The organism is Pseudomonas sp. 3JA (assembly GCF_036961705.1).
GTDB lineage: Bacteria > Pseudomonadota > Gammaproteobacteria > Pseudomonadales > Pseudomonadaceae > Aquipseudomonas > Aquipseudomonas fluorescens_Q.
Window position 1 is genome coordinate 1 of sequence record NZ_JBAMDJ010000041.1, and the last position, 51,897, is coordinate 51,897.

The 51,897-nt window shown below is 61.1% G+C and carries 44 protein-coding genes; 24 read left to right on the top strand and 20 right to left on the bottom strand.

Translation table 11 applies throughout. From position 1 onward, the window contains the following. The first annotated feature begins 430 nt into the window (after window positions 1-430). From V7773_RS24920 to V7773_RS24940, 5 genes are all read left to right on the top strand, one after another. Window positions 431-1,489: a homoserine dehydrogenase gene (locus tag V7773_RS24920; RefSeq protein WP_336075757.1), complete on the top strand. Its 1,059-nt coding sequence runs from the start codon at window positions 431-433 to the stop codon at window positions 1,487-1,489. Then, on the top strand, window positions 1,486-2,898 hold the full coding sequence (locus V7773_RS24925; protein WP_336075758.1) for an aldehyde dehydrogenase family protein: 1,413 nt from the start codon (window positions 1,486-1,488) through the stop codon (window positions 2,896-2,898). The genes V7773_RS24920 and V7773_RS24925 overlap by 4 nt, the downstream gene beginning before the upstream one ends. A 475-nt stretch (window positions 2,899-3,373) precedes the next feature. Beyond that, window positions 3,374-4,648, top strand: a complete 1,275-nt coding sequence (locus V7773_RS24930) for a glycoside hydrolase family 68 protein (protein WP_336075760.1) — start codon at window positions 3,374-3,376, stop codon at window positions 4,646-4,648. A 592-nt stretch (window positions 4,649-5,240) separates the two neighbouring features. Continuing rightward, window positions 5,241-5,600: a DUF6124 family protein gene (locus V7773_RS24935; RefSeq protein WP_336075761.1), complete on the top strand. Its 360-nt coding sequence runs from the start codon at window positions 5,241-5,243 to the stop codon at window positions 5,598-5,600. A gap of 260 nt (window positions 5,601-5,860) precedes the next feature. After that, on the top strand, window positions 5,861-6,379 hold the full coding sequence (locus V7773_RS24940; protein ID WP_336075763.1) for a GNAT family N-acetyltransferase: 519 nt from the start codon (window positions 5,861-5,863) through the stop codon (window positions 6,377-6,379). A 226-nt stretch (window positions 6,380-6,605) separates the two neighbouring features. Here the strand turns inward: V7773_RS24940 and V7773_RS24945 are convergent, their stop codons facing one another. The 15 genes from V7773_RS24945 to exaC form a co-directional block, all read right to left on the bottom strand. Then, window positions 6,606-7,517 carry a restriction endonuclease gene (locus V7773_RS24945; RefSeq protein WP_336075765.1) on the bottom strand — a complete coding sequence of 304 codons (912 nt, stop codon included), beginning with the start codon at window positions 7,515-7,517 and terminating at the stop codon, window positions 6,606-6,608. A gap of 244 nt (window positions 7,518-7,761) precedes the next feature. Next, on the bottom strand, window positions 7,762-8,463 hold the full coding sequence (locus tag V7773_RS24950) for a M48 family metallopeptidase (protein ID WP_336075767.1): 702 nt from the start codon (window positions 8,461-8,463) through the stop codon (window positions 7,762-7,764). Then, the gene (locus V7773_RS24955) at window positions 8,460-11,786 is read right to left on the bottom strand and encodes a type I restriction endonuclease subunit R (RefSeq protein ID WP_336075768.1); all 3,327 of its coding nucleotides are present in this window, start codon (window positions 11,784-11,786) and stop codon (window positions 8,460-8,462) included. The genes V7773_RS24950 and V7773_RS24955 overlap by 4 nt, the downstream gene beginning before the upstream one ends. Before the next feature lie 78 nt (window positions 11,787-11,864). Beyond that, on the bottom strand, window positions 11,865-13,517 hold the full coding sequence (locus V7773_RS24960) for an ATP-binding protein (protein WP_336075769.1): 1,653 nt from the start codon (window positions 13,515-13,517) through the stop codon (window positions 11,865-11,867). 1 nt (window position 13,518) lies between these two features. Beyond that, window positions 13,519-14,838, bottom strand: a complete 1,320-nt coding sequence (locus tag V7773_RS24965; protein WP_336075770.1) for a restriction endonuclease subunit S — start codon at window positions 14,836-14,838, stop codon at window positions 13,519-13,521. Continuing rightward, on the bottom strand, window positions 14,831-17,326 hold the full coding sequence (locus tag V7773_RS24970; protein ID WP_336075771.1) for a type I restriction-modification system subunit M: 2,496 nt from the start codon (window positions 17,324-17,326) through the stop codon (window positions 14,831-14,833). The genes V7773_RS24965 and V7773_RS24970 overlap by 8 nt, the downstream gene beginning before the upstream one ends. A 561-nt stretch (window positions 17,327-17,887) precedes the next feature. Beyond that, complete coding sequence (locus V7773_RS24975; protein ID WP_063324208.1) at window positions 17,888-18,619, bottom strand: LexA family transcriptional regulator; 732 nt, start codon at window positions 18,617-18,619, stop codon at window positions 17,888-17,890. A gap of 195 nt (window positions 18,620-18,814) precedes the next feature. Further along, entirely contained in the window at window positions 18,815-19,342 is a 528-nt protein-coding gene (gene ppa, locus V7773_RS24980; RefSeq protein ID WP_003205933.1) for an inorganic diphosphatase, read from the bottom strand. Window positions 19,343-19,453: 111 nt separating this feature from the next. Further along, complete coding sequence (locus V7773_RS24985) at window positions 19,454-20,266, bottom strand: zinc-dependent peptidase (RefSeq protein WP_336075777.1); 813 nt, start codon at window positions 20,264-20,266, stop codon at window positions 19,454-19,456. A 6-nt stretch (window positions 20,267-20,272) separates the two neighbouring features. Next, a complete protein-coding gene (locus V7773_RS24990) occupies window positions 20,273-20,920 on the bottom strand; it encodes a DedA family protein (protein ID WP_063324210.1) in 648 nt (215 codons plus the stop codon). Window positions 20,921-21,604: 684 nt separating this feature from the next. Continuing rightward, window positions 21,605-22,066 (bottom strand): GNAT family N-acetyltransferase, encoded by a 462-nt coding sequence (locus tag V7773_RS24995; RefSeq protein ID WP_063324211.1) that lies wholly within the window; start codon window positions 22,064-22,066, stop codon window positions 21,605-21,607. 107 nt (window positions 22,067-22,173) lie between these two features. Then, window positions 22,174-22,998, bottom strand: a complete 825-nt coding sequence (gene eutC, locus V7773_RS25000) for an ethanolamine ammonia-lyase subunit EutC (protein WP_336075780.1) — start codon at window positions 22,996-22,998, stop codon at window positions 22,174-22,176. 11 nt (window positions 22,999-23,009) lie between these two features. Then, a complete protein-coding gene (locus V7773_RS25005; RefSeq protein ID WP_336075782.1) occupies window positions 23,010-24,404 on the bottom strand; it encodes an ethanolamine ammonia-lyase subunit EutB in 1,395 nt (464 codons plus the stop codon). 135 nt (window positions 24,405-24,539) lie between these two features. Continuing rightward, window positions 24,540-25,910: an ethanolamine permease gene (gene eat, locus V7773_RS25010; protein ID WP_336075784.1), complete on the bottom strand. Its 1,371-nt coding sequence runs from the start codon at window positions 25,908-25,910 to the stop codon at window positions 24,540-24,542. 274 nt (window positions 25,911-26,184) lie between these two features. Next, the gene (gene exaC, locus V7773_RS25015) at window positions 26,185-27,705 is read right to left on the bottom strand and encodes an acetaldehyde dehydrogenase ExaC (protein ID WP_072345441.1); all 1,521 of its coding nucleotides are present in this window, start codon (window positions 27,703-27,705) and stop codon (window positions 26,185-26,187) included. A 531-nt stretch (window positions 27,706-28,236) separates the two neighbouring features. On the opposite strand from exaC, the gene V7773_RS25020 reads away from it, so the two are divergent. The 4 genes from V7773_RS25020 (at window position 28,237) to V7773_RS25035 (ending at window position 32,734) form a co-directional block, all read left to right on the top strand. Then, window positions 28,237-30,144: a sigma-54-dependent Fis family transcriptional regulator gene (locus V7773_RS25020; protein WP_336075785.1), complete on the top strand. Its 1,908-nt coding sequence runs from the start codon at window positions 28,237-28,239 to the stop codon at window positions 30,142-30,144. Between the two features lie 319 nt (window positions 30,145-30,463). Beyond that, window positions 30,464-31,813, top strand: coding sequence for a UDP-N-acetylmuramate:L-alanyl-gamma-D-glutamyl-meso-diaminopimelate ligase (mpl, locus tag V7773_RS25025; protein WP_336075787.1), 1,350 nt, complete (start codon window positions 30,464-30,466; stop codon window positions 31,811-31,813). Beyond that, window positions 31,810-32,457: a flavin prenyltransferase UbiX gene (gene ubiX, locus V7773_RS25030; RefSeq protein ID WP_336075790.1), complete on the top strand. Its 648-nt coding sequence runs from the start codon at window positions 31,810-31,812 to the stop codon at window positions 32,455-32,457. The genes mpl and ubiX overlap by 4 nt, the downstream gene beginning before the upstream one ends. Beyond that, the gene (locus V7773_RS25035; RefSeq protein WP_123343947.1) at window positions 32,450-32,734 is read left to right on the top strand and encodes a YceK/YidQ family lipoprotein; all 285 of its coding nucleotides are present in this window, start codon (window positions 32,450-32,452) and stop codon (window positions 32,732-32,734) included. Before ubiX ends, V7773_RS25035 begins: the two co-directional genes overlap by 8 nt. A 202-nt stretch (window positions 32,735-32,936) precedes the next feature. Here V7773_RS25035 and V7773_RS25040 read toward each other — a convergent pair whose 3' ends face one another. The 3 genes from V7773_RS25040 to V7773_RS25050 all read right to left on the bottom strand — a co-directional run bounded on the left by V7773_RS25040 (window position 32,937) and on the right by V7773_RS25050 (window position 35,882). Next, on the bottom strand, window positions 32,937-33,578 hold the full coding sequence (locus tag V7773_RS25040) for an oxidoreductase (protein WP_003205912.1): 642 nt from the start codon (window positions 33,576-33,578) through the stop codon (window positions 32,937-32,939). 27 nt (window positions 33,579-33,605) lie between these two features. Beyond that, window positions 33,606-35,324, bottom strand: coding sequence for a C13 family peptidase (locus V7773_RS25045; protein WP_336075796.1), 1,719 nt, complete (start codon window positions 35,322-35,324; stop codon window positions 33,606-33,608). 102 nt (window positions 35,325-35,426) lie between these two features. Continuing rightward, entirely contained in the window at window positions 35,427-35,882 is a 456-nt protein-coding gene (locus V7773_RS25050) for a MaoC family dehydratase (RefSeq protein WP_092150495.1), read from the bottom strand. A 358-nt stretch (window positions 35,883-36,240) separates the two neighbouring features. Here V7773_RS25050 and V7773_RS25055 point away from each other — a divergent pair, with 358 nt between their 5' ends. The 3 genes from V7773_RS25055 to V7773_RS25065 are packed head-to-tail and all read left to right on the top strand — an operon-like array spanning window position 36,241 to window position 37,920. Then, window positions 36,241-36,606, top strand: a complete 366-nt coding sequence (locus tag V7773_RS25055; RefSeq protein ID WP_063324221.1) for a CidA/LrgA family protein — start codon at window positions 36,241-36,243, stop codon at window positions 36,604-36,606. Further along, window positions 36,603-37,319: an LrgB family protein gene (locus V7773_RS25060; RefSeq protein WP_092225007.1), complete on the top strand. Its 717-nt coding sequence runs from the start codon at window positions 36,603-36,605 to the stop codon at window positions 37,317-37,319. The genes V7773_RS25055 and V7773_RS25060 overlap by 4 nt, the downstream gene beginning before the upstream one ends. 10 nt (window positions 37,320-37,329) lie before the next feature. Continuing rightward, the gene (locus V7773_RS25065; RefSeq protein ID WP_014340384.1) at window positions 37,330-37,920 is read left to right on the top strand and encodes an LON peptidase substrate-binding domain-containing protein; all 591 of its coding nucleotides are present in this window, start codon (window positions 37,330-37,332) and stop codon (window positions 37,918-37,920) included. 66 nt (window positions 37,921-37,986) lie between these two features. Here V7773_RS25065 and V7773_RS25070 read toward each other — a convergent pair whose 3' ends face one another. Further along, entirely contained in the window at window positions 37,987-39,303 is a 1,317-nt protein-coding gene (locus V7773_RS25070) for a bifunctional DedA family/phosphatase PAP2 family protein (RefSeq protein ID WP_336075801.1), read from the bottom strand. Between the two features lie 133 nt (window positions 39,304-39,436). Continuing rightward, window positions 39,437-40,114 (bottom strand): DNA-3-methyladenine glycosylase, encoded by a 678-nt coding sequence (locus V7773_RS25075; RefSeq protein WP_336075803.1) that lies wholly within the window; start codon window positions 40,112-40,114, stop codon window positions 39,437-39,439. 196 nt (window positions 40,115-40,310) lie between these two features. Between V7773_RS25075 and V7773_RS25080 the strand changes: the two genes are divergently transcribed. The 12 genes from V7773_RS25080 to lipA all read left to right on the top strand — a co-directional run bounded on the left by V7773_RS25080 (window position 40,311) and on the right by lipA (window position 51,775). Continuing rightward, a complete protein-coding gene (locus V7773_RS25080; RefSeq protein WP_063324225.1) occupies window positions 40,311-41,582 on the top strand; it encodes a glutamate-5-semialdehyde dehydrogenase in 1,272 nt (423 codons plus the stop codon). Between the two features lie 28 nt (window positions 41,583-41,610). Further along, on the top strand, window positions 41,611-42,285 hold the full coding sequence (nadD, locus tag V7773_RS25085) for a nicotinate-nucleotide adenylyltransferase (RefSeq protein WP_336075806.1): 675 nt from the start codon (window positions 41,611-41,613) through the stop codon (window positions 42,283-42,285). Window positions 42,286-42,356: 71 nt separating this feature from the next. Beyond that, complete coding sequence (gene rsfS / locus V7773_RS25090) at window positions 42,357-42,851, top strand: ribosome silencing factor (protein ID WP_003205895.1); 495 nt, start codon at window positions 42,357-42,359, stop codon at window positions 42,849-42,851. A 9-nt stretch (window positions 42,852-42,860) separates the two neighbouring features. Then, window positions 42,861-43,328: a 23S rRNA (pseudouridine(1915)-N(3))-methyltransferase RlmH gene (gene rlmH / locus V7773_RS25095; protein ID WP_047229490.1), complete on the top strand. Its 468-nt coding sequence runs from the start codon at window positions 42,861-42,863 to the stop codon at window positions 43,326-43,328. A 9-nt stretch (window positions 43,329-43,337) separates the two neighbouring features. After that, window positions 43,338-45,233, top strand: coding sequence for a penicillin-binding protein 2 (gene mrdA / locus V7773_RS25100; protein ID WP_063324227.1), 1,896 nt, complete (start codon window positions 43,338-43,340; stop codon window positions 45,231-45,233). Window positions 45,234-45,264: 31 nt separating this feature from the next. Continuing rightward, window positions 45,265-46,368, top strand: coding sequence for a rod shape-determining protein RodA (gene rodA, locus V7773_RS25105; protein WP_336075815.1), 1,104 nt, complete (start codon window positions 45,265-45,267; stop codon window positions 46,366-46,368). Window positions 46,369-46,385: 17 nt separating this feature from the next. Then, complete coding sequence (gene mltB / locus V7773_RS25110) at window positions 46,386-47,396, top strand: lytic murein transglycosylase B (RefSeq protein WP_063324228.1); 1,011 nt, start codon at window positions 46,386-46,388, stop codon at window positions 47,394-47,396. Next, the gene (locus tag V7773_RS25115) at window positions 47,396-48,421 is read left to right on the top strand and encodes a septal ring lytic transglycosylase RlpA family protein (RefSeq protein ID WP_063324229.1); all 1,026 of its coding nucleotides are present in this window, start codon (window positions 47,396-47,398) and stop codon (window positions 48,419-48,421) included. The genes mltB and V7773_RS25115 overlap by 1 nt, the downstream gene beginning before the upstream one ends. A gap of 168 nt (window positions 48,422-48,589) precedes the next feature. After that, entirely contained in the window at window positions 48,590-49,747 is a 1,158-nt protein-coding gene (locus V7773_RS25120) for a D-alanyl-D-alanine carboxypeptidase family protein (RefSeq protein WP_092150480.1), read from the top strand. Between the two features lie 81 nt (window positions 49,748-49,828). Further along, on the top strand, window positions 49,829-50,104 hold the full coding sequence (locus V7773_RS25125) for a DUF493 domain-containing protein (RefSeq protein WP_003185772.1): 276 nt from the start codon (window positions 49,829-49,831) through the stop codon (window positions 50,102-50,104). Beyond that, window positions 50,104-50,751 (top strand): lipoyl(octanoyl) transferase LipB, encoded by a 648-nt coding sequence (gene lipB / locus V7773_RS25130; RefSeq protein ID WP_336075813.1) that lies wholly within the window; start codon window positions 50,104-50,106, stop codon window positions 50,749-50,751. Before V7773_RS25125 ends, lipB begins: the two co-directional genes overlap by 1 nt. 1 nt (window position 50,752) lies before the next feature. After that, window positions 50,753-51,775, top strand: a complete 1,023-nt coding sequence (gene lipA / locus V7773_RS25135) for a lipoyl synthase (protein WP_058543155.1) — start codon at window positions 50,753-50,755, stop codon at window positions 51,773-51,775. The last annotated feature ends 122 nt before the right edge of the window (window positions 51,776-51,897 follow it).

Sequence of the window (51,897 nt, forward strand, 5' to 3'; positions counted from 1 at the left end):
GGGCTGCGAAGCAGCCCCAACCCGATTGACCGCAATCTACCTGACCCACCGCAGAGGCCAACTCCAGGGGCTGCTGCGCAGCCCAACGGGAGCAAGCTCCCTCGCCACAAGAGCGGCCGGCGGTGCATCAGCCAAGCAGGTGCATGCCCAGCACCGATAGACCAAGCACTGAAAAAAACTGTGGGACCGAGCTTGCTCGCGATAGTAGTACACCAGCCGCAACTGATGTACCTGACCTGGCCCCATCGCGATCAAGCTCGCTCCCACAGGGGAATGTGCCGGGCCAGTGGAACAAGCATGCTTACCGCTTTGCCCACCCCCTGGTCAAAACGCCCAAAAAATAGAGCAAATTGGCATATTTCACTGCCCACCCCACCTCCCTAACCTAGATCCCAACAACCTCATCACCCGGATCAAGGACATAACAAAAATGACTGAATACAAACTGGCGCTAGTCGGCTTCGGCGGTGTGAACCGGGCATTGGCTCAGCTGATTGCCGAGCGCAACCAGCAGTGGAAAACCGACCTCGGCTTCACCCTGAAAATCGTCGGCGTGACCGACCTGTTCCTCGGTTCGGTGATGGACCGCCACGGCCTCGACGCCGCATCGCTGGCCAAACTGCCAGCCACCCAAGGCGCCATGGCCCAACTGCCCGGCGGCACCGTCGACGCCCTCAACGAAGCCGTGATCAAAGACTGCGGCGCCGACATCATCGCCGAAGCCACCTTCACCAACCCGGTGGACGGCGAGCCCGCCACCTCGTTCTGCCGCTGGGCCCTGGAGCGCGGCAAGCACGTGGTCACCACCAACAAAGGCCCCATCGCCCTGCACGGCGCCGAACTCAAAGCCCTGGCCCAGCGCAACAACGTCGCCTTCGAATACGAAGGTTCGGTCATGAGCGGCACCCCCGTCATTCGCCTCGCCAAACAATCCCTGGCTGGCAGCTCGATCACAGGTTTCGAAGGCATCCTCAACGGCACCTCCAACTTCGTCCTCACCTGCATGGAAGGCGGATCGGGATTTGCCGAAGCGGTCAAAAAAGCCCAGGAATTGGGCTACGCCGAAGCCGATCCAACGGCGGATGTCGAAGGCCATGACGTGCGCCTCAAAGTCGTCATCCTCGCCAACGAACTGCTGGACGCCAAACTCACCGTCAACGACGTTACCTGCCGCGGCATCTCCGCCCTCAGCCTCGCCGACATCGAAAAAGCCCGCCACGACGGCGCCCGCTGGAAACTCATCGGCGCCGCCACGCGCCAGGCCGACGGCTCCATCAGCGCCAGCGTCGAACCGCGCCTGCTGAGCAACGACCACCCACTGGCCAGCGTCAGCGGCGCCACCAACGCCGTGTCGTTCACCTCGGAACTGCTCGGCGCCGTCACCGTCTCGGGCCCCGGCGCCGGCCGCACCGAAACCGCCTTCGCGCTGCTGTCGGACATCATTCACATCCACCAATCGGCAACCCGCAAACAGGAGCACAACCTGTGAACGTATCGCGCCTGGCCCTGGCGGTCGTCGAACCGCACATTGAAGTCCTCAACCCATTTGATGGCAGCATCGTCGGCACCGTCGCCGACGTGTGCGCCTCGGAAGTCCCGCAACTGCTCGAGACCGGACGCAGCGGCGTAAAAGCCTGCGCCGCGCTCCCCCGTCATCGCCGCGCTAGCATCCTCGAACACGCGGCATTGAACATCGAACGCGACGCCAAAGCCTTCGCCCGACTGATCGTCGACGAAGCCGGCAAGACCCTCAAGCAGGCGGAAAAAGAAGTCAAACGCTGCATCAACACCCTCAAGCTCTCCGCCGAAGAAGCCAAGCGCAACGCCGGCGAAATCGTGCCATTCGACGCCTACGAAGGCGCCGAATCGCGCCAGGGCTGGTTCACCCGCGAACCCCTGGGCCTGATCGTCGCCATCACCCCCTACAACGACCCGCTGAACCTGGTCGCCCACAAACTCGGCCCGGCCATTGCCGGCGGCAACGCGGTGATCCTCAAACCGTCGGAGCTGGCGCCGTTGTCGGCCCTCAAACTGGTCGCGTACCTGGTCGCCGCCGGCCTGCCTGAAACCGTGGTCACCGTCGCCACCGGCGGCGCGGAACTGGGCAAAGCCCTGGTCGCCGCCCGCGACGTGCGGATGATCTCCTTCACCGGCGGCTTCGTCACCGGCGAACAAATCGCCCGCACCGCCGGCCTGAAAAAACTCGCCATGGACCTCGGCGGCAACGCCCCGGTCATCGTCATGGCCGACTGCAACCTCGACGCCGCCGTCGACAGCTGCCTCTCCGGCGCTTTCTGGGCCGCCGGGCAAAACTGCATCGGCACCCAACGCCTGCTCATCCACGCTCCGATCTACGCCGCCTTCCGCGAACGCTTCGTCCAAAAGGCCCAAGCCCTCGTCGTCGGCAACCCACTGCTCGCCCACACCGACATCGGCCCGATGATCACCCAGCAGGCCGCGCAGAACGCCGAACAGGTGGTGAACGAAGCCCTGCAACAAGGCGCCACCTTACTCTGCGGCCACCGCCGCCAAGGCACCTGTTACGCCGCCACCGTATTGGAAAATGTCGATCATTCCAGCCGACTCTGGCGCCATGAAGCCTTCGCCCCGGTGTTGGTGTTGCAGCCGTTCGACGCATTCGATGACGCCATTGCGTTGGCTAACGAACCTGAATACGCCCTTCACGCCGGGATCTTTACCAACGACCTCAGCACCGCGATGAGCGCTGCACGGCGAATCGAGGCGGGCGGCGTGATGATCAACGACTCTTCGGATTTTCGGTTCGATGCGATGCCGTTTGGCGGTTCCAAGTACGGCAGTTTGGGCAGGGAAGGGGTGCGGTTTGCGTATGAGGAAATGACCCAGCCGAAGGTGGTTTGTTTGAATACGTTGGGATAACAGGTCAGGTCGTTGGCATCGGGCAGGTTTGGTCACCTGCCTGATGCTTTTCTGCACAAACCACACAGCCACCGCACACCCTGTGGGAGCGAGCTTGCTCGCGATAGCGATACACCCGTCACCCTCAGAACCGCTGACTCCCCGCCTTGTTGAGCTTTGCGCACGACGCCCAAGCTCAGTCGAGCAATCCCTCTATGCACTACTTTCACCTGTTGCCAGTTACGCAAGCTTTCCACTGAGCAGCGGCTCAAAGCACCGAGCGTGCCGGCAACGTCGTCGATCTTTCCGCGAACTAACTTCTGCAAACGCTCAAGGCTGAAACGTATCAGCCTCAAGAAAAAACCAAATTATGCACAAATGCATTTTTTGCTTGACCCGCATGCATAAGCCTCTATAAGGTGGCTTCACTGTATGCGCATCCAGTATTTCTCAAGCATCATTTATTTGAATCCATTCATGGACGAGGTATTACCTTATGAAAACCACCACTGAAAAATTCGGTGTAACCCCCCATCAACCCAGCCTCTGGACCCGCGCTGATGCGCTGAAAGTCCGGGCGGACGATCCCACCACCACGCAGCCGCTGGTCAGCGCGGATTTCCCGGTACTGAACAACGACGTGTTCATCTGGGACACCATGCCCCTGCGCGACTTGGACGGTAACGTGACGTCCGTCGATGGCTGGTCGGTGATCTTCACCCTGACGGCCGATCGTCATCCAAACGACCCGGCGTACCTTGATGAGGACGGCAACTACGACATCCTCCGCGATTGGAACGATCGCCATGGTCGGGCAAAGATGTACTACTGGTTTTCTCGTACCGGCAAGAACTGGGAATTCGGCGGCCGTGTGATGGCCGAAGGCGTTTCGCCGACCGCTCGCGAATGGGCCGGCACGCCGATTCTGTTGAACGACCGAGGTGAAGTGGACCTGTATTACACCGCCGTCACCCCAGGCGCGACCATCGTCAAAGTGCGCGGTCGGGTCGTGACCACTGAACATGGTGTCAGCATGGTCGGCTTCGAGAAGGTCAAGCCACTGTTCGAGGCCGACGGCAAGATGTACCAGACCGAAGCCCAAAACGCCTTCTGGGGTTTCCGCGACCCATGGCCTTTCCGCGACCCGAAAGATGGCAAGCTGTACATGCTGTTCGAGGGCAACGTGGCCGGTGAGCGCGGCTCGCACAAAGTGGGCGAGGCCGAAATCGGCGACGTACCGCCGGGTTATGAAGATGTCGGCAACTCGCGCTTCCAGACCGCCTGTGTTGGCATCGCCGTGGCCCGCGACGCGGACGGCGACGACTGGGAAATGTTGCCGCCCCTGCTGACGGCCGTGGGCGTCAACGACCAGACCGAGCGCCCGCACTTCGTGTTCCAGGATGGCAAGTACTACCTGTTCACGATCAGCCACACCTTCACCTATGCCGACGGTGTGACCGGGCCGGACGGCGTGTACGGTTTCGTCGCGGACTCGCTGTTCGGCCCCTACGTGCCGCTCAACGGTTCCGGCCTGGTGCTGGGCAACCCGTCCTCCCAGCCATTCCAGACCTACTCGCACTATGTAATGCCAAACGGCCTGGTGACCTCCTTCATCGACAGCGTACCGACCGACGCAACCGGCACGCAGATTCGTGTGGGCGGTACTGAGGCACCCACGGTGGGCATGAAAATAAAAGGGCAGCAGACGTTTGTGGTGGGCGAGTACGACTACGGGTACATCCCGCCGATGCTCGATGTCACGCTTAAGTAATAGCAATACAGGGGTTTCAGGCAGCGGGTTTGAGGTCGATGACAAAACCGTTGTGGATATGGTCGAGATATCCCGCCTGATTTATTGCGATGTTGGTCGCAAGGCCCATTGAATAACGAGTCGTAACCCTCTTCGCGACTGGCTGCAAGGATGCAGTCGGTTGCGAATGCGTTCCCCAGCGACATACGTACACAAGCTCCTCTGTGGGAGCGAGCTTGCTCGCGATAGTGGTGCATCAGCAACATTCCGGCCCGCTGTTTATCGTGACTCCACGAGACCAGCCACGACCGACATCGCCTTGCGCCGTTGCCTACAACTACGCCAGAATCTGCCGGCTTGTGCGTCTTGGAGGGCGTCGGTAGTTTGAGTCCTGTCACTGAGCATCAGTGATCGGGTTTAGCAGCCCGTCGAGTTGAGTCGTATCAAGCTTCATCAGTCAGGTATCCCCATCCCTGCACTTGATGGTGGCTGTGCGTGGGGCGCCCTCGGGCGCGCCGATTTCTTAACTCGTCGGTCTGCTAACCCGCGTACAGCTGCCACCCACTCGTTTAGCAGCGAGAGGGTCGTGGCCTCACCAAAGAGAGTTAAGGCTATGGTCAAAATTACACCGAACCCTCCAGTTACAGACGAACCTGTATCCCGCGTTCAATCGAGCCGTAATAAGAAGCTCGACGACGCTGCCACCCGGGCGTTGGATTTCTATCTGAACCCTACGCCTGAGAAGGAAACGTCTGACAAGACCAACACCATCTTCCGTATTGCGCCGGATGTTGATTCGGAATGTCTGCTTGCCAATCTCAGCGAAAACCTGGCTTCGGCGAATGCCATGATCAGTGATTTGGCGTTTGGGCTTGAGGGATCACGACGGCATTTTGCGTTGGGGATTTTGCAGGTAATTGAGGTGAGTGAACTGTTGGCGAATCGGGCTTTGGATATTGTTGAGGTGAGGTAACAAGGGGGCGCGCGTACCCCAGGTATGAAAAAAGGTCTTGCTAAGCAGGACCTTTTTTCGGCTCGGGAGGTACCAGATTTTTGATGGGTATGAAAAACTGATGGGGCTGTTGTAATAGCCTTTGGGGTGACTAGGGTTTTAGGCGTTTGAAAAATTTCGCTCCAGCGTGCTTGAGGCAAATGCGTCAAGCCTTTCGCATAGGAAGGTTTCACCACGAGCTGATATATTAATTATTGATCGCTGAATAACAAGGAACGTTTATGCTTTTTGAAGCGCTATACCTACAGAATCATGAAACTTCAGGATGGTTGAAAGAATTCCCTGCTGCGCACGATAGTTTTAACAGGGCTTATCAAGCTTTTTTACCGAAGTTTAAAGGGGAGGTTCTGGTTGAACGCAGGATGAATGGCGTTGACCACATTCTGAACATGGATTTTGCTCAGAATCCCATCGTACTCCTTGGACTGATTCGGAAGCTCAATCACCCCGGGGTGATAATTTCGGGATTGTATGTGTTTCCCGAATATCGTGGTAAAGGCTATGCAAGATTTATTGTTGATCAGATTCAGATGCAGACTCCTAACGGATATCTACAGGTAGCTGTCGAAAAATCCAAGCTGAAAAAACTTCAGCCGTTTTATGAGTCAATGGGGTTCAAAATCGCGAAGGGCTATACAACGGACCCCAATGGTGTCCGGCTGTATGATTTTTTCTGGTCAAGGAGGCCTATTCAAATACTGAGGTCTGGTGAGGAGATTGCCATCAAACCTCTTGCGTAACGGTTTCGCTTGATTGTTCTTCAACGTATAAGAAATGGTGGTCACGGACGGAGAAAAATCAGCAATGTTAAGCATTAAAGGAGGCTCAAACCTCTGAGGCCAGTTCTGGGGGTGACCACAGTAAATTTGGGCTGCCCGAACAAAAAATGGACACGCTCCATTAAACGTTAATGCGTTCAACTAGAGGAAAAACTGTCCGCTTGTTGTTGGGGCCTTGAAGTGCAGGTCAGTCCTCCAAGAAGTAATCGCTATCCAGCTGCTTCACTTCGTAAACCTGTTTGACGTTGCAGCCGAGATTATTTTCGACCATCAGCCGCGCCAGCTCCAACCCATCGATCAACACCACTTTGATATCCAGGCTCAAGGCGGCTTCACGGGCTCCGTTGGAGAAGTCCGAAGTAGTAATGAACACACCCTTGCGAGCGCGTTGGCGGGTGAGGGCACCGATGAACTTGTCGATTTCCGGGCGGTGTACGGTGTAGGTCCAACGCTTGGCTTGCAGGTAGATGACGTCCAGGCCGAGCTTGTCTTCTTTGATGATTCCGTCGATGCCGTCGTCGTTGGTTTGTTGCGTCGCGCGCCCTGCTTCCTTGCGTGAACCGCCGTAGCCCATGGCGATCATCAGATCGACTACCAGTTGCTCGAAAAAAGTTGGTGAAGCTGCACGCACCAGGGCTAGCAGTTCATCCGCCAATGATTGCGTCAGCGCCTGGTGCGCTGCGGCCAGTTGCTCGTCGGGAGTAGCTTGTTCGACCGGTTCGCTCTGCAAGGCTAACGCTGGGTCATCGGCGGGACTGGTCGTATGGAACGCGGCGAATTCAGGGTATTGCTTGAGCCACCTAACAGTAATACGTGCCGGCCCGCTGTTCAGCGCCTCTCGACCGCGTTCGGTGATTTGCACCAGTCCCTTTGCCGGAATGCTCAGCAACCCCGCCTTATTCAGATAGGTGCGCGCCCAACCGACTCGATTGTTAATGACCGTTTGCTTGCCGGAAGGCAGGCGTTCACTGCGCTCCTCCTCGCTGAGCTGAAACTCGTTGGCGATGCGCTCGCGAAGTTCGCTTAGGGCTAGCGGAGTATTGTCGGCGACGGTGGCCAGTATCGGTCGCATGACGCTCTGAAAATCCGGGATGGGCATGAGTAACTTCCTGTTCAGTTGCCGGGGCGTATTAAAGCAGGTACGGATCCTGGTTGTCGTGCGCCTATACCTTCACCCTAAAATAGTGACTGGTGTGGCTGGGCCGGCGACTTACTGATATCGAGCGTCTGCAGTATCAGTGGATGCCTGCCTGATCTGCGTAAGATGTATTCCCAAACTGATTTGTGGTGACGCGATCGATCTTAAGTCGGGAGTTCGAAAGGTCACGAGCAGGAGAAGAGATTCAGACCCCTTCAACTTCGATCCCATGTTCTGCCAACCATGTCTTGCGCTGTGCATAGTCAGGCATGACGCGCTCCAGGCGGAGCCAAAATTCTGGGGTGTGATGTGGCTCTTGCAAGTGCACCATCTCATGCACCACCACATATTCCGCAATGGGCTTAGGCAGCAGGATTGTTTTCCAGTGAAAGTAGAGCTGTGCGCCTTTGCCACAGGAGCCCCAGCGATAGCCCAGATCCTGCACACGCACACCGCTGGGGATCAGGTCCATGCGGGCTTGGTGGTTCTTGACGCGTAAGGCCAGCCAGTTGCGGGCATGTTCGCTGTACCAACGGATGAAGTGTTCTCGGGCTCGTGGCAGTTCGCTACGCAGCAGGCGGAAGCGACCGGCAGAGAGTTTCAGCGGCACATCCTGCTCATCAACCAGTTTGAGGCGATAACTTCGCCCCAAATACAGAAACCCCTCCCCGTCGACGTATTCCTTGGTGGGGATTGAGCGCTGCAGGCGTTCCTTTTCGGCAAGACGCGAGTAAATCCAGAAGCTTTTTTCCTCTACGAATTGCCGTAGCGCTTGCTCCTCAACCTCTGGCGGGGCAGACAGGATAAGTGCGCCGTCACGCTCGACAGTGATTTGTAGCGTCTTGCGCCGCGCGCTACGGCGTAGCGTCAGTTGCAGATCGTTTACGGTGAGGGTTTGATTGCTCACAGCTGCATCAACCGTTCATGGCTGGCTCTCGCTTGATCCATCAGGCGGTCAGACAGCACCCCCGCCGTATCGCTATCCACCAAGGGCGGACGCAGTCGCATCAGGTAATCGAATAGCTGCCCGGCCAGCTCCTCCTGTGCCGCTCGCTTGCGCGGGCTCCAGATATCGCGGTGGCTTTGGAGTTCGCCCACCAACAGATCGACCAGTTCCACTGTCACATCCTTCAAGCGCAGCAGCTCGGCGGCCTGCGGATTGGCGTCGGCACACACCACATCCAGCAGGGTGCGCAGGAAGGGGGCATAGTGTTCGGGCAAATCCAGGGGGGTGTAGTCATCGCTCATTTGACCGCTGCGCAGCTCGTTGATGATCTTCTGCATCTGCTCAACCAACTGATCCCACTGCTCGCCCAGCGACTTGAGCAGCTCGTTCAGACGTTCGGACAGCTTGCGATAGAGCACCGGATCTTCATCAGTATGCTTGCGCACATGCGATCGAATGGCGTGCTCCATCTCTGAGGCCTTGGCGCGGTCGTTGACGCTACGCGACAACTGCTTCTCGAAGTCGGCATCGGTGAGTTGGATCGGCGGAATCTTCGGGTCGATGCCCAGCGAAATAACGTGATCGTCGATTAGCTTGCGCACCTTGGCGCCGACATCCTTGCCCAGTTGCGGCAGGTCCTTGTAACGCCCGCGCGCACGTGCATGGATATAGGCCAGGCGCTTGGCATCCTTGACGAAAGGCAGGCCCTCGGGGCGTGGCAGCACGGTGTCCAATGAGTTGAGGAACGCTTTGAGTTTTATCGCAAATTCGGCGCGCACCTTTTCCGACTCCAGTGCGGCAATGCAGGTTTCGGCATCTTCCAGCGACTCGATGCCCTGGCGACGCAGCACATCCACCACGCGAAGATGACGATCGCGCAGCACCGGCACCTCGTCCTTGATGCTGCTCAGCGCACCTTCGATATCCTCATCGGCATAGGCTGCCAGCGCTTCGCGCAGGTGGTTGGCGACCCCGTAGTAATCGACCACGATGCCGCAGCGCTTGCCGAAACCAGTACGGTTGACCCGCGCAATGGCTTGCAGCAGCTCGGCTTCCTTGATTGGCCGGTCAAGGTACATGACCCCTTCGATGGGGGCGTCAAAGCCGGTGAGCAACATAGACTTAACGATCAGGAAAGCCAACGGGTCGGTCTTGCCTGGGTGCTCATGATTTAGGGGCTTCTTGAAGCGCTGGATCAGCAGCTCGTGCTTGCTGCCATCCGTCCAGGTTTTCCACTCGGCCGGATCGTTGTTTGAGCCAGAAATAATCGCTGCGAATTCCAGGCTGCGTAGCCTGTCGCGATAGCGCCACGCCTGCACGCGCGCCTGCAGCTTGGGTGGACGCTGGCACAGTGCTTCATCGTCGAGGTCCTTGTCGGCTGCTGGCAACGCTTCGGCCTCGGTCAGCAACTGATCGCGGGCGGCCTGCAGCGCGTGGAAATAGCGGATTGCCGCAATCCGGCTATAGGCTACAACCTGCGCTTTGTAGCCATTGGGCAGGATATTGGTGACGTAATGTCTGAGGATGTCACGCGCCTTATCAGCGATCAGCGCGGGGGCATCAAAGATATGGCCCTTGGTGGCGTACTTTCTCTTGATCAGCTCCAGCTCGTCCTGACTGTGTTCGCGGAACAAATCCTCGAACAGCTCATCCAGGCTCGCCCCATCTTTCAATGCGCCCTGGGCAGTGCGTCCTTCGTAAAGCACCGGCACTGTTGCGCCATCTGCCTCAGCTTCCTTGATGGTGTATTTGTCGATAAATGCGCCGAAAATTTCATGGGTACGTTTCTTGTCGCCCATGATGATCGGTGTACCGGTAAAGCCGATGCGCACGCAGTTGGGCAGACCCGCCAGCAGGTTCGCCTGCAGATCGCCGGCCTGGGTGCGGTGCGCCTCATCGATCAATACCAGAATGCTTTCGTCGTGGTTGAGCACCTCGAATGGTTTGCTGACCAGATAGGGCGCGCGCTTTTCTGCGGCTTTGAGGGGGACCGCAGCTTGCGCAGGGATCGGCGCCTCCCCATCTTCCTCCTGCTCGGGATTGCGATACTTTTGGATGGTGGCGAATACCAGACCGGGGCCCTGGCGACGTGCCAAGGCTTTAACGCCCTCGATATTGGAGGCCACCTCAGGTAGTTCACCGCTCAGCGTGGCGGTGGCGGCGAGCTGGTTTTGCAGGTCTTTACGGTCAGTGACCACGATGATTTTGAAGCGGCGCAGCTGTGTGTCCGTGCGCATCTTGCGCACCAGAAACACCATGGTCAGGCTCTTGCCCGAACCCTGGGTGTGCCAAACGATGCCGCCGCGCTGGTCGCTCTCGCCATGCTCAAGGCGTGTCTGCCCGCGTTTCATGCGGATCACCGTGCGGTTCACCGCGCGGTACTGCTGGTAGCGGCAGACCGTCTTGATGGTCTGCCCGCCAACCTGCATAAACAGCATGAAATGCCGGATCAGATCGAGCAGGTGGGCTGGCGTCAGCATGCCTGCCACCAGGCGCTCCTGCTCGGACAGTTTGGCTTTGCCCAACTGCTCGGCTACCGACTGCTCGCTGCCGCTACCTTCCGGGCCAACCACGGTTTTCCATTGGGAGAAATGCCCGAAGCCGGCCCCAATGCAGCCCACTCGTGCTTCGTCGTAGCTACTGGCGACCAGCAGTTGCACGCTAGCGAACAGTGTTTCGTTGCCCTCGTTGTCCTCGACTTCGAAGGCTGCCTTGCGCTGGTTGCTGTAGCGGCGCAATTGATCGACAGCTTCGGCCAGCGGTTCTGGAATGGACGGGCTCTTGCACTCCACCACTACCAGCGGGATGCCGTTCACCAGCAACACCAGATCCGGGACGATAAATTTCTTGCCGCTGTTGTACCCCGGTGGGCAATCCACTCGGAACTGGTTGATCACGCTGAAGTGGTTATTGGTCGGGTTGGCCCAGTCGATGTACTGGATGGTCTGACCACGCCCGCCTTCCCAGCCCTGGAGGCCGTCGACAGTGATGCCTTTGAGCAGCAGTTCAGTGACTGTCTGGTTGGCTTCCATCAGCTTGCCAGCGCCCACGCGGGTAATGGCCGCCAGTGCTTCGGCAATGCGCTGCTCATCCAGCCAGGGCTGACCGTCGCGCAGGTTGATGGCACGCAAGCACTCGGCCAGTGCGGCCCGCTGAATCACTTCACTGAAACTGCTGCGGCCAGTGATGGTCGGGTCGTCGAGGCTGCCCTCGATATGCTTCCAGTTCAGCCTCTGTAACTGAGCCACAAAGGGTTTTTCGACGTCATCCAATTCCCAGCCCACGGTTACTCCTTTAATCCAGTTCAGGCGTGTATGGGCTCATACAGGCTCATAAGCGGCTCATAGCGGCTCATAGAATTTTTAGCCGAGCTTATAGACCGACCAGCGTCGTTCACCTTGCTGTATCAGTGTGCCCTTGTCTTTCATGCGCTTGAGCAGTTTTGCCGCTTGATCAGGCGAGAGCCGACAAAGATCCATTACTTCAGCGCGCTGAATCTGCCCATGCTGCTGCACGTAGTTCAACACCATCTGCTCATGTTGAATGGGTGTGAAGCCTGCCTGGCGGGTATAACCGGCCTTGTCGCCCACGGCCTGGTACAGACGGGCTGACAGAGTGTAGCTGCGCCCTCGGGTAGAACCGTGGGCCTCGACCAAGCCGGCTTCGGTCAGGGCTTCCAGGGTGCGTTTGGCACTGGCGGTGTCGCGCTGGATCTGTACGGCCAGTTCGTCGGCCGTGACGCGCTTGGTCTCACGCAGGGCGGCCAGGGCAATCAGGCTGTCGATGGGCAGCTCGGCATTGGTGGCGCGCTCGTGCTCGACTACCAGGCGGCGGAAGTCCAGGTCGGCCTCGGCTGTGGGTAGGCGCAGTACTACGCTTTGGGCGGTGGTGTAACTGTAGTCCGGGGCTGGCCGGCCGAACTTGAGCATGCCGCGGAAAATCTTGTCCACGCCTCGGCCGGAGCGTTCGACCACGCCGACGCGCTTCATGGCGTCGGCCAGGGCCGGATTGCGCGGGCGCGGTTCGGTCACCAGCAGATTGGCCAGGGTCACACCATCGACCAGGCCACCGGGGTTGCTGACCACCAGGGCATCGTCCTCCAGGCGCACATGCACCGCGCCTCTGCCGTGGTAATCGCGATGCACTAAGGCATTGGCTACGGCTTCACGGAAGGCGCCGAGGTCGACCTTGGGTACTGGCACGCGAAATAGACCGACCTGTAGCTCTTCTTCGGGGTTGTAGGGGCGGAAGTTGGTTTCCAGCCAGTCCAGTGCCTTGAGCAATGGGAAGCGGCGAAACTCGTTGAAGCGCACTGCCTGCTGGGCCAGCACCTGGAAAGCGAACTCATGGGTGGGCACCAGTTGGCGCAAGGAGGTTTCCCGGCCGATCAGGAGCAGGCCGGTAAGGGTCGGCACGCGAGTACCGTCCGGCTGGCGCGCAGTGAGCAGTAGCGCGCCGTCCAGGGCTTCATCGTCCAGTTCCAACAGCACGCGGTCGCCGCCGTATTGCTGCACCGCCTGGCGCAGGCGCTCACGCTCCAGCGGGTCGAGGTCGGCCAGGGTGGCGCCGACCACCGGCTGGGCGGAGACATCGAGCAGGCCGAAGCTGCTTGCGCGGCTGCTGCGTTCATGGGGCAGCATGGCTATGCATTCGGGCGTGCCGTCGTGCTTCAAGCGACGGCGCAGGTAGACGCCGCTGATGGTGGCCACCTCGCTCTGGGCTTTGGGCACATGGATGCGTGCCACGGTCACACCATCCACGTTGACTGCTTCGGCCTGTACGTTCAACGACGGTGAGGTGCGCGCCGAGACCATGCCGGCCAGGCCCGCCAGCAGGCGATGCTCGGCATGCAGTCCGGTGGGCGTGCCGTCATCCTCGACGCCCAGCCACAGCTCGCCGCCCTCGGCATTGGCCAGGCACACCAGCGCCTCAATCAGGTCTCGGTCGGGGAGCTTGTTGCGGTCGCTCTTGAACTCGACGGTGAGGGATTCGCGGGGTGGTAGGCGCTGGGGCATATCAGGCTTCCGTTAGTGCAGCCGCTTGCTGCTTCGATTCCATTAGTGGGGTGACGCGGATGCGGCCGCTTAGCAGGTCGTCCATAAGACCGGATTTCTCTGCGATGAGCTTTTCATATGATGCTTCTTCTAGCTGAATCCGTGATTGCAATGCGGTCAGTCGAACTAAAACCCGCTGCTGCTCTTTGATGGGGGGGAGTCCGATCAGAAGATTCCGAACATCACGCAAAGTAACCTTGGGGCGAGTTACGCCAGCAGTTATCTGCTCGACTTGCTTGGCGACGGCTGAAGAGTTGATGAATATCGACATCCAGTCAGGGCAGATACGATCTGTATATGGCCGCAGGCGAACGATGTCTGCAGTCACAATTCCGCATGGCATAGATTCTGGGTAAACGGCAGCCACACATGGTGGCAACCCCATCTTTGTGGCAACTACATCTCCTGCTCGGACCTCATGCGCAGCCAAAGCTTGTGCCTTACTGGCACTCACGAAGACATTACTCTTCCACATGAGTTGATCCGGCTTAACGTCCCGCACAAAGATCACTGGCACTCCTGAATCTCGGTAGTCGGAGGCAATAAGGTCACTGCCGAATGGCCCGATCACTGAGTTGGAAGTCAGGTTGATGATCGGCTCAATCTTCCACTCCCTCGGTACCCACCCCAACGGCGACTTCTTGTAGAGGTGCGGCTCGTCGCTATGTGGCGGTCGCAGTTGGCCGTTGGAGTCGATGCCACGGGTTAGCAGGTCGTGCAGCAGGCCCTGCTTGATGGTCTTGAGCTTGTCGATCAGCGCCTTGGTTTCGCGGATGTCGGTGTCGAGGGTGTCGAGGATTTGGGCGATGACTTCCTGCTCAGCAAGAGGTACGGAAGGAACCAACCAACCTAATGTTTCATGCGGGGAGGCTCGCGTATGGCTATTTGTTGATCCGATTGCAACGCGTGCCAGTCGAGCGGAAAACTCTTGCGAATAGAGGTACTCCCCCCAGAATCGCAAGTTCTCGCCCGCTTTCTTTGGTTGATAGCAAATGAACTCGGTAGAGCAACACGTTCGCTTCTCTGGTGCCTCGATGACTGCAACGCGGGGCTTTCGCGGATTGAGCTTCGAAACCAGTACAGAAGGTCCGCTGATTGCTGTTTTGTTACTCTCTATAGACTCGCCCAATTCGATTGAGGGCCCGCCAAATTCGTCCCAAGCCGGGATGCTGTAATGGGTGAATGTAGCTTTTGGTTGTCGGCTTGGGGAAACTTGCTCTCTGCCAATGCAAAAAACGTCCGAAAGGGGGGCTTTCTCCCAAGGCTGCTCATGTTCAGACATACCCTAACCCCTTCAGGAACCCCTGCAACGTCTCTGCCGCTGCATCTCGCTTGTGCTCGATATCGTTCAGCGTCACCCGATATTTGTCCCACCAGTTCTCGAAAGTCGCGACTATCTGCTTACGCTGGACGGCGATATAGCGCTCGACGATGGCCTGCATGTCGTTGTGCAGAATGGTTAGCAGCAGTTCGGCAGCTTGCTGTTCGTCCAGCCCGTCGACGGCCTGATTCAGGTGGCTGGCGAAGTTTTCCTGCTGGTTTTTGTGCTGTTTCTTCACCTTGGTCAGTTCGGCTTTCCAGGCCTTGAGCTGGGCGTCGTCGATGGGGTTTTCCTCGTTGTCTGTATCCGCCTCACCGTCTGCCTCGTCAGAATCCTCCCCTTTGGTTGGGGCGGCAGCCTTGAGCAGGCTATCCAGTTCGGCCTTTTTCGCTTCCAGCTCGGCCAACTCGGCAACGAAATCGCCGAGCAGGAATTTCACCAGCTTGTGTTCCAGTGGGCTTTGCTTGCTGGCCTTGTCTTCCAGTGCGGTGATGATGCTGGTGCGCCAGGCATCAATCACGCCCCGGCTGCCACGGGCCATCAGGCCGAGGAAGTCGTATTTGCTCTGGTACCAGAAGCCTGCAACGATGCCCCTGACCTGGAAGGGGTCGAGCAGGCCGATGCCTTCCAGCGTCTGGCTAAAGCTAGCCAGCAGCTCGCCGCGCAATTCGACTAGCGCAGCGCTGTTATCCAGCGTCCCAGCCAGGGCGGTGATGCGCGGGCTGTGTGCGTGCCACCAGGTCTCGAAGGCATCCCGCAGGGCGGCTTCCTTGATCTGCAGGCCGGCATTGCCTTCGATGGCCGGCTTTAGGTCAGCGCGGCGGCTTAGCCCGTCGCGAAGGTCGAAATATTGCGCGTCGCGCGCGATGAAAAGGTCATAAGGATCGAATCCGTGGGCGGCGAACAGCGGGGCTTTCGCTTCGACTTCGGCCTTGGGCACACCGCCCAGCAGGTGGGCACGCACATCATGTGGCTCGGGCGGCGGTGCGTTATCCACATAGCGGCGAATGTTAAGGTTGTAGTCGTTGGCACGTAGGGTGGCGATATCCATCACATCGCTGAGGCCGTCGATCCGTCGGAATTCATTGAAGGCGGTGGTGATCTTCTCAATGTGCTCGGGCAGCAAGTAGTTCTGCGCACGGCCCTCAAAGTATTCGCGGTCAGCGTTGATAAATAGCACCTTGCCCTGGCGCTCGGCAGGCTTGGCGCTGACACGGTTGGCGCCTTCCTGCTTTTGTTGGCGCAGGATGAGGATGCATGCCGGAATGCCGGTGCCATAGAACAGGTTGGCCGGCAGGCCGATCACTGCTTCGAGCAGGTCGTTCTCGATAATGCCAGCGCGGATGCCGCGCTCCTCACCGCCCCGGAACAGCACGCCATGGGGCAGTACGGTGGCGATCATGCCTTCGTCACGGGCGACGGCGAGCATGTGCTGGAGGAACATCAAGTCGGCTTTTTTCGAGCCTAGTGGCACTTCGCCGAAACGGAAGCGCTGCTCGCGGAATGTCGGGTTCCAGGCCAGGCTGCCATCTGGGCTTTTCTCGGTGTGGCCCCAGTTGATGGAGAACGGTGGGTTGGTGAGGATGCGGTCGAAGCGGCGCAGTTCGCCGCCCTCGATATGCCGAGGGTCGGCCAGGGTATCTTCGTTCTCCAGCCAGGCGTTGCTGATGCCGTGCAGCAGCATGTTCATCTGCGCGATGGACCAGACGGTGCCGTTGAATTCCTGGCCGAACAGGTTGGCCTTGCGGCCATCTTCGCCGTGCTCTTCGATATATTCCTTGGCTGCGATCAACATACCGCCCGAGCCACAACAGGGGTCGTAGACATCGTGAGCCAGGGTCGGCTTGAGCAGGTGCACCATCAGCCGCACAACAGAGCGCGGCGTATAGAATTCACCACCTTTCTTGCCGGCCGAGTCGGCGAACTCGGCGATCAGGTACTCGTAGGCTGCGCCGAGTAGATCAGGGAATTCGAAGTCACTGTTGCGCAGGCGCACGTCACCGAAGTGGGTGATGAGTTGGCGCAGCTTCTGATCGGGAATCTTGCTCTGGCCTACCTTGCGGGTGAAGTCGATGTGCTCCAGTACCCCTTCCAGGGAGACGTTATTTTCCTCGATGCCACCCAGCGCCTTGTTGAGCAGGTTGCCGACGTTGATGTGCGCTTCGTTGAGCAAATATTTGAAGCGCGAATGGCTGGGCACCCAAAAATTACCGTCACGCTTGTACCAGCGCGGATTTTCCGCCGAGACAAAGGCCTCGGCCTTGCTCTTGCCAGCGTTTATCTCATCGGCAACGACCTGCTCATAGCGCTCCTCGAATACGTCGGAGCAGCGCTTGAGGAACAGCATGCCAAAAATGTATTCCTTGAACTCCGAGGCATCCATCTTGCCGCGCAGAATATCGGCAGCCTTGAACAGATGGCGTTCCAGTTGTTGCAGCGTGAGGGGCATTGCGGAATCTCTTGTGGGCACTCAGGAGCGGATGCCGATCCTGATGGTATTAAATGCCGGGGATTGTATCCCAATCCAAGCCTGACACTGAGCAGTCTCGGTTGTACGGGGTCAGGTTGGGTGGCGCAAGACAGGATGCCCGGATGCTTACGCTTAAATGCCGTCGCGCGAAGATAAGTAAAGATCGCAGACATAAAAAAGCCGGCTTATGGCCGGCTTCTCGTTGACTGATTCAGCTCGTTTTTGACAAACCTTACCAGCCTTCAAAACGTACATCCGGCTCTTGCGGCCGGCTGTGGGACTTGGTCAGAAAGTGATCTGCCTTGTCGGTGCGAGGCGTGGGCTCGCAAATGTGGGGCGGAGGATACGCGGGTTTTTGGCAGAATCCCAGTGGTAAGTGGTGTGGAATCATTGGGTTAGGGTGATTCGGGTAAAAGCAGGGGGCTGCTGCGCAGCCCAGCGGGAGCAAGCTCCCTCGCCACAAAAGCTCCTCACTACAAAGCTCCTCACCACAAGGCTCCTCGGCACGAGGCGCTTTGCCTGTCTTTCCGTTCGGGTGGGTTAGTCGCATACCGGCGGTCTCTGTTTGTTGAGGGTGGACCACCAGAACACCCAGCCAATCACCCGTATGTTCTGCGCGTCGATCTGTTCGGCGCTGAAGACTTCGTCCGGGTAGGCCGCGCTGTTGTGGCTGCGCAGTCGCAGGCGGTTGCCGGGGATGCGGTGCAGGTATTTGATGCGGAGCATGCCGTCGTGTTCGAGGGCGTAGATTTGGCCGTCGACGATTTGGGTCAGGCCGCGGTCGATGGCGAGGGTGGAGCCGTCGGCGATGCGTTCGGCCATGCTGTCGCCGACCATGGTGGTGCAGATGGCGTCACTGGGGTTTATTTCCAGAGAGTCGAGGTGGCTGCGGGGCAGGCGGATGGATTGGTCGGGGATTTCGGTGATGTGGGTTTTGGTTTCGCCGGGGGCGATGGGGACTTCCTTGTAGAAGGGCAGTTCAATGTCCGTGGGTTCTACCACGCTGTAGACGCCTTGGACTTCGGCGGCGTCGTAGGTGGTGCCGGGGCCCAGGCCCAAAGGGGTTTGCGGGCCTTCGCCGTGGGCGAGCCATTCTGGGCTGACGGTCAGCAGGCTGGCGATGCTGTGGATGCGCCGGGGTGGGATGCCACGGTTGAACCAGTTGTTCACGTGCTGGGATTTCACGCCGTATAACTTCGCGAAGTCGGCGGAACGGATATGGGCTTCTTTTAGAAGGGCTCTGAAGCGGTCGCCACTGGAGATCTTTTTCATAAACGGAAAGTTTAGGGGCGACGATGTTTTCGGCAATAAACAAGTCGTGCAAATATATAAGACGATCTTTCCGTTTGCAGGATTTGAAAGGCGCGGGCTAAACGCAGTTAAACAGTGTTAATACGATTTTGTATTAAGAACCATTAAGACATAAAAAAACCCCGGGGCAAACCGGGGTTCTTTATCAAGTTTGTTTCAGCCTTTGTAGGCGGCAACCGACTTGGTGATCGCTTCGCGGGCGGCGTCTGCACCGGCCCAGCCTTCGATCTTGACCCACTTGCCTTTTTCGAGGTCTTTGTAGTTCGCGAAGAAGTGCTCGATCTGCTGGATCAGCAGCGGTGGCAGGTCGGTGTATTCCTTCACGTCGACGTACAGTTGCGACAGTTTGTCGTGTGGCACTGCGATGACTTTGGCATCGCCGCCGCCGTCGTCGGTCATGTTCAGGATGCCGACTGGACGGGCGCGGATGACCGAACCTGGGGCAACCGGGTAAGGGGTCACGACCAGCACGTCGAGGGGGTCGCCGTCGTCGGCCAGGGTGTTGGGGATGTAACCGTAGTTGGCCGGGTAGAACATGGGGGTGGCCATGAAACGGTCAACGAACAGGCAGTCGCTGTCTTTGTCGATTTCGTATTTGATCGGGGCGTGGTTGGCCGGGATTTCGATCGCGACGTAGATGTCGTTCGGCAGGTCTTTGCCAGCCGGAATCTTGCTGTAGCTCATTGGGCGGTGCCCCCGTTAGTTGACCAAATGACTGGTCGGATTGACCAAAAAGTGGCGGCGATTATAGGCATATTCAGCCGCTGATGCCACGTTACCAGGGTCGTAGAGACCTTAGTATGACGCCTGATAGACCGGATCTTCGGCCTGAAGTTGCCGCAGCCGGGCCAAAGGATCCTGGCGGTAGAAGGCCTTTAGCTGTTCATAGACCTTTGGATAGGCCTGGTGCAGCAGGTCCGGGGCGCTGAAGAAGTATTCGCTGGTGACGGCGAAGAACTCCGCCGGGTTTTCCGCGGCGTAGGGGTCGATGAGGGTTTGTGTGTCGGGGTTGTGGTCGAGTTGGCGGTCGAGGTCGTCGAAGGCCTGTTGCATGGCTTCGGCCCAGTCGCTGACGCGCATGCCGGGGTGCAGCGGTGGCAGGCCGTTGGCGTCGCCGTTGAGCATGTCGAGTTTGTGCGCCAGTTCGTGGATCACCAGGTTGTAGCCGTCCCAGCCGCCGCTGGCCATCACGCCGTCCCAGGCCAGGATGATCGGGCCTTGGGGCCAGGCTTCGCCGCTGTGTTCGCCGTCCCATTCGTGCTCGATGCCGCTGGCGTCGCGGTAGCGCTGGGGGCTGAGGAAGTCGTCGGGGTAGAGGACGATTTCGTGGAAGCCCTGGTACCAGTTCAGCTCGCCGAGGTGCATCAGCGGCAATTGGGCCTGGGCGGCGAGCAGCAGGCGTTGTTCCTGGTGCAGTTCGACGCCGGGCAGGGCGGTGAGGTGTTTATCGTGCAGGAACAGTACGCAGGCCTCGCGCAGCCATTGGTCCTCGGCGGCGCTGATGCCGTCGAGGAAGCTCAATTGTTGGCGCACCCGTTGCCAGGTTTCCTCGGGGACGGGGTGTTTGGCGAGGGTGCGTTGGCGGCGCCAGTTGCTCAGGGACCACATGGGCGATCAGGCTTTCGAAGCGCGTTGGCTCAGTTTGCTGCGCACCAGGCTGATGATCATCGGCAGCAGTGACACCAGGATGATGCCCACCACCAGCAGCGACAGGTTCTGCTTGATGAAGGGCACGTTGCCGAAGAAGTAGCCGAGGGTCACCAGGCCGCCGACCCAGAGGACGGTGCCGAGGACGCTGAAGCCGAAGAAACGCAGGTAATTCATCTTGCCGACGCCGGCGACGAAGGGGGCGAAGGTGCGGATGATCGGCAGGAAGCGCGCCAGGGTCACGGTTTTGCCGCCGTGTTTGTCGTAGAAGTCGTGGGTTTGCTGCAGGTAGTCGCGGCGGAAGATTTTCGAGTTGGGGTTGCTGAACAGTTTTTCGCCAGCGGTGCGGCCGATGAGGTAGTTGGTGCTGTCGCCGAGGATGGCCGCGAGCATCAGCAGGCCGCCCAGCAGCAGCGGGTCCATGGCGCCACCGGCGGCGACGGCGCCGGCGATGAACAGCAGGGAATCGCCGGGCAGGAAGGGTGTGACCACCAGGCCGGTTTCACAGAAGATCACCAGGAACAGGATGGCGTAGACCCAGGTTCCGTAGTTGGTCACCAGCATGTCGAGATAGACGTCGAGGTGCAGGATGAGGTCGAGGGGATTGAAATCCATGCATAACACCTGTGGTGGTGGCCTGGCTCGGCAGGCTTTGGGTCGGGCTTGGAGTGGCTACAGAGTGTGTAGCTTTTTCTTACAAGCCGGGAAGAGCGGCATTATACGGGGTGAAGGGCGGGGAGCGGGGTGAGTTTGTAGCTGGGGATTTCGACGGTGTGCGATTGAGTGAGGGCTCTTGTGGCGAGGGAGCTTGCTCCCGCTGGGGCGCGAAGCGGCCCTGAATCAGCCGGCTCGGACAATCTGATGCACCGCGTGCTTAGGTTTTGGGGCTGCTTCGCAGCCCAGCGGGAGCAAGCTCCCTCGCCACAGGGTTGGGGGGTGTGTCAGGGGGATTGGTGTGTGCTGGTTTTGTGGTGAGGGGATTTATCCCCGTTGGGGCGCGGAGCGGTCCTGAGGCAGGCGACTCGGTTAATCTGATGCTCCGCGTGCTCAGGTTTTGGGGCTGCTTCGCAGCCCAGCGGGGATAAATCCCCTCGCCACAGAGAGTTTGGTGGTGTGTCAGGGGGATGGGTGTGCGCTGGTTTTGTGGTGTGAGGATTTATCCCCGTTGGGGCGCGGAGCGGTCCTGAGGCAGGCGACTCGGTCAGTCTGATGCACCGCGTGCTTAGGTTTTGGGGCTGCTGCGCAGCCCAGCGGGAGCAAGCTCCCTCGCCACAGGGGGGGCTTGCTGCACGCTGAGGGTCAGATGCTTTCGCTGATCGGCAATACGTAGTTCTTGAACTCGGTGTCTTCCTTGAAGCCGATCGATTCGTAGGTTTTCTGCGCCACTTCGTTGTTGCTGCTGGTGGAGACGCGCATGCGCACGGCGTTGGTTTCCTTGGCCATTTTTTTCGCGGTGCGGATCAGGTTGTCGGCCACCAGTTGGCGGCGGGCGTCTTCGGCGACGTAGATGTCGTTGAGGATCCACACGCGCTTGAGCGACAGCGACGAGAAGCTCGGGTAGAGCTGGCAAAAGCCCAGCAGCTTGTTGTCGTCGTCATCGGGCAAGGCCAGGTAGATCACCGATTCCTTGCGGCGCAGGCGCTTTTCAAGGAAGGCTCGGGACGAGTCCGGGTAGGGCAGTGAGCCGTAGAATTCCCGGTATTTGACGAACAATGGGGTCAGCAGGTCCAGGTGTTCCAGGGTCGCTTGGATAATCCGCATGGTAGGTCTCGTCTGCAGAGGTCGACAGATATTCAGACAACAACTTCGCGCTGCCGTGCTTTTGATGCTGCCTGAAAGCGGATCAAAAACGCAATCGGATAAACGGATCAGTTTCGGGGCGGCATGAGTAGGAAGTTACCTTTCATATCGGCAGTATTTTCCGACTCTAGAGTGTGAACCTGGGCTTCGTCCTTCAGATTGACCCCCGAGAGCTGGCGGCGGCAGGCTTCGCGCATCAGGTAGATCAGGCGGTGGGCCGCCATGCCGTAGCTCAGGCCTTCGAGGCGGACATTGGAGATGCAGTTGCGATAGGCATCGGTCAGGCCGACCTTGGGGGCGTAGGTGAAATACAGCCCCAGGCTGTCGGGGGAACTGAGGCCGGGGCGTTCGCCGATGAGGATCACCGACATTTTCGCGCCGAGCCGCTGTGCCACTTCATCGGCCACGGCGACGCGGCCTTGTTCCACCAAAATCACGGGCGATACCGACCAACCGTCAGCGACGATCTGTTCTTCCAGGCGCGCCAGAAACGGCAAGGTATGCCGATGCACCGCCAGCGCCGACAGGCCGTCGGCCACCACGATTGCCAAGTCCACACCGCCGGGATGGGCCTTGGCGTAGTCATCCAGAACTTGCGCAGAAACGTCGTCGAGCCGTCGGCCCAGGTCCGGACGCTGTAGATAGCTGTGTCGGTCGGCCGCCGCGCTGTGGAGCAACAGGCTCTCACGGCCGCGCTCGCTCAGTTGCGCGCGAATGCCCTGATGATCGAACGCCAGGTGCACGGCATCGCGGGCCTGGGCGTGGGCGTATTGGAAGTCCAATTGCGCCTGGGTCGGCAGGCTGGTGCCGGTGCGGCCCAGGGCTATGCGTGCCGGGGTGAGGTTGCGCAGGTTCAGCCAAGGGTTTTGTGGGTCGACAGGTTTTTTATCCATGGGCAGCTCACTTATCCCAGATGTGCCAAGGCGTGACGGAACGCCGGTGGCAGGTTGTCGCCGAACCGCACCCGGCCATCGGCCTGGGTGAAGATGCCCATGTTTGCCAGCCAAGTTTCGAATTCCGGCGCAGGCTTCAGGCCCAGGGTCTGGCGGGCGTAGAGGGCGTCGTGGAACGAGGTGGTCTGGTAGTTGAGCATGATGTCGTCGGAGCCAGGGATGCCCATGATGAAGTTGATCCCGGCCACGCCGAGCAGGGTCAGCAGGGTGTCCATGTCGTCCTGGTCGGCTTCGGCGTGGTTGGTGTAGCAGATGTCGCAGCCCATCGGCACGCCCAGCAGCTTGCCGCAGAAGTGGTCTTCGAGGCCGGCGCGGATGATCTGTTTGCCGTTGTACAGGTATTCCGGGCCGATGAATCCTACAACCGTGTTCACCAAAAACGGCTTGAAATACCGTGCCACGGCGTAGGCTCGCGTCTCGCAGGTCTGTTGATCGACGCCGTGGTGGGCGTTGGCCGACAGCGCGCTGCCCTGGCCGGTTTCGAAATACATCAGATTGTTGCCGAGGGTGCCGCGATTCAGGCTGAGCCCGGCGTCGTAGCCTTCTTTCAACACGTTGAGGTTGATGCCGAAACTGGCGTTGGCCGCTTCGGTGCCGGCGATGGACTGGAACACCAGATCCAGGGGCACGCCACGGTTGGCCGCTTCAATGGAGGTGGTGACGTGGGTCAGCACGCAGCCTTGGGTGGGGATGTCGTAGCGCTGGATGATGGCGTCGAGCATTTCCAGCATGGCGCAGATCGAGGCGGTGCTGTCGGTGGCCGGGTTGATGCCGATCATGGCGTCGCCGTTGCCGTAGAGCAGGCCGTCGAGGATGCTCGCGGCGATCCCGGCGGGTTCATCGGTAGGGTGGTTGGGTTGCAGGCGCGTGGACAAGCGCCCGCGCAGGCCGAGGGTGCCGCGGAACTTGGTCACCACGCGGATTTTCTGCGCCACCAGTACCAGGTCCTGCACGCGCATGATTTTCGACACGGCGGCGACCATTTCCGGCGTCAGGCCCGGGGCCAGCGCTCGCAGGCTCTGTTCATCGGCGGCGTCGCTGAGCAGCCAATCGCGAAAGCCGCCAACCGTGAGGTGGCTGACGGTGGCGAAGGCTTGTTTATCGTGGGTGTCGACGATCAGCCGGGTGACTTCGTCGACCTCGTAAGGAATCAGCATTTCTTGCAGGAAATGGCTGAGGGGCAGGTCGGCCAGGGCCATTTGCGCGGCCACCCGCTCGCCATCGTTGAGCGCGGCGACCTCGGCCAGGAAATCCCCGGAACGCGCCGGGCTGGCCTTGGCCATCAGGTCCTTGAGGCTGTCGAAGCGATAGGTCTGGGCGCCGACGGAATGGGCGAATGCGGCCATGGGCGGTGTCCTCCTGATTCTCTAAAAAACTTTAATACACACCCCATAACCCTGTGGGCGCTTGCTCTCACAGGGGGTTGGTGTGCACTTTTAAATGGCAAGCACCGGACCCTCAGCCCGGCGCCGGTGCAACTTTCAGATACCTGTGAGCATAGCGTCCGCCGGTGCACCGGAGCGTTGCTTGGCGGTCAGTTGGAAATACAGGTAGCCGACAACCATGAACGCCAGGAACACCAGGCCAATCACCATGTTGAACCACGCCATCGCCACCAGGCACACCACCGCCAGGAACAGCGCAATGCCTGGCACGATCGGGTAGCCCGGGGCGCGGAAGGTGCGTTCCAGGTTCGGCTCGGTCTTACGCAGCCTGAACAGGCTGAGCATGCTGATGATGTACATCACGATGGCGCCGAACACCGACATGGTGATCATCGCCGCCGTCAGCGTCATGCCTTGCAGGTTGACCAGGCCATCGCTGTAGATCGCCGCGATGCCGATCACGCCGCCGGCCAGGATCGCCCGGTGCGGGGTCTGGAAACGCGACAGTTTCGCCAGGCCACGGGGCAGGTAGCCGGCCCGGGCCAGGGCGAAGAACTGCCGCGAATAGCCGAGGATGATTCCGTGGAAACTCGCCACCAGGCCGAACAGGCCGATCCACACCAGCATGTGCATCCACGTTGAATCGTTGCCGACCACGGCCTTCATGGCCTGAGGCAGCGGGTCGTTGATGTTCGACAGGGTGCGCCAGTCACCCACGCCGCCGGCCATGATCATCACGCCGATGGCCAGGAACACCAGGGTCAGGATGCCGCTGACGTAAGCGCGGGGGATCGTGCGTTTCGGGTCCTTGGCTTCTTCGGCGGCCATGGCCGCGCCTTCGATGGCGAGGAAGAACCAGATCGCGAAGGGGATCGCCGCGAAAATGCCCGGGATCGAGGCAAGGCTGAACTCATTGGAGCCGGCCCAGCCGTTGAGCACGAAATTACTGAAGCTGAAGCCCGGCGCGACCACACCCATGAACACCAGCAATTCGGCGACCGCCAGCACGGTGACCACCAGCTCGAAGGCGGCGGCGATGCTGACGCCGAGGATGTTCAGGGTCATGAAGATGATGTACGCGCCGACCGCCGCCAGCTTGGGGTCCAGTTCCGGGAATTGCACATTGAGGTAGGCGCCAATCGCCATGGCGATGGCCGGGGGCGCAAAGACGAACTCGATCAGGGTGGCGATGCCGGCGATCAACCCGCCTTTCTCGCCGAAGGCTCGTCGGCTGTAGGCAAACGGCCCGCCGGCGTGAGGAATGGCGGTAGTCAGTTCGGTGAAACTGAAGATGAAGCAGGTGTACATCAACGCCACCATGAGGGCGGTGACGAGAAACCCGAGGGTCCCGGCGGTGCCCCAGCCGTAGCTCCAGCCGAAGTACTCGCCGGAAATCACCAGGCCGACGGCGATGCCCCATAAATGCAGGGTGCCGAGTGTGGGTTTGAGTTGGGTGGTAGAAGTCATAAGTCCTCTCTGTCTTTTTTATTGTTTGATCTGTTGGACTTTCGGGTTTGCTGTGGAGCGGGCACGCAAGGCTCATGCCAGAGCGGTGGGGCATTGATTCTGTGTGTGAGAGCGCCCTCGCGAGCAAGGGGTTGTGCCAGTCGATCGTTCTCACGCTCTGCGTGGGAATGCAGCCCGGGACGCTCTGCGTCCCAAAAAGCCGAACGCGGAGCGTCCGTTGAGGCATTCCCACGCAGAGCGTGGGAACGATCCCCTCAACGATCTTTCCGCAGGGTTAGAAGAACCCCAGCGGATTGATGTCGTAGCTCACCAGCAGGTTTTTGGTCTGCTGATAGTGATCGAGCATCATCTTGTGGGTTTCACGCCCCACGCCGGACTTCTTGTAGCCACCGAACGCGGCGTGCGCCGGGTACAGGTGGTAGCAGTTGGTCCAGACGCGACCGGCCTTGATCGCCCGGCCCATGCGGTAGGCGCGGTTGATGTCGCGGGTCCACAGGCCAGCGCCGAGGCCGAACTCGGTGTCGTTGGCGATCGCCAGGGCTTCGGCTTCGTCCTTGAAGGTGGTGATGCTCACCACTGGGCCGAAGATTTCTTCCTGGAACACGCGCATCTTGTTGGTGCCCTTGAGCAGGGTTGGCTGGATGTAATACCCAGTCGCCAGGTTGCCCTCGAGTTTTTCCACTTTGCCGCCGGTCAGCAGTTCGGCGCCTTCGCCCTTGGCGATTTCCAGGTACGAAAGAATCTTGTCGAATTGCTGTTCGGACGCCTGGGCGCCGACCATGGTGTCGGTGTCCAGCGGGTCGCCGCGTTTGATCTGCAGGACTTTCTTCATCACCACTTGCATGAATTCGTCGTAGATCGATTCCTGCACCAGGGCGCGGGATGGGCAGGTGCAGACTTCGCCCTGGTTGAAGAATGCCAGCACCAGGCCTTCGGCGGCCTTCTCGATGAAGCTCGGCTCGGCCTGCATGATGTCTTCGAAGAAGATGTTCGGCGACTTGCCGCCCAGTTCCACGGTGGACGGGATGATGTTCTCGGCGGCGCACTTCATGATGTGCGAGCCCACCGGGGTGGAACCGGTGAAGGCGATCTTGGCGATGCGCTTGCTGGTGGCGAGGGCTTCACCGGCTTCTTTGCCGAAGCCTTGCACCACGTTCAGCACGCCGGGCGGCAGCAGGTCGCCGATCAGTTCCATGAGCACGCAGATGCCCAGCGGGGTTTGCTCGGCTGGCTTGAGCACCACGCAGTTACCGGCGGCCAGGGCCGGGGCGAGTTTCCAGGCGGCCATCAGCAGCGGGAAGTTCCACGGGATGATCTGCCCGACCACGCCCAATGGTTCATGGATGTGGTAGGCCACGGTGTTGCCGTCGATCTCGGCAGCGGCGCCTTCCTGGGCCCGCAGGCAACCGGCGAAGTAGCGGAAGTGGTCGGCGGCCAGGGGGATGTCGGCGTTGAGGGTTTCACGCACGGCCTTGCCGTTGTCCCAGGATTCGGTGATCGCCAGCACTTCGAGGTTCTGCTCGATGCGGTCGGCGATTTTCAGCAGGACCAGCGAACGCGCCTGGGCCGACGTGGCACCCCAGGCATCAGCGGCAGCGTGGGCGGCGTCCAGGGCTTTTTCGATGTCTTCGGCCGTGGAGCGCGGGAATTCGGCAATGGGCTGGCCATTGACCGGCGAAGTATTGGTGAAGTACTGACCTTTGACCGGCGCGACGAACTCGCCGCCGATGTAGTTACCGTATTTGCTCTTGAACGAAACGATAGCGCCTTCAGTACCGGGGTGAGCGTAACGCATGATGAGTTCTCCTTGGCTTTTGTGCTTATACGGGAGGCCGCGCAAAATTGAGCGCCGGTAATTAAGCCTAGAGCAAAGGTTGGGCCATTGCCTTGCAGGGCCCGTAAATCAAGACTTTAGGAGGAGTTGGTCGGACAAACGGATGGGGTGTGTGACGCTTGCGATACAGCGGGTGTGACAGTTTGTGCCAGATACGAGACAGTCTGTGACTGACAGGTCGCGCCAGCATTGCATTGCCGGTTGGGCTGGAGGATGCTGGGCTTCGATCCTGGAATCCCGGCAACTGTATTTTTGTGGCAGGACAGCTTTTGTGGCGAGGGAGCTTGCTCCCGCTGGGCTGCGCAGCAGACCCAAGCTTTTTTGTCGCTTCAACACCGATTGCGCCTTTCGTGGCAAGGCAGCCAACTCGGTCAGCCTGATACACCGCAAACTCAGGTTTTGGGGCTGCTGCGCAGCCCAGCGGGAGCAAGCTCCCTCGCCACGGGGTATGTGTTGTTAGGTCCAAAGGTCCTTCGGGGAGAATAATAAGAAATGCACAGCAACCACTTGAGTCGCCATGCCCAGCAAGTCCTCACGGTCACCCAGGGCAAGGCCCATTTGCAGGGCCCTGGCAGCGATCCGTCGATTGCCCGTTCCTGGCTGCGCTGCCTCGAGGATTATCACCTCGACCCGGCGCAGAACCTGGCGCCGACGGTGCTCGAACATGGCCGGGTGCTGGAAAGCCGCGAGCGCTTGCAGCAAGTGCTGCACATCGCCGGCAATGAAATGACCAGCCTGCATCAGCAACTCTCCGGCGCCGGCCACGCGGTGTTGCTGACCGACGCCCGGGGCGTGATCCTCAATTGCGTCACCGCCCCCAGCGAACGGAAGATTTTCGAACGGGCCGGCCTCTGGCTCGGCGCCGACTGGAGCGAAGCCTGCGAAGGCACCAACGGCATCGGCACCTGTTTGGTGGAGCGCCAGGCCCTGACCATCCACCAGGAAGAACATTTTCGTGGCCGCCACACCGGCCTGACCTGCTCGGCCAGCCCGGTCTTCGACCCCCAGGGCGAACTGCTGGCGGTGCTCGACGTGTCTTCGGCACGGCCGGACGTGTCGCGCCAGAGCCAGTTCCACACCATGGCCCTGGTCAATCTCTCGGCGAAGATGATCGAGAGCTGCTATTTCCTGCGTTGCTTCGACAATCAATGGCTGCTGCGCTTCCACCTGCAGGCCGAGTCCGTGGGGCTGTTCAGCGAAGGGCTGCTGGCATTCGACGGCGAAGGCCGGATCAGCGCCGTCAACCAGAGCGCCCTCAACCTGTTGGGGCATATTCGCGGCAGCTTGCTGGGCCAGCGGGTGGAGGATTTTTTCGACTGTTCATTGGACGAGTTGCTCGGTCGCGCCAGCCCCCAGGCCAGCGCCAGTTGGCCGTTGCGCACCCGTGACGGCCGGCATTTGTTCGCGGTACTGCGTGGGCAGCCGCGCAGTGTGCCGGTGGCGGTTGCGCCAGCGCTCAAGATTATGGAGCCCGCCCGCCTGCCGGGCATCTGCCTGGGGGATGCGGCGTTACAGGAACATTTTCGCAAGGCGCTGCGGGTGTTCGAGCGCGATGTGCCGCTGCTGATTCAGGGCGAAACCGGCTCCGGCAAGGAAGCGTTCGCCAAGGCTGTGCACCATGCCAGTCAGCGCGCCGGCAAGCACTTCGTCGCCCTTAACTGCGCGGCCATCCCGGAAAGCCTGATCGAGAGCGAGCTGTTCGGTTATCGCGGCGGCAGCTTCACCGGCGCGCGCAAGGAAGGCATGCGCGGCAAGCTGCAACAGGCCGATGGCGGCACGCTGTTCCTCGATGAAATCGGCGACATGCCCTTGGCCTTGCAGACCCGTTTGCTGCGGGTGCTGGAAGATCGCCAGGTGGTGCCCATCGGCGGCGAACCCGAGGCGGTGAACGTGCGCATCATCAGCGCCACTCACCGGCATCTGCTCGACCGGGTGCGGGACGGCAGTTTCCGCGAGGATCTGTACTACCGCCTTAATGGCCTGGAAATCCCGCTGCCGGCGTTGCGCGAGCGCAGTGACAAGTCGCAGTTGCTGGATTTTCTGCTGGCTGAAGAGAGTGGGGGCGAGACGGTGTCCATCGACGAACCGGCGCGCCAGGCCTTGCTGGGGTTCGACTGGCCGGGCAATGTGCGGCAACTGCGTAACGTGCTGCGTACCCTGGCCGCGCTGTGCGACGGCGGGCGGATCGGCCTGGAAGACTTGCCGGCGATGATCCGCCAGCGCCCGGCCACGGTGGTGGTCGAAGCGGTGGCCGAGCGGCCGCTGGACGATGCCGAGCGGTTGGCCTTGATCGACGCCCTGGAACGCCAGCGCTGGCACATGACCCACACCGCCGAACAACTGGGCATCAGCCGCAACACCCTCTACCGGAAGCTGCGCAAACACGCCATCGCCCGATAAAGCACTGACTGCTGACCGCTGTTGTGGCGAGGGAGCTTGCTCCCGCTGGGGCGCGCAGCGGCCCTGTTTTTGGGGGGGGACTGCTGCGTAGTCAGCGGGAGCAAGCTCCCTCGCCACAAAAGCCGGGTTGCACATTCAACTGTGGGCGAGCTTGCTCGCGATGACGGCGGCACATTCAACATCGCCGCAAGCTGACCCACCGCTATCGCGAGCAAGCTCCCACAGGTGATTTGCGGTGCTTCAGCGGCGTGAAGTCGAAACACAAGGTGCGATTTCCCCCTCCCTACGCTAACCTGCGGCCATGTTTATGAGGTCGACTATGCACATCCATATTCTCGGTATTTGCGGCACTTTCATGGGTTCGATGGCGGTCCTGGCCAAGGAGCTGGGCCATCACGTCACCGGGTCCGACGCCAACGTCTATCCGCCGATGAGCACGCAGCTGGAAGCCCAGGGCATCGAGCTGACCCAGGGCTATGACCCGGCGCAGCTGGATCCGGCGCCAGACCTGGTGGTCATCGGCAACGCCATGTCCCGGGGCAACCCGGCGGTGGAGTACGTGCTCAACAAGGGCCTGCCGTACGTGTCCGGGCCGCAGTGGCTGGCCGATCATGTGTTGCAGGGCCGTTGGGTCCTGGCCGTGGCCGGTACCCACGGCAAGACCACCACCAGCAGCATGCTCGCCTGGGTGCTGGAGCACGCGGGCATGAGCCCGGGCTTCTTGATCGGCGGCGTGCCGCAGAATTTCTCGGTGTCGGCGCGCCTGGGCGGCACGCCGTTCTTCGTGATCGAGGCCGATGAGTACGACAGCGCGTTTTTCGATAAACGCTCGAAATTCGTCCACTACCGTCCACGCACGGCGATCCTCAATAACCTTGAGTACGATCATGCAGACATCTTTCCCGATCTGCCGGCCATCGAGCGGCAGTTCCATCATTTGGTGCGCACCATCCCCAGCGAAGGCCTGGTGATTCACCCAACCACCGAACCGGCGTTGCAGCGGGTGATCGAGATGGGCTGCTGGACCCCGGTGCAAACCACCGGTGCGGGCGGCCAATGGCAGGTGAAGTTGCTCAAGGACGACGGTTCGCAGTTCGAGGTGATGTTCGAAGGCGTGTCCCAGGGCGTGGTCGAGTGGGACATGACCGGCCAGCACAACGTCGCCAACGCCCTGGCCACCTTGGCAGCGGCCCGGCATGTTGGCGTGGTGCCGTCCATGGGCATTGCTGCGTTGAGCGCGTTCAAGAGCGTGAAGCGGCGGATGGAGAAAGTCGCCGAGGTCAACGGCATCACTATTTATGACGACTTCGCCCACCACCCAACGGCCATCGCCACCACCCTCGACGGTTTGCGCAAGCGCGTCGGCGATGCACCACTGATTGCGATCATCGAGCCGCGTTCCAACTCCATGAAGCTCGGCGCGCACCGTGATGGCCTGCCGGAAAGCGTGGTCGATGCCGACCAGGTGATCTGGTACGCACCGGCCAACCTCGGCTGGGACCTCGGCGCCACCGCCGCGCTGTGTACGGTGCCGTCGATTGTCAGTGATTCCCTGGAAGGCATCATCGAGCGCGTGAAGAGCCAGGCCCAGCCCGGCACCCACGTGGTGATCATGAGCAATGGCGGCTTCGGCGGCCTGCACGGCAAACTGGCCGAGGCCCTGAAATGAACACTCACTTGGAGGGCAGTGGCCCGGAACGCATTACCCTGGCGATGACCGGTGCTTCCGGTGTCCAGTACGGCTTGCGCCTGCTCGATTGCCTGGTGCGGGAAGACCGCGAAGTGCACTTCCTCATCTCCAAGGCCGCGCAACTGGTGATGGCCACCGAGACCGACGTGACCCTGCCGTCCAAGACCCAGATGATGCAGGCTTTCCTCACCGAATACACCGGGGCGGCGGCGGGGCAGATTCGCGTGTACGGCAAGGAAGACTGGATGTCGCCGGTGGCCTCGGGCTCCGGGGCGCCGGCGGCCATGGTGGTGGTGCCGTGTTCCACCGGGACGCTGTCGGCGATTGCCAACGGCGCCTGCAACAACCTGATCGAACGGGCCGCGGACGTCACGCTCAAGGAGCGCCGCCAGTTGATCCTGGTGCCGCGGGAAGCGCCGTATTCGAGCATTCACCTGGAGAACATGCTCAAGCTGTCGAACATGGGCGTGACCATCCTGCCGGCGTCGCCGGGTTTCTATCACCTGCCGCAGACCATCGATGACCTGATCGATTTTGTGGTGGCGCGGATTCTCAACCTGCTGAACATCCCCCAGGACATGTTGCCGCGCTGGGGCGAGCATCATTTGAGCAGCGATGAATAAGCTGCTGATCGTGCTGCTGGCGCTGCAGCTGACCGGCTGCGCCACCGCCCGCACCCTCGACGCCGCCAAGCCTGGGGCGCCGGTGGTGTATGCGGGCACGCGCCTGGATCTGTACGCCCTCAACGGCGGCTGCTGTGCCAAGGACCGCTTTGGCGCCGAGGCGCCGAGTTACCCTGGCGTCGATCTGCCGGGCAGTGCGTTGCTCGATACCTTGTTGTTGCCGTTGTCGTTGTTCACGGCGATAGGGGTGGGGTTTCAGGCGACCGGTGGGTTGTAGCGCACGCGTGCTCTGTGATGAGCCGATTTACCCGTGGCGAGGGAGCTTGCTCCCGCTCGACTGCGCAGCAGTCGCCTTAGGATTTGAGTCAAACCCAGAAGCTTGGGGCCGCTTCGCAGCCCAGCGGGAGCAAGCTCCCTCGCCACAATAAGCGCTTGGCTTTGGATCGGTGGGACGCCCATCGCGACCAGGCACCACATGCCTATTTGCCCAGCTTACGCAACTCATCCGACTCCACCACCCGCACCCCATCCTGCTCTTCCAGCGCCAGACGCCACATGGCCCGGGCCAGTTGGCAGGCTTCGATGCCGTGATACTTGCCTGGAATCAGCTTTGACAAGGGCCCGGCCAGTTGCTCGGCCAGGCGCGGTTCAACCCGGTCGCCCAGCAGCAGGGAAGGCCGGCAAATGGTCAGTTGCGGCCAGCCCTGGGCCTTGAGTGCGGCCTCCATTTCGCCTTTGACCCGGTTGTAGAAGATCGATGACTTGGCGTCGGCCCCCAGTGCGCTGATCACCACCAGGTGCCGTGCGCCCAACTCCCGGGCGCGCTTGGCAAACGCCACGACCAGGTCCAGGTCTATCGCGCGGAAGGCGGCTTCAGAGCCGGCTTTCTTGATGGTTGTGCCGAGGCAGCAGAAGGCGATGTCGACCTGGCCACTGAGTTGTGGCAGCACCTGGGCCGGCTCCCCAACCGGGTTTTCCAAGTGTGGATGTTCAGCCAGTGGCCGGCGTGAAGGCGCCAATACGCGAGTGATGGTCGGCTCATTGAGCAGCCGGTCCAACAGGTGTTCCCCGGTCAGCCCGGTAGCACCGGCGAGCAAAACATGCTGAGGCGTCAAGTACATAGTGTTTCCCCCTTGATACGGTTCAGCTTAGTTGCTCTTTGTGGCCTCGTCGTTCAATGCAGCACTTTGCAATGCTTTACGTGCCTGCTGTTTGCGCAGCAGTTGCCAGTGGGAAAGGACCGTCCTCGGCGCCCACATCTGCGGTTCGGACGCTTCGAAGTTGTCGGCCTGTTCGCGTTCGGCAACGGTGGCCTTGGCTCGCTTGAAGGCCTGCTCCAGGTCGTCGGTCTGGTTCAATGCCTGGGCGAACAGCGCATCGCCAAAATAGGTGAAGTTGGCTTCCTCGGAGCAGCCGAAGGACACTCGGTCGGCCCGGGAGGCGGTCATGATCAATGTGCGTTCATCCTTGAGTGCCGGGATGAAGCCGCCGGAATAACAGGCCGAGATCACCACGATCTTGTCGCGGTTCTTCAGTGGCGCCAGCACCACGGCCAGTTCATCGGCGGGCAGGTCGGCCAGTTCCATGCGCGGCTGGTCGAGCACCAGTTCATGTTCGCTGGTGCCGTGGCTGGTCAGGTAGATGAAGATAAGGTCTTCCGGACCACTGCGTTCGGCCAGGGTGGCAGCGGCGCGGCGCAGGCTTTCGCGGCTGGCCATGGGCCGGTCGCCGAGGTGGTCGCGGTGGTTGACCAGGCGGATCTGCCCGAACGCGCCGAAACGGCTGGCGAGCATGTTGGCGACATAGTCGGACTCGCGCAGGAACACGCTTTGCTTGCCGTCGCCGCCCAGGGTCAGGCTGTACAGCTCCACCGCCGGGGTCGAGGCCGGGATGTTGGCGAGGGCATCGTCCAGCAGGCGGCCTTGGGCCAGCAAGCCGAGTTCGAGCACATCCGGCAGCAGCCTGCCATCCGCGTCGCGCACCCGTTGGCCGTTGGCCCAGGTGCCGCTTTGCACGGTGCCGTCGGTCAGCACCAGGGTGCCGCGCCCGTGGTAGCTGTCGCTTTCGAACTGGCCGACGTAAAAACTGCCGTCGGGCAAGTTCAGGCGGCCCTCGCCGGTAAAGCGCCAATCATTGAATTGTCCGAGATAGTGGCTGCCGTCGGCGCCGATCAGTTCGCCCTTGCCGGTCAGCGCACCATCCTTGAATTGGCCGATCCAGACATCGCCGTCGGCATTTTCGTAGCGCCCGCGACCGTTGAGCTGGTTGTTTTTGAAGCCGCCGATGTAGACATCGCCATCGGCACTGTTGAAGGTGCCCTTGCCCTGCAGTTGCCCGTCGACAAAATGCCCGGTGAACTGGTTGCCGCTGGCGTCGAAGCGCTGGCCTTCACCGTTGGGCTTGCCGTTGGCGAAGGGGCCTTGGTACTGGCTGCCGTCGTCGAGTTCCAGGCGTCCGAGGCCGGAATAGCGGTCGGCCTTGAACTCGCCCCGGTAGGTCATGCCGTTTTCCTTGAGCATCCCTTCACCGTCCCGTCGCCCGAGCTTGAAGCCGCCGGTGTAGCTGCTGGTCGGTGTGGTCAGGCTGCCCTGTCCGTGGAACAGGCCCTGCTGGAACTGGCCGCGATAGACCTCGCCATTGCTGCCATGCCATTCCCCGGTGCCGTGCCACTGGCCTTTGTCGAACTGCCCGGCGTACCAGCTGCCATTGGGGTAATCGATGCGTCCCTGGCCTTGTAGCAGCCCGTCCACCAGGTCGCCGCGATAGCGTCCGCCGTCGGGCAGGCGCGCGTCGGGAGGCAGCGGCGATTCGCCGTTGCCGCAGGCGGTGAGCAGCAGGGACAGGGTCAGGGGAACGAATAAGCGCATAACGGGATCCAGATCGTCAGGCGACGAGTATGCCGCAGCTAGGGCCCCTGGACATAGGGAAGCGATGCGAAACTGCACGAGCGGTTTCGCGATCGCGCAGGTTTACACGAAGCAGAGCGACAGCGGCTCGGCGATGTAGGCCGGTTTTTCCGAACCTTCGATCTCCAGCGTGGCGGTGGCCTTGAGCAGCCATTGGCCAGGTTTTTTCTCGGTGACTTCCACCAGGTCGACCTTGAGCCGGACCCTGGAATCGACCTTCACCGGTTGGATGAAACGCACGCTGTCCAGCCCGTAGTTGACGACCATTTTCACGCCCTCGGGCAGGATCAGGATGTCTTCCATCAGCTTGGGCATCAGCGACAGCGACAGGAAACCGTGGGCAATGGTGCTGCCGAACGGGGTCTGCGCGGCCTTGACCGGATCGACGTGGATGAACTGAAAGTCGCCAGTGGCTTCGGCGAACAGGTTGATGCGGTCCTGGTCGATGGTGAGCCATTCGGAACGTCCAAGTTCCTTGCCGACATAATCTTTGAGCGCTGCAACGGGGACGTAGGGCATTGAGACTCTCCTTGGTTCATCTGTTTTACTTTTTCTGGAGCGGGGATCGGCATCCCCGGAGAACCACTGTAGATCAACATGGCGCGCAAGTAAGGTCACCGAACATGCTTTTTACGAATGCCGACCCATAGCGTGGGCATGCTTATAATGCCCGCGCATTCTTTGCAATTCCGTTCATTTAACGTGTGCGTTTGATTCCGTGGCGAGGGAGCTTGCTCCCGCTTGAGTGCGCAGCGCTCATGAAATGGGGCCGCTGCGCAGCCCAGCGGGAGCAAGCTCCCTCGCCACACAATCATGCCGCTCGCTTGAGTGAACCGAATTGGCGCGTTCATTGGATCTGTTGCAGGGGAGAGAGCGGATGTTGCTACGGGGCCTGACCTGGCTGGTGCTGTTTCAATTGCTGGGCACTGCGATCAATCATTTGTTCCTGCCCGTGTTGCCGGGGCCGATCATCGGCCTGCTGTTGCTGCTGGGCTATCTGGTCATGCGCGGCGAAGTCAGCGAGCCGCTGAACCTGGCCGCCGGCAGCCTGCTGCGTTATCTGCCATTGCTGCTGGTGCCGCCTGCGGTGGGGGTGATGGTCTATGCCCGGGCCATTGCCGCCGATTTCTGGGCCATCGTCGGCGCGTTGACGTTGTCCCTGGTGCTGTCCGTGGCGTTGACGGGGGTGCTGATGCAGCGCCTGGCCCGGCGTCACATCGCCGCCCCGGAGGACAGCCAATGATGCTCGACTGGCAAGGTGCCTGGACCTCGGTGATCCACCATCCGCTGTTTGGCATCGGCATTACCCTGGGCGCCTATCAACTGGTGCTGGCGGCGTTCGAAAAGACTCGCTGGGTGTTCCTGCAACCGGTGCTGATGTCGATGGTGCTGTTGATCGTCGTGCTGGTCGGTTGCGGCATCGACTATGCCGAATACCGCAAGAGCACCGAGATCCTCAGCATCCTGCTGGGGCCGGCCACGGTCGCCCTGGCGGTGCCGTTGTATTTGAACTTGCGACGGATCCGGCAGTTGTTCTGGCCGATTTTTACTACGCTGGTGATAGCCGGAGTGTTTGCCACGGGCTCTGCTGTGGTGTTGGGCTGGGCTTTCGGTGCCGAGCACATGATTCTGATGACCATGGCGCCCAAGTCCGTGACCTCGCCGATCGCCATGCTGGTGGCCGAGCAGATCGGCGGTGTGGCGGCGATGGCGGCGGTGTTTGTGTTGATCACCGGTGTGCTCGGGGCGATCCTCGGTCCGGGCATTCTGACGAAGCTGGGTGTCCACAGCCCTGAGGCCCGGGGCATGGCCCTGGGGCTGGCGGCCCACGCGGTGGGTACGTCGGTGGCATTGCAGGAAAGCGAGGAGACAGGCGCCTTCGCGGCGCTGGCGATGAGTCTGATGGGCGTGGCCACGGCGGTGTTGCTGCCGTTGGTGGTGTCGATGACGGTTTAAGGAACTGGTTATGAGCTTGCCGCTTTTCCCGTTGAACACCGTGCTGTTCCCCGGTTGCATCCTCGATTTGCAGATTTTCGAGGCGCGTTACCTCGACATGATCGGGCGCTGCATGAAAAAGGGCGAAGGCTTCGGCGTGGTGTGCATCCTCGATGGCGAGGAAGTCGGCATCGCGCCTGAAGGCTACGCGCGGGTCGGTTGTGAGGCACGTATCACTGATTTCTCCCAGCAGGACAATGGTCTGCTGGGCATTCGCGTGCAGGGCGGGCGGCGCTTTATCGTCCATGGCAGCAGCGTCCAGGCGGATCAACTGACGGTCGCTGAAGTCGAGTGGCTGGAAGAGGAACCGGAGCAACCGCTGCAAGAGGAAGACGCCGACCTGGTGGCGCTGCTCAAGGCCCTGGCCGAGCACCCGATGGTCGAGGCGCTGAACATGGGCACCGAAGCGACCGGTCAGCAGTCGCTGGCCAATCAACTGGCTTACTTGCTGCCGTTCAACGAATTGGACAAGATCGACCTGCTGCAACTCGACGACCCGCAACAGCGCCTGGATGCGATCCAGGCCTTGCTCGATGAACTGCAGGGCGAACTGTTCGCCTGACCCAACTCATATTTCACTGAGTAACACTGATCCCACATGGATCTTCAGTGTTCATTGGCGCGCCGCTCAATAGGCATACCGCAACATCGCATGCGGCAAGTGCCGCAGCGCGAAGAAGCTGAACACCGCCACCAGCGCCGGCAGGATCAGCCACCAGACTTTCGGCGACATGGCCGGTAGCGGGGTCTGGCGCTGGCTCAACCACAGGGCGGCCGCACAGATGCTGGCGGCGAGCATCGCCCCGGCGACGATGTCGCTCGGCCAATGCGCGCCCAGGTAAACCCGCGACAGGGCGATGGCCAGCGCCGGCAGGCAGCCCAGCAGCAGCCAGGTCAGGCGCAGGCGTGGCGGTTGGCCGCGGCCGGCCAGGACGGCGAGGGTCAGGAACAGCGCGAATGCCCCGGAGGAGTGGCCGCTGGGCATGCTGTAGCTGGTCAGCGGGTCGGTGAGGATTTCCGGGCGCACACGGGCAAAGAAGTGTTTGCTCCCAGTATTGGCCAGGGAGGTGAGCAGCATCGTGCCCCCGGCAAAGATCGCCTGCCGCCATTGCCGTGCCAACAGCAATAACCCGGTCAACAGGCTGCAGACAATCAGCATGTAGCGGAATTCGCCGATCAGCGTGAAGGTCACGGCGATTTCATCCAGCGTCGCGCTGCGATGCTCCTGGACGAGGGCCATCAAGCCTTGGTCGAACGCCGTCAGGTAACGAAAACCGATGAACAGGCCGATCAGGATCACCAGGCCAAGGCCGGCGATCAGCGCCGTGGCATGGCGATGACGACGCAGGCTGCTGTTGACGCTCAGCCCGATCATTGCCGCGATGCTGCCGATGACCACGCCGGCCTGTGGCCAGAAGCCTTCAGGCAGCGGCAGGCGAAACGCCGCCCCGGTGGCCCAGCCCGGCAGCAGGTACGCCACGGTCCAGCCCGCCGCGGCCAACATGCTGACGGCGGCGAAGCGTGGGAACGGCATGTCGCACATTCCGGCCACCATCGGCAACATGGGCCGTAGCGGGCCGATAAAACGCCCCACCAGCAGGCTGGCGATGCCGTAGCGCTGGAAATAGTTTTCCGCCGCGCTCATCCATTCCGGGTGATGCCGCAGCCCGGGCAGGCGGCGGATGTTCTGGTGGAAATGCCGACCGAGGAAGTACGACACCAGGTCCCCGAGCAGCCCGCCAAGCAGGCCCAGCAGCAACGTCTCGCCCAAGGACAACGCGCCGCTGCCGGCCAGCACGGCGATGGCAAACAACAGCACGGTACCCGGCACGATCAGGCCGGCGATGGCCAGGCACTCCACGCAGGCGACGATGAACACCGCCACCGCCAGCCATTGCGGGTTGACGGTCAACCAGCCGGTGATGCTATCGAGCCATGGGCCCATAAATACAACTCCATTGAGTATTGATTGGCATGCACCGAATCCCCTGTGGGATTGTGTTGCGAACACAAAAGCTATGGCCGCTGAAGATCAACTGTGGGAGCGAGCTTGCTCGCTCCCACAGGGGGCGGTGTTTTCATCCAAGCAAGAAATAATCGCGACCTTCGACCTGCCCCCGTCGCAGCGGGTTCCGGGTGCACCACGGTGCGTAGGCGGCGTCGACGAAGCGGTAGGGTAAATGCTCGTCCCGTCCCAGGGGAATACCCAGGCGGGTGGTCTGGATCACGTTGACCGTCGGCACACCCACATCTTCCACCAGCAAGCGCTCGGGGTCGAAGCGTTTGGCGTCCCAGTCCGGCACTTTCAGGCCCAACGCTTTGCACAGCAAGGTCTGGCCGGCACAGAGCTTTTGCGGCGTACGCGACCGACCTTGGGCGTCGGGGTTGTTGAGCAGCATCTGCGCCAGGCTCGCCGGCCCGGAAAGGGCATCGACCCACGGGTAGGCCGATTTGATCAACACCGCATTGCCCGGGCCCTGGGCGCTGAAGTTCAGCGAATCGCCGCCCCGGGCGTAGTACATATAGATGTGGCCGCCATCCAGAAACAAAGCCTTGCGCTTTTGCGTGTAGCCCAGCGAGGCGTGGCTGCCTTTTTCGGCGAAGTAATACGCCTCGGTCTCGATGATCCGCGCGCCGAGCCACAGGTCACCGACCTTGTGACGGATGACTTTGCCCAGCAGGTCCTTGGCAAGCACCTGGGCGTCTCGATCGAAAAAGGCGTGGGGCAGGGCGTTGGGCGATGGCAAATCGGTCATGGCGATAAACAAAGGGAGGCCAAAGGAAGCGCGATGATAGCAATGGAAAGCTTAATCACCGCTGAACAGTCGCTTCAACCAGCTGTTTACGCCTGTTTTGCTGCTCCGCCGGTCACCACTGTGAGTCCATGCTGTTAGTCGAGGGTTACGACAGCTATAATCTGCCGCTTTCCTCATCGCCAAGACCACACAGACCATGACTGAGTCCGTTCTTGACTACATGACCCGCCTGGGTCGCGCCGCTCGCCAGGCGTCGCGCATCATCGGCCGGGCCAGCACCGCGCAGAAAAACCGCGCCCTGCAGGCCGCCGCCAATGCGCTGGACGCTGCGCGTGCCGAGTTGTCCGCTGCCAATGAACTGGACCTGGCCGCCGGCCGGGCCAATGGTCTGGAACCGGCCATGCTCGAACGCCTGGCGCTGACCCCGGCACGCATCGACGGCATGATCGTCGGTCTGCGCCAGGTCGCGGCCCTGCCGGACCCGGTCGGGGCGATCCGCGACATGAGCTACCGGCCATCGGGCATTCAGGTCGGCAAGATGCGCGTGCCCCTGGGTGTGGTCGGGATCATCTACGAGTCGCGGCCGAACGTGACCATCGACGCCGCCAGCCTGTGCCTGAAGTCGGGTAACGCGACCATCCTGCGTGGTGGCTCCGAGGCGATCCATTCCAACCGTGCCATTGCCGCCTGCATCCAGCGCGGCCTGGCCGAGGCCGATCTGCCGGCGGCCGTGGTGCAAGTGGTGGAAACCACTGACCGTGCCGCAGTCGGCGCATTGATCACCATGCCCGAGTTCGTCGATGTCATCGTGCCGCGTGGTGGCAAGGGCCTGATCGAGCGGGTCAGCCGTGACGCCCGCGTGCCGGTGATCAAGCACCTGGACGGCATCTGCCACGTCTACGTCAGCGCCCACGCCGAATTGCCGAAGGCCCAGCGCATCGCCTTCAACGCCAAGACCTACCGCTACGGTATCTGCGGCGCGATGGAAACCCTGTTGGTGGATCAGGCCGTGGCCAAGGACTTCCTGCCGTCGATGGCTGCCCAGTTCCGCGAAAAAGGCGTCGAGCTGCGCGGTTGCGAGCGCACCCGGGCGATCATCGAGGCCGTTGCGGCCACGGAAGAAGACTGGGACACCGAATACCTGGCGCCGATCCTGTCGATCCGTGTGGTCGACGGGCTGGACGAGGCCATCGAGCACATCAACCGCCACGGCTCGCACCACACCGACTCCATTGTCAGTGAACACCTGGGTGAAACCCGGCGCTTTGTCGCTGAAGTGGATTCGGCGTCGGTGATGATCAACACCCCGACCTGCTTCGCCGATGGCTTTGAATACGGATTGGGTGCCGAGATCGGCATTTCTACTGATAAGCTGCACGCCCGCGGCCCGGTGGGCCTCGAAGGCCTGACCTGCGAGAAGTACATCGTGGTCGGTGACGGCCAGTTGCGCGGACAGGAGCCAGTCTGACTTGGGCGATCTCGACCCACTGGCCTCTATGACTATGACCGCTGTGACGGCAACCACCGCGCCAAAGCGCATTGGCATCCTGGGCGGCACGTTCGACCCGGTGCACATCGGCCATTTGCGCGGTGCGCTGGAAGTCGCCGACGCCCTGGCCCTCGATGAGCTACGCCTGACGCCCAGCGCCCGGCCGCCTCACCGGGATACGCCGCAGGTGTCGGCGCAGGACCGCCTGGCGATGGTCGAGTGCGCGGTGGCCGGTGTGGCGCCGTTGGTGGTGGACGCCCGCGAATTGCAGCGGGACAAACCGTCCTACACCATTGATACCCTGGAGCTGATGCGCGCCGAACTGGCCGCTGATGCCCAGGTTTTTCTGCTTCTGGGCTGGGACGCATTTTGCGGCCTGCCCACTTGGCATCGCTGGGAAGAGTTGCTCCAGCATTGCCACATCCTGGTGCTGCAACGCCCGGATGCCGACAGCGAGCCGCCGGATGCCTTGCGCAACCTGCTGGCGGCCCGCTCGGTGAGCGACCCGCTGGCCCTGAAAGGGCCGAGCGGACAGATTGCATTCGTCTGGCAGACGCCGCTCGCGGTATCCGCCACCCAGATCCGTCAACTGCTGGCCAGCGGTAAGTCGGTACGTTTCCTGGTGCCCGACGCGGTCCTGGCCTACATCGATGCGCACGGGCTTTACCGTGCGTCGAACTGAAAAAGGTGTGCTTCAAGGCACGTGAATGCGTGTAGCGAAGCGCCCGAACATACGAGCAAAACGAGTTTTATATGACTGACAAAGACGTAAACAAAGTAAAGCGCAAAGGCACGTTCAAAAGCGCCCCGCTGCCGGTAGAGGCCCACACCGGCGTCGTACTGGCCGGTGAAGAACTGGTCAAGGTCGCCGTTGCGGCCCTGGAAGACGTCAAGGCCCAGGACATCCAGGTGATCGACGTTCGTGAAAAGCAGAGCATCACGGACTACATGATCATCGCCACCGGTACCTCCAACCGCCAGATCGGCGCGATGCTGGACAAGGTCCGCGAAGCGGTCAAGGCCCAGGGCGTCAAGCCGCTGGGTGAAGAAGGCAAGGGTGACAGCGACTGGGTACTGCTGGATATGGACGACGTCATCGTGCACATGATGACGGCCTCGGCGCGCCAGTTCTATGACCTGGAGCGCCTGTGGGCCGGTGCCGAGCAGAGCCGTTCGGCCAGCGCCGCGCACCACAGCCCGGAAAACCCCCATGAGCACTTCACCAAGCTCAACAAAGACCAGCAATAAGGGACCGCTGTGCGACTGCGCCTGATCGCCGTCGGTTCTCGCATGCCCAAGTGGGTGGAAGAAGGCTGGCATGAATATGCCAAGCGTCTTCCGTCCGAGCTGGCCCTGGAACTGGTGGAAATTCCGCTCAATACCCGTGGCAAGAACGCCGACGTGGCGCGCTTCATCCGCCAGGAAGGCGAAGCCATGCTGGCCAAGGTCGGGCCGAACGAGCGCATTGTCACCCTCGAAGTCCATGGCAAGCCCTGGAGCACCGAGCAACTGGCGGTGGAGCTCGATCGCTGGCGGTTGGACGCGCGCACGGTCAATTTCATGGTCGGTGGCCCGGAAGGGCTGGCGCCGGAAGTCTGTGCCCGGGCCGATCAGCGCTGGTCATTGTCGCCGTTGACGTTGCCACATCCGCTGGTGCGGATCCTGATCGGCGAACAGCTGTATCGTGCCTGGACAGTCCTGTCCGGGCACCCTTACCACAAGTAATCCTGCCCCATGCCCCAGCCGATCCGCATCAAGGACCACGAAAAAGACGCCCGTCTGGTGCGGGGCCGCGTCGTGTTCGGCGCTATTATGGTGGTGACGCTGATCTGTGTGCTGATTGCGCGCTTGTATTTTCTCCAGGTGATCCAGTACGAGTACCACTCGACCCTGTCAGAAAACAACCGCGTGCATGTGCAGCCGATTCCGCCGACCCGCGGGCTGATTTTCGACCGCAATGGCGTGGTGGTGGCGGATAACCGTCCCAGTTTCAGCCTGAGCATGACCCGCGAGCGCTCCGGCGACTGGCAGCACGTGCTCGACGTGATTGTCGAAGTGCTGCAACTGACGCCCGAGGACCGGGCGATCTTCGAGAAGCGCATGCGCCAGGGCCGACGTCCGTTCGAGCCGGTGCCGATCCTGTTCGAGCTGACCGAAGAGCAGATCGCCCTGATCGCCGTGAACCAGTTCCGCCTGCCCGGCGTCGAGGTGGTGGCGCAGTTGGTGCGGCATTATCCCCAGGGGCCGCACTTTGCCCACTCGGTCGGCTACATGGGACGGATCAACGAGAAAGAGCTCAAGACCCTCGATCCGGTCAATTACAGCGGCACCCACCATATCGGCAAGACCGGCATCGAGCGTTTCTACGAGCCCGAGCTGCATGGCCAGGTGGGTTACGAGGAAGTCGAAACCAACGCCCGCGGCCGCGTATTGCGGGTGCTCAAGCGCACCGACCCGATTCCCGGCAAGGACATCGTCCTGAGCCTGGACATCAAGCTGCAAGAGGCCGCCGAAGCGGCGCTGGGTGGTCGGCGTGGTGCCGTGGTGGCGCTGGACCCGAACACTGGCGAGGTGTTGGCAATGGTCAGCCAGCCGAGTTTCGACCCGAACCTGTTCGTCACCGGCATCAGCTTCAAGGCCTACGCCGAGCTGCGCGATTCCATCGACCGGCCGCTGTTCAACCGGGTGCTGCGCGGTCTCTATCCGCCGGGCTCGACCATCAAGCCGGCCGTGGCGATTGCCGGGCTGGACTCCGGCGTGGTGACCGCGTCGAGCCGGGTCTACGACCCGGGTTATTACCAACTGCCGAACTATGACCACAAGTACCGCAACTGGAACCGCACCGGCGACGGTTATGTGGACCTGGAAACCGCGATCATGCGTTCCAACGACACCTACTTCTATGACTTGGCCCACAAGCTGGGGATCGATCGGTTGTCGTCCTACATGAACAAGTTCGGTCTCGGTCAGAAAGTCTCCCTGGATATGTTCGAGGAATCCCCCGGCCTGATGCCTTCGCGCGAATGGAAGCGGGCGACCCGGCGCCAGGCCTGGTTCCCCGGCGAAACCCTGATCCTGGGGATCGGCCAGGGCTACATGCAGGCCACGCCACTGCAACTGGCCCAGGCCACGGCGCTGGTGGCGAGCAAGGGCAAGTGGTATCGCCCGCACCTGGCCAAGACCATCGAAGGCCAGAAACCGGTGGATCCGGACCCGATGCCAGACATCATCCTGCGCAACCCGTCGGACTGGCAGAAGGTCAACAACGGCATGCAGCAGGTGATGCACGGCGCCCGCGGCACCGCCCGCAAGGCGTCCATCGGTGCGCAATACCGGATTGCCGGCAAGAGCGGTACGGCCCAGGTCGTCGCCATCAAGCAGGGCGAGAAGTACGACCGCTCCAAGGTCCAGGAACGCCATCGCGACCACGCCTTGTTTGTCGGCTTCGCGCCGGCCGACAACCCGAAGATCGTCGTATCGGTGATGGTCGAGAACGGTGAGTCGGGTTCCGGCGTCGCCGCGCCAGTGGTGCGCCAGATCATGGACGCCTGGCTGCTGGACGAGCACGGCCAGCTCAAGCCGGAATATGCAAGCCCCATCACTGCGGAGGCTACGGCCCGTGAAGAATAATTTCGACCGGATCCTCTCCAGCGAAGATGTGATGCGCCGCCGTGCCACCTTACTGCAGCGCATGCACATCGATGGTCCGTTGCTGATCCTGCTGCTGACCCTGGCCGCAGGCAGCCTGTTCGTGCTGTATTCGGCCAGTGGCAAGAACTGGGACCTGCTGGGCAAGCAGGCCACCTCGTTCGGCATCGGCCTGGTGTCGATGGTCGTCATTGCCCAGCTCGAGCCGCGTTTCATGGCCCGCTGGGTGCCGCTGGCCTATGTGGTGGGCGTGAGCCTGCTGGTGGTGGTGGACGTGATGGGCCACAACGCCATGGGCGCCACTCGCTGGATCAACATTCCCGGGGTGATCCGCTTCCAGCCTTCGGAATTCCTCAAGATCATCATGCCGGCGACCATCGCCTGGTACCTGGCCAAGCGCACCCTGCCGCCGCAGCTCAAGCACGTGTGCATCAGCCTGTTGCTGATCGGCATCCCGTTCATCCTGATCGTGCGCCAGCCGGACCTTGGCACTTCGCTGCTGATCCTGGCCAGTGGCGCCTTCGTGCTGTTCATGGGCGGGTTGCGCTGGCGCTGGATCCTCAGCGTCGTCGCCATCGCGGTGCCGGTCTCGGTGGCCATGTGGTACTTCGTGATGCACGACTACCAGAAGCAACGAATCCTGACTTTCCTCGACCCGGAGAGCGACCCGTTGGGCACCGGCTGGAACATCATCCAGTCCAAGGCCGCCATCGGCTCCGGCGGAGTGTTCGGCAAGGGCTGGCTGATGGGCACCCAGTCGCACCTGGACTTTTTACCGGAAAGCCACACCGACTTCATCATCGCCGTGATGGGCGAGGAGTTCGGCCTGGTGGGCATCTGCGTGCTGCTGTTGATCTATTTGCTGCTGATCGGCCGGGGGCTGGTGATCACCGCCCAGGCCCAGACGCTGTTCGGCAAGTTGCTGGCGGGCAGCCTGACTATGACGTTTTTTGTTTATGTTTTCGTCAACATCGGTATGGTCAGTGGCCTGTTGCCGGTCGTGGGAGTGCCTTTGCCATTCATTAGCTACGGAGGAACTTCGCTGGTGACACTACTGTCAGCGTTTGGGGTCTTGATGTCGATTCATACGCATCGCAAGTGGATCGCGCAGGTTTGAATAAGGTGAAGAGTTCAATGCAAGCAATGCGTGGCTGGTCGACGCGATATGCGCCGTGGATCGGCCTGGTCGGCTTCCTGGGCGGTGCGCCGCATGCCCAGGCAGGCGAATACGAAGGTTCGCCGCAGGTGGCCGAATTCGTCGGTGAGATGACCCGCGACTACGGTTTTGCCGGTGAGCAACTGATGGGGGTATTTCGCGAGGCCGAGCGCAAGCAGTCGATCCTTGACGCCATCTCCCGGCCCGCCGAGCGGGTCAAGCAGTGGAGCGAGTACCGGCCGATGTTCATCACCGAGGCACGTATCGCCCGGGGCGTGGACTTCTGGCGCCAGCACGAGGCGGCCCTGGCCCGTGCCGAGCAGGAATACGGCGTACCGGCCCAGTTCATTGTGGCTATCATTGGCGTCGAGACGTTCTTTGGCCGTAACACCGGGAATTTCAGGGTGATCGACGCGCTGTCGACCCTGGGCTTCGATTACCCGCCGCGCGCCGAATTCTTTCGCAAGGAACTGCGCGAGTTCTTGCTGCTGGCCCGCGAAGAGCAGGTTGATCCGCTGACCCTCAAGGGTTCTTATGCCGGTGCCATGGGCCTGCCGCAATTCATGCCCAGCAGTTTTCGTGCTTACGCGGTGGATTTCGACGACGACGGCCACATCAATATCTGGACCAACCCGACCGATGCCATCGGCAGTGTTGCCAGCTATTTCAAGCGCCACGGCTGGGAAGCCGGCCAGCCGGTGGTCAGCCGTGCCGATGTGCGTGGCGAGCAGGTGGACGAGGGCCTGACCGAGGGCATCGAGCCGACGAAAACCGTCGGGGAGTTGCGGGCGTTGGGCTGGTCGAGTCATGATGCGCTGCGTGACGACATGCCGGTCACCGCGATACGCCTGGAAGGCGAACAAGGCCCCGAATACTGGATGGGCCTGAAGAATTTCTACGCGATTACGCGTTATAACCGCAGCGTGATGTACGCCATGGCCGTATATCAACTGTCTGAAGAGCTGGTCAAAGCACGGGGCGTCAAATAATGCGGGCATTGCCTACCTATCTACCCCTGAAAGCCAAACCCCTCAAGCTCGTGGCGTTGGCCGCGCTGTCGCTGTTGGTCGTCAGTTGTTCGACCAGCCGCGCGCCGGCCCAGAAGAACTCCACCGCCGTGCGCGCGACGCCCGGCCTGGACATCAACCGGGCTCACAAGGACGGCGCGCCGTGGTGGGATGTGGATGTCTCGCGCATTCCCGATGCCACGCCGACCCTACACACGGGCCCCTACAAGGCCAACCCGTACACGGTGTTGGGCAAGACCTATTTCCCGCTGTCCGACTCCAAGCGCTACGTGGCCTCGGGCACGGCGTCCTGGTATGGCACCAAGTTCCACGGCCAGAACACCGCCAACGGCGAGGTGTATGACCTGTATGGCATGAGCGCGGCCCACAAGACCTTGCCGCTGCCCAGCTATGTGCGGGTGACCAACCTGGACAACAACAAGAGCGTGATCCTGCGGGTCAATGACCGTGGGCCGTTCTATTCCGACCGCATCATCGACTTGTCGTATGCGGCGGCGAAAAAACTCGGTTACGCTGAAATCGGCACCGCCCGGGTCAAGGTTGAAGGTATCGACCCGCAGGAATGGTGGGCCCAACGCGGCCGTCCGGCGCCTTTGATGCTCAACGAGCCGAAAGTGGCGCAAAATGCCGCGCCGACCGTGACGGCGTCCACCGGCACGGTCGAGCAGTGGACGCCACCGCCGCAGCAGCACGCGGCGGCCGTAGTGCCCGTTCAGCTCGACGCAAAAAAAAACGCTTCTGCAACAGCGTCTGGCCAGTTTCTGCAAGTGGGCGCGTTCGCCAACCCGGACGCTGCCGAGCTGCTGAGGTCGAAGCTCAGCTCGATGGTGAGCGCCCCGGTGTTCATCAGCTCGATCGTGCGCAACCAGCAGACACTGCATCGGGTGCGCCTGGGGCCGATCGGTTCTCCGGGTGAAGTCCAGCAAGTGCAGAACAGTGTGCGCCTGGCCAATCTCGGTTCGCCGAGCCTGGTCACCGCCGAGTAATTGATTGAGGCCCGCTCGCGGTTGGAGCGGGCCAGGTTGTTGGCTCCATGAATAACAAAAGCCCGGCAAGGGTTGTGAGTGAGCAACTTAAATACGCGGCGACCCGTTAGAAGGTTGCCTGTTTCAGTTTTGCCTTCGGGCAGTCCCATTAGCGATTTCGAGAGACGGATGAACATCACCACCTTTGCCAAACGCCTTTGCCTGCTAGTCCCGCTGCTTCTCTCCCCAGCCGCGTTCGCGGTGGAGATGATGCCTGCGCCTCCTCAATTGGCCGCCAAATCCTTCGTGCTCATGGATGCCAGCAGCGGCGAGGTCCTGGTAGAGAACAACGGTGACCAGCGCCTGCCACCGGCCAGCCTGACCAAGCTGATGACCGCCTACATCGCCACCCTGGAAATCCGTCGTGGCCAGATCGGTGAAAACGATCCGGTGACCGTCAGCGAAAACGCCTGGCGTACCGGCGGTTCGCGGATGTTCATCAAGGTCGGTTCGCAAGTGACCGTCAGCGACCTGCTGCATGGCATCATCATCCAGTCCGGCAACGACGCCAGCGTCGCCCTGGCCGAGCACATCGCCGGCAGCGAAGACGCGTTCGCCGACATGATGAACAAGACCGTGGCCGACCTGGGCATGACCAACAGCCACTTCATGAACCCTACCGGTCTGCCGAACCCTGAGCACTACTCGTCGGCTCACGACATGGCGATCCTGGCCCGGGCAATCATCCATGAAGACCCGGCCCACTACGCCATCTATTCCCAGAAGGAATTCTTCTGGAACGGCATCAAGCAGCCTAACCGCAACCTGCTGCTGTGGCGCGACAAGACCGTCGATGGCCTGAAGACCGGCCACACCGACGAAGCTGGCTACTGCATGGTGTCTTCGGCTGTCCGTGATGGCATGCGCCTGATCGCCGTCGTCTTCGGCACCAGCAGCGAAGTGGCCCGTGCCGCTGAAACCCAGAAGCTGCTGACCTACGGTTTCCGCTTCTTCGAAACCCAGACCTTCTACCAGAAGGGCACCGAACTGGCCCAGGCCCAGGTCTGGAAAGGCACCACCAATCAGGTGAAGGCCGGCCTGGCCCAAGACCTGACCATGACCTTGCCTAAAGGCCAGCTCAAGAAGCTCGCTGCCAGCATGACCATGAACCCGCAACTGACCGCTCCCATCGCCAAGGGCGACGTGATCGGTAAAGTCGAAGTCAAACTGGACGACAAAGTGGTGCACAGCGCCGACCTGATCGCTCTGGACGCGGTCGAGGAAGGTGGTATCTTCCGCCGCATGTGGGATAGCATCCGTCTATTCTTCTACGGCTTGTTCAACTGATTGAAGTGTTGACCTGCATGGCCTCGTTCCCATTCGGAGCGGGGCCATGTGCGTTACCACGGCTTACGAGGCCGTTACCCCATGACAGACTCTGAAGTAAAAGCGCCGAAGATCGAATTCCCCTGCGCGGATTATCCGATCAAGGTCATCGGCGACACCGGCGTGGGTTTCAAGGACCGGATCATTGCGATCCTTGAAAAACATGCCACTGTTGACCACAAGACCCTGGCCGAGCGCCAGAGTACCAACGGCAAGTACACGACGATCCAGTTGCACATCATTGCCACCGGCCAGGAACAGCTCTACGACATCAACAGCGAGCTGCGTGCGACCGGTTTCGTGCACATGGTGTTGTGATGCCGGGCACGCTGGGCTTTCGCGAGCTGGGCACGATGGCTTACGAGCCGGTCTGGCATGCCATGCAACGCTTCACGAACGAACGCGGCACCGCCGTCGACGATGAAGTCTGGCTGGTGGAACACCCGCCGGTGTTCACCCAGGGCCAGGCCGGCAAGGCCGAGCACCTGCTGCTGCCGGGGGATATCCCGGTGGTGAAGGTCGACCGGGGCGGGCAGGTGACCTACCATGGTCCTGGCCAATTGGTCGCCTACCTGTTGCTGGATGTGCGCAAGCTGGGGTTTGGCGTGCGCGAGCTGGTCACCCGCATGGAGACATGCCTGATCGAGCTGCTGGCCAGCTACGGTGTGACGGCGGCGGCCAAGCCGGATGCGCCGGGTGTCTATGTCGACGGGGCGAAGATCGCCTCCTTGGGATTGCGAATCCGCCATGGCTGTTCGTTTCATGGCCTGGCGCTGAACGTGGACATGGACCTTGCGCCATTCCGACGGATTAATCCCTGTGGCTACGCGGGACTGGCGATGACCCAGTTGAGCGAGCATGCAGGATCGATTGAATTTGCCGAGGTAAGTGCCCGGCTGCGCGCGCAGCTCGTCAAACACCTCGACTATGCTGAGCAGACGACCCTCACGGGCGGAATCGACTGATATGACTACTGATGCAGTGCAAACCATTATCCCGACGCAGGACGTCACCGAGCGTCCGGCCCCACGTGCCAAGGTAGAGGCCGGCGTCAAGCTGCGCGGCGCCGAGAAGGTTGCACGCATCCCGGTCAAGATCATTCCGACCACCGAATTGCCAAAGAAACCTGACTGGATCCGCGTGCGCATCCCGGTGTCCCCGGAAGTCGACCGAATCAAGGCCCTGCTGCGCAAGCACAAGCTGCACAGCGTCTGCGAAGAAGCCTCCTGCCCGAACCTGGGCGAGTGCTTCTCCGGCGGCACTGCCACGTTCATGATCATGGGCGACATCTGCACCCGTCGCTGCCCATTCTGTGACGTTGGCCACGGCCGTCCGAAGCCATTGGACACCAACGAGCCGGAAAGCCTGGCCATCGCCATCGCCGACCTGAAGCTCAAGTACGTGGTCATCACCTCGGTGGACCGTGACGACCTGCGTGACGGCGGTGCCCAGCACTTCGCCGACTGCATCCGCGAGATCCGCAAACTGTCGCCGAATGTCCAGCTGGAAACCCTGGTGCCCGATTACCGTGGCCGCATGGACATCGCCCTGGAAATCACCGCCGCCGAGCCACCGGATGTGTTCAACCACAACCTGGAAACCGTACCGCGCCTGTACAAGGCCGCGCGTCCGGGTTCGGATTACCAGTGGTCGTTGACCTTGCTGCAACGCTTCAAGCAGATGATGCCGCACATTCCGACCAAGTCCGGCTTGATGCTGGGCCTGGGTGAGACGGATGAGGAAGTTATCGAGGTCATGAAGCGCATGCGTGAGCATGACATCGATATGTTGACCTTGGGGCAGTACTTGCAGCCTTCGCGTAGTCACCTGCCGGTGCAGCGTTTTGTGCATCCGGATACCTTTGCCTGGTTTGCCGAGGAAGGGTACAAGATGGGCTTCAAGAACGTGGCTTCGGGGCCGTTGGTGCGGTCTTCGTATCATGCGGATGAGCAGGCTAAGTTGGTCAAGGCTGAGCTGCTGGGGGCCTGATTTTTTTGTTGGATGGTGGTTTTGGGGTGGTGTGAATATCCGTTGCTGCGGTAACGGCTGCTTAGGGTTCCGCTCTTACAGCGGGTCACTTTTGAAGAGCGCAAAAGTAACCAAAACGCTCT

Coding starts and splice junctions, on each gene's coding strand:
- ppa (WP_003205933.1), bottom strand. CDS start 19,342: ATGAGCTACAGCAAGATTCCGGCTGGCAAAGACCTGCCGAACGACATC.
- nadD (WP_336075806.1), top strand. CDS start 41,611: ATGACTATGACCGCTGTGACGGCAACCACCGCGCCAAAGCGCATTGGC.
- V7773_RS25060 (WP_092225007.1), top strand. CDS start 36,603: ATGATGCTCGACTGGCAAGGTGCCTGGACCTCGGTGATCCACCATCCG.
- V7773_RS25035 (WP_123343947.1), top strand. CDS start 32,450: ATGAATAAGCTGCTGATCGTGCTGCTGGCGCTGCAGCTGACCGGCTGC.
- V7773_RS24930 (WP_336075760.1), top strand. CDS start 3,374: ATGAAAACCACCACTGAAAAATTCGGTGTAACCCCCCATCAACCCAGC.
- V7773_RS24995 (WP_063324211.1), bottom strand. CDS start 22,066: ATGCGGATTATCCAAGCGACCCTGGAACACCTGGACCTGCTGACCCCA.
- rsfS (WP_003205895.1), top strand. CDS start 42,357: ATGACTGACAAAGACGTAAACAAAGTAAAGCGCAAAGGCACGTTCAAA.
- mltB (WP_063324228.1), top strand. CDS start 46,386: ATGCAAGCAATGCGTGGCTGGTCGACGCGATATGCGCCGTGGATCGGC.
- V7773_RS25080 (WP_063324225.1), top strand. CDS start 40,311: ATGACTGAGTCCGTTCTTGACTACATGACCCGCCTGGGTCGCGCCGCT.
- V7773_RS25075 (WP_336075803.1), bottom strand. CDS start 40,114: ATGACCGATTTGCCATCGCCCAACGCCCTGCCCCACGCCTTTTTCGAT.
- V7773_RS24960 (WP_336075769.1), bottom strand. CDS start 13,517: ATGCCCCAGCGCCTACCACCCCGCGAATCCCTCACCGTCGAGTTCAAG.
- lipA (WP_058543155.1), top strand. CDS start 50,753: ATGACTACTGATGCAGTGCAAACCATTATCCCGACGCAGGACGTCACC.
- eutC (WP_336075780.1), bottom strand. CDS start 22,998: ATGGATAAAAAACCTGTCGACCCACAAAACCCTTGGCTGAACCTGCGC.
- V7773_RS25005 (WP_336075782.1), bottom strand. CDS start 24,404: ATGGCCGCATTCGCCCATTCCGTCGGCGCCCAGACCTATCGCTTCGAC.
- V7773_RS24985 (WP_336075777.1), bottom strand. CDS start 20,266: ATGTGGTCCCTGAGCAACTGGCGCCGCCAACGCACCCTCGCCAAACAC.
- V7773_RS24920 (WP_336075757.1), top strand. CDS start 431: ATGACTGAATACAAACTGGCGCTAGTCGGCTTCGGCGGTGTGAACCGG.
- mrdA (WP_063324227.1), top strand. CDS start 43,338: ATGCCCCAGCCGATCCGCATCAAGGACCACGAAAAAGACGCCCGTCTG.
- V7773_RS24940 (WP_336075763.1), top strand. CDS start 5,861: ATGCTTTTTGAAGCGCTATACCTACAGAATCATGAAACTTCAGGATGG.
- V7773_RS24970 (WP_336075771.1), bottom strand. CDS start 17,326: ATGCCCCTCACGCTGCAACAACTGGAACGCCATCTGTTCAAGGCTGCC.
- V7773_RS25115 (WP_063324229.1), top strand. CDS start 47,396: ATGCGGGCATTGCCTACCTATCTACCCCTGAAAGCCAAACCCCTCAAG.
- exaC (WP_072345441.1), bottom strand. CDS start 27,705: ATGCGTTACGCTCACCCCGGTACTGAAGGCGCTATCGTTTCGTTCAAG.
- V7773_RS24945 (WP_336075765.1), bottom strand. CDS start 7,517: ATGCCCATCCCGGATTTTCAGAGCGTCATGCGACCGATACTGGCCACC.
- V7773_RS25040 (WP_003205912.1), bottom strand. CDS start 33,578: ATGTACTTGACGCCTCAGCATGTTTTGCTCGCCGGTGCTACCGGGCTG.
- ubiX (WP_336075790.1), top strand. CDS start 31,810: ATGAACACTCACTTGGAGGGCAGTGGCCCGGAACGCATTACCCTGGCG.
- mpl (WP_336075787.1), top strand. CDS start 30,464: ATGCACATCCATATTCTCGGTATTTGCGGCACTTTCATGGGTTCGATG.
- V7773_RS25055 (WP_063324221.1), top strand. CDS start 36,241: ATGTTGCTACGGGGCCTGACCTGGCTGGTGCTGTTTCAATTGCTGGGC.
- V7773_RS25020 (WP_336075785.1), top strand. CDS start 28,237: ATGCACAGCAACCACTTGAGTCGCCATGCCCAGCAAGTCCTCACGGTC.
- V7773_RS24990 (WP_063324210.1), bottom strand. CDS start 20,920: ATGGATTTCAATCCCCTCGACCTCATCCTGCACCTCGACGTCTATCTC.
- V7773_RS25045 (WP_336075796.1), bottom strand. CDS start 35,324: ATGCGCTTATTCGTTCCCCTGACCCTGTCCCTGCTGCTCACCGCCTGC.
- V7773_RS25120 (WP_092150480.1), top strand. CDS start 48,590: ATGAACATCACCACCTTTGCCAAACGCCTTTGCCTGCTAGTCCCGCTG.
- V7773_RS25065 (WP_014340384.1), top strand. CDS start 37,330: ATGAGCTTGCCGCTTTTCCCGTTGAACACCGTGCTGTTCCCCGGTTGC.
- V7773_RS24965 (WP_336075770.1), bottom strand. CDS start 14,838: ATGTCTGAACATGAGCAGCCTTGGGAGAAAGCCCCCCTTTCGGACGTT.
- V7773_RS24935 (WP_336075761.1), top strand. CDS start 5,241: ATGGTCAAAATTACACCGAACCCTCCAGTTACAGACGAACCTGTATCC.
- V7773_RS25050 (WP_092150495.1), bottom strand. CDS start 35,882: ATGCCCTACGTCCCCGTTGCAGCGCTCAAAGATTATGTCGGCAAGGAA.
- rodA (WP_336075815.1), top strand. CDS start 45,265: ATGCGCCGCCGTGCCACCTTACTGCAGCGCATGCACATCGATGGTCCG.
- eat (WP_336075784.1), bottom strand. CDS start 25,910: ATGACTTCTACCACCCAACTCAAACCCACACTCGGCACCCTGCATTTA.
- V7773_RS24975 (WP_063324208.1), bottom strand. CDS start 18,619: ATGAAAAAGATCTCCAGTGGCGACCGCTTCAGAGCCCTTCTAAAAGAA.
- V7773_RS25070 (WP_336075801.1), bottom strand. CDS start 39,303: ATGGGCCCATGGCTCGATAGCATCACCGGCTGGTTGACCGTCAACCCG.
- V7773_RS25125 (WP_003185772.1), top strand. CDS start 49,829: ATGACAGACTCTGAAGTAAAAGCGCCGAAGATCGAATTCCCCTGCGCG.
- lipB (WP_336075813.1), top strand. CDS start 50,104: ATGCCGGGCACGCTGGGCTTTCGCGAGCTGGGCACGATGGCTTACGAG.